The sequence below is a fragment of the Edaphobacter aggregans DSM 19364 genome (assembly GCF_000745965.1).
Lineage (GTDB): Bacteria > Acidobacteriota > Terriglobia > Terriglobales > Acidobacteriaceae > Edaphobacter > Edaphobacter aggregans.
Genome location: NZ_JQKI01000014.1, coordinates 1 through 57,671, shown reverse-complemented (window position 1 = coordinate 57,671; position 57,671 = coordinate 1). Strand labels below are relative to the sequence as shown.

Below are 57,671 nucleotides of genomic sequence, written 5' to 3'. Positions count from 1 at the left end.
GAGGCGGCGGTCGGAGGTGTGCTCCCAGCAGAGGTGGACATCGTTCACGCGGACGACTTTGCGGCCGTGGACGTCGATGATCTGCTGGTCGAGCAGGTCGCGCTCGAGGAGGACGAGGGCAGGGTCATTCGGAGGCGGGACGGGCGCGGCATTTGTCACCATTCGAAGGTCGTCAGCGTCAACTTCCAGATCTTCGACGGCAACCATGTTCTCGTTCCCGCCGCGAGCATGGGCAGAGAGCTTCAGGACAAGTCCGTAGACTCGCGAGGCGTCACGCGAGGGCGAGACTGCAAACTCGCGAACTCGTCCGATCATCTCCCCGCTGGCGTTGCGAACTGGCGCGCCGACGAGCGAGGCTACGGTGGTCATGTTGGGTCCGCACCTGCTCATATCTGCTCGCGCGAGCTTACCAGACCTTGCACACCTTTGCCTTCACCATCGGCTGGCCGGTTTTGCACCCGAAGGCGGTAGCAAACTCCGGCAGGTTGGTGACGATACCGTTGATCCGGGCGAAGCCGGGCGAGTGCGGGTCGGTGGCGGCCTGCAAGCGGCTGTTGGCCTCGCGGGTGTTCTCGCAGGCCCACTGGGCGAAGCCGATGAAGAAACGCTGGTCGGGGGTGAAGCCTTCGGCGGGCCTGGGGTCCATACCGCCCGTCGCCTTCTTCCATGCGATGTAGGCGATCAGGGTTCCGCCGAGGTCCGCGACGTCCTCGCCGCTGGTGAGCTTGGAGTTGATGTGGATGTCGTCGACCACGACGTAGGTCGCGAACTGGTCGCGGAGACAGTTGATGCGGTCCTCAAAGCCCTTGGCATCCTCCTTGGTCCACCAGTCTTTCAGGTTGCCCTGCGCGTCGAACTGGCGCCCCTCGTCGTCGAAGCCGTGCGTCAACTCATGCCCGATGGTTGAGCCCGTGTTGCCGTAGTTCGGCGCGTCATCCATCTTCGGGTCGTAGAGCGGCGGCTGCAGCACGCCGGCCGGGAAGTTCACATCGTTCATCTGCGGGTTGTAGTAGGCATTGACGGTGGGTGGCGTCATATCCCACTCCTCACGGTCGACCGGCTTGCCCACCTTGGCCCAGTCGCGGTCTGTCTCGAAGTCCGCGGCACGAACGGTATTGCCGTAGTAGTCGTCGGCCTTGATCTCCAGCTTCGAGTAATCCCGCCACTTGTCCGGGTAGCCGATCTTGTTGCGGACGCCGTGGAGCTTGCGCAGCGCCTCCTGCTTGGTCGCTGGGCTCATCCAGTCGAGGTGCTCGATCTCGGACTTCATGGCCTGCTCGATCTGGTCAGTCATCAGCACGGTCTTCTGCTTGGTCTCGGGCGAGAAGGTTCGGGCGACAAACTCCTGGCCGAGCGCCTCGCCGAGCGCACGGTCCACCTGGCGGACGCAGCGCTTCCAGCGCGGAGGCATCTGCTGCACACCGCGCAGATAGCCGCTGTAGAAGTCGAAGTACACGTTCTCAAACTGAGCCGAGAGCGAGGTGGCTGCCGCCGTCACGGCGTGGAAGCGAAGATAGGCTTTCAGGTCCTCGAGCGGCTCCGTCGTGAGGGCGTGGTCGACGGCCTTCTGGAAGGCCGGCTGGGCGACGTTGAGCGTGTTGACGCCAGAGGCGCCCTGGACGCGGAGATAGTCAGGCCAGTTGATGACGGGGTCCTCTGCAGAGAGCTGGGCGACGGTCATCTTGTGGTACTGCTTGTAGGGATCGCGGCGCTCGACACGGGTGAGCGAGGCCTTTGCCAGATCGGTCTCAATGCGCATGATCGTAGTTGCATCTTTTTGCGCTTGACCGGCGGGCTCGCCGGCCAGGGTGAGGATCTTCTCCACGTAAGCGACGTAGGCTTTGCGAGTCTCTTCGCTCTTGGCGTCCGTCTTCAGGTAGTAGTCGCGGTCGGGCAGGCCCAGACCGCCGGCGGAGATCTCGGCGATGACGGAGTTCGAGTCGCCGGGGTCCTGCGAGGCGCCGGAGTTGAAGAAGAACGAGCCGCGCGTGTTGCGGTTCAGGGTGCCGAGGTAGGCGATGAGGGCCTTGCGGTCCGGCAGCGCATCGATGGCCGTCAGTGTGGGCTTGAGCGGCGCGGCCCCGAGCTTATCGATGGCCGCCGTATCCATGCAGGCGGCGAAGTAGTCGCCGACCTTCTGCTGGGTGGGTGTGCGGTTGGTGGCCCTGGCGTCGGCTTCGAGGATTCCCCAGAGAAACTGCTGGTTGTCGTTGGCCAGCTTCGAGTAGACGTCCCAGCGGGGCTGGTCGGCCGGGATGGGGTTGTTCTTCATCCAGCCGCCGCAGGAGAAGCGGTAGAAGTCCTGGCAGGGATCGACCGAGCGGTCCAGCGAGGAGGGGTCGAGCGACGGCGAATAGGGCATGGCGGAGAGCGGCCGTGCGACCGGGGCGGAGCCCTGCTGTGCGGCAGCAGCCGTGGCAAGCAGAAGGCAGGCAGAGAGATGGGTCAGGGAGTTTCTCATTTGCAGATTTTTCCTCGTCTTGGCATGTTAGCGCACAGAATTGGCCGATAGAGAGTATGTTGTGACCAGCATTTCATCCTTTCAGCGGGCGGGAGCAGGCACGAGATGGCGAAAGAGTTGAAGGAGCCAATCTTGACAATCGGCACAAGCGCAAGCACACTGCCATCATCGCTGTTGTCTGCCGTTGACGACGGGCATTCAAAGATTGCAAGGACATCCTTGGCCGACTCAACGACAAGCCGCGTCAGCTTCACCCTCGACTCGACCCTCGACAGCGTCAACAAGATTGAGCAGACTGCCGAGCAGTACGCCCAGCGGGCCGGTTTCGACGAAGAGACGATTACCCACGTCGCCATGGCGGTGCGGGAGGCAGCCGTGAACGCCGTTCTACACGGAAATGCATATGATCCGAACAAGCATATTACGGCTTCGTTTGAGACGACCTCGGATGACCTCGTGATTCGCATCACCGACCAGGGACCGGGCCTCGATCCGAGCACTCTGCCGGACCCGCTGGCTCCGGAAAACATCCTTCGAGGCTCAGGTCGAGGCATCTTTCTGATTCGCGCCTTCATGGATGAGGTACACTTTCGCCAGCTACACCCTGGCACCGAACTGACCCTCATCAAGCACCGCACACCCGCGCAGTCGGGGACCTAAGGAGAAGATGAAAACATGAGCATGAAAGTACAGACTCGCCAAGTGGACGGCGTCACCATTCTGGACCTGAGCGGCCGGATCACGCTCGGCGAAGGCAGTGTAACGATTCGCGATGCGGTTCGTGATCTGCTGTCCAAGGGGCAGAAGAAGATTCTGCTGAACCTCGGTGATATCAACTACATCGACAGCTCGGGGATCGGCGAACTGGTCAGCGCCTTCACCACGGTGAAGAACGCCGGCGGCGAATTGAAGCTGCTGAACCTGACCAAGAAGGTTCACGACCTGCTGCAGATCACCAAGCTCTACACCGTCTTCGACGTGCGCGAAGACGAGGCCACCGCAATCTCTTCGTTCACCAAGTAAAGCTCGACCGGCCCGCCAGAGCAGGTTGAGTGGCCGGAGCTATGTACCTCGGGTCCCCAAAAGAAGGGCCGTCGCTGATGGGCGACGGCCTTTCTTCGTGCCAAGGTTCAATTCGGCTTCTACCTTACTTCGAGAAGTCGACCTTGGGCGCGACGCTGTTTTCAGGGTTCCCTCTGAAGTATTCCTCGCGGGGGTGGAATCCAGCCATACCGGCCCAGATACTGTTGGGGAACTGCTGAACATAAGTATTGTAATCCTGAAGCGTCCTGTTGTACCGCTGGCGCTCGACGGCAATGCGATTTTCCGTTCCAGCCAGCTCGTCTTCCAGGCGCATGAACTGCTGGTTGCCCTTCAGGTCGGGGTACTGCTCCTGCAGGCGGAAGAACGGCCCCAAGGCGACGTCCAGCTTACGATTGGCGTCGATGCTGGCGTTGCGGTCCGAACCGGCTGCGAGCACGCCTGCGCGTGCGTTGGCGATGTTGGTCAGAATCGTCGATTCCTCAGCGACATAGCCTTTCACCGAGGCAACAAGATTTGGAATCAGATCAAGCCTTCGCTGCTGCACGACGTTCACCTGCGAGTAGGCCTGGTTGATGGCTTCGTTCTTCTGGATCAGAGTGTTCTTTGTGCTCACGTAGCTGCCTCCGGCAAAGAGCAGCAGAAGGATGATGAGGCCAACGACGCCCAGCACAATCCATAAAGGTTTCATTCGTTCGATTTCCCTTCGTCTTGGAGTTTCGCCTGTGTCATGGAAGGTATCCGGCTGTACTCTACCACTTCCCTTCTGCCGGACGGGACCCGCCGCTTCATCCTGTCTGCCCGTAAGTATTTTGTCTGCCAGGTAATTCGATGTGTTCGGGCCCGGCTTCCCTTACCGCAGTCTCTAAAAATCGGCGCCTCCTCCTCCGGAGCGACCTCCGCCAAATCCTCCGAAGCCGCCTCCGCCGTCTCTCCGGTCGCGGCCGCGTTCACCGCGGTAACCTCCTCCGCCTCCACCACCCATCAAGTTGCCGAGCAGGAAGAAGATTAGCCCGATGTTGCCGGTGCGGACGAGGAAGAAGAGCAGCAGGAGAACGACTCCGCCGCCGATGACGATCTGCATCAGCGAGATCTGTACCGGCTCGTCGCGCACCGGCTCCCGGTGGTACTGGTGTGTGGGAAGCGCAAGGGTGACGCCGGCGTCCTGGGCGATGATGCCGGCGATCTGCCGCACGCCGAGCGGAACTGCCGTGTCGTAGTCGCCCCGGCTGGCCGCTGGTACCATCGATCGGCCGATGTCGCCGACCTTGGCGTCATTGAGGATACCCTCCAGCCCATAGCCGACCTCGATGCGTCCCTTGCGCGGCGTCATGACCAGAACCATCAGGACGCCGCGATCGTCCTTGTTTCCGACACCCCACTTGTCCTCGAGTTCTGTGGCAAACTCCTCAATGGTCTGATCGTCGTCCAGCGTCTTGATGGTGACGACGGCGATCTGAGCGTGGGCCTGGCGGTCGACCTGGGTGCAGAGCACCTCCATGTCCTGCTTGGTTGACGGTGACAGCACGCCCGCAAAGTCGCTGATGTAGCCAGTGGGCTTTGGCAGCGACTTTACTGACTCGCCCACCAGCAGTGGCCCGGGGGCGAGCAGAAGAAGAACGATCCCAAGCCATCGCGTAATGCGTTTCATTGTCCGTCATTCTACGCTGAACGGAGTAAAGGAATCGTAATACGAGATAGAACGAGGGCGCCCCTGAGAGACACCGTTCCCTGCCTCCACAGAGTTGATTCTGGATCAGTTCGTCGTCGTGCGGGCAGGCCTGCCGCCTCGGCCTGGCATCGCGATTCCCTTCTCGTGAGCGAGCTTGTCGGCCATGACCATATGCTCGTGAATCACCTGCGCCGCCTTGTCCACGGCGGCCTTCAATTCGGGATCGGCGGTGTTCATGGCCGCCGTACGAAACTCGCGGAGGTCCGCATGATGGTCCTTCGCCATGTAGGCGATGTACTCCTTGTCGAACGCCTCGCCGGAGAGCGAGCTGAGCTTGTCATACTCCGCCTGATCGGCCTTGCTCATCTTTCTCGGCAGAGCGACTCCCTTGGATTCAGCCATCGGAGCCATCTGGTTGTTCAGCCGAGTGTGGTCGTCCACCATCTTCTGGCCAAAGGCCTTGACGTCGGCGTCCGATGCCCTCTCAACGGCCAACTTGCCCAGCTGAACCTCGGCGGTCCCACCCTCTGCTGCCTTTTGCAGAAAGATTTTATCCAGCATTGCCTGGTGCGACTCTCCCGGGATGCTGGTGGAATCGGATTCCGGACGCGTCGGGTTCAGCTGCTGATTGGGATCGACTTGGGCAACAAGAGTTGCGGAAGACATCGCCGACGCTAAGCACAGAATCAAGAAAGTGATGCGGTCTCGCGTAAACATTTGAATCATTCTGGGCCCCTCTCGGCGGCCAGTGTAGCCCTTCGAGAGCCGCCTTTGCTTCACTATTCAGGGTACACGGAACTCCTCAGGGGGTTGCCTATAAGCCTTCGCCGGAACGCTGTATTCTGGGAGAATGGAGCCCTTCGATGCCTGAGACTGTTGTTCCTGCTGCCATTACGCCACCAACCGCCCGCCGCGAGCCGACTCCCACCACGATGCACGGCCAGACCCTCCCGGACGACTATCGCTGGATGCGCGACAAGGGGTCCGCCGAAGTCATCGCATATCTCGAGGCCGAGAACGCCTACACCGCCTCCGTCATGAAGCCCACGGAGGAGTTGCAGGCCAAGCTCTACGCCGAGATGCTCTCGCACATCAAGGAGACCGACGAGTCCGTTCCTTTCCGAGAGCGGGGCTGGTACTACTACACCCGTACTGTCGAGGGCAGCCAGTACCCGATCCACTGCCGCAGGAAGGCCGTCGACGACGCCTACGACACCTTGCAGCCCGAGCACGTGATCCTCGACGTGAACCAACTCGCCGAGGGACAGGCCTTCATGGCCGTCGGCGGCATGAGCGTCAGCCCTGACGGAGAGAAGCTCGCCTACTCGACCGACAACACTGGCTTTCGGCAATACACCCTGCACGTCCGGGATCTCACCACCGGCGCCGAGCTGCCGGACACCGCCGAGCGCGTCGGCTCGCTGGTCTGGGCAGCCGACTCGCACACGCTCTTCTACACCACCGAGGACGAGATTACGAAGCGGCACGACAAGCTCTTCCGGCACCGGCTGGGCGATTCAACCAAGGACGACGCGCTGATTTGCCAGGAGCACGACGCGCGCTTCAACCTCGCCGTCGGCAAAACGCGCGACGGGAAGTACCTGTTGATGGAGGCCGGAAGCCACACCACCAATGAGTGCAGCTACCTTCTCTCCGACACGCCCGGCGGAGTTTTCCTGGTGATCGCACCGCGCCACGACGAGCAAGAGTACTACGTCGATCACCGCGACGGCCTCTTCTACATCCGCGTAAACGATACCGGGAAGAACTTCCGCGTCGTCACGGTGCCGGTCGATGGAGGTGGCCGGGAGGAATGGCAGGAGTTCATCCCCGAAAATAAAGATGTTCCACTTGAAGATTTCGATATATTCAACTCATTTTGTGTAAGTTCCAGGCGAGAACTTGGACTCACGGCCCTAGAGGTCGCGGAGTTTGGCCCGGACGGAAAGCTCGGCGAACCGAAGAAGATCAGCTTCCCGGAGCCCACCTACACAGCCATGGGCAACGTCAATCGCGAGTTCGTGAGCGACAAGTTCCGCTACAGCTATCAGTCGCTGGTCGCCCCTGCGTCGATCTACGACTACGACGTGAAGACCGGAACCTCCAACCTGCTGAAGCAGCAGGAAGTTCCCGGTGGATTCGACTCGTCGCGGTATGGGTCAGAACGCCTCTGGGTTACGGCTTCGGATGGAGTGAATGTGCCGGTGTCGGTGGTTTATCGGCGCGATAGCTTCCAACGCGATGGCACGAATCCTCTGTATGTCTACGGGTACGGCTCCTACGGGTATCCGCTGCCGGTGGGTTTCAGCCCGGCACGGCTCTCGCTGCTGGACCGCGGCGCGGTGCTCGCCTACGCGCACATCCGCGGAGGCGGCGACCTGGGCGACGCCTGGCACGACGCCGGAAAGATGATGGTGAAGCGGAACACCTTCACCGACTTCATCGCCGTCGTCGAGTATCTAGTCTCGCAGAGCTATGGCGCCAGGGATCGCGTCGCCGTTGAGGGCGGAAGCGCGGGCGGCCTCCTGATGGGCGCCGTCGTCAATGAGCACCCGAACCTCTTCCGCGTGGTGCTGTCGCACGTGCCGTTCGTCGACGTGATGAACACCATGCTCGACGCCACGCTGCCCCTCACCGTCGCTGAGTACGAGGAGTGGGGAAACCCGAACGAGCCGGAGGCCTTCGCCTACATGCGGTCGTACTCCCCGTACGACAACCTGAAGACGGGCGCCTACCCGGCGATGCTGGTGAAGACCAGCCTGAACGACTCGCAGGTGATGTACTGGGAGCCGGCCAAGTACGTGGCAAAGCTCCGCACGCTGAAGACCAACGACACTACCCTGCTGCTGCACATCAACATGGACGCAGGCCACGGCGGCGCCTCAGGCCGGTACGACTACCTAAAGGAAATCGCGTTCGACTACGCGTTTCTGCTGCGGGAGTTGGGCGTAGCGAGCTAGACCTTGGAGGTCTCCGCCTCTTCCACCTTGTCGCCCTCTCCGGGTGCGAGGAAGAGGTTGGTCTCGAGGCCATGTTGCCGCATATACAGGTCGTAGTAGCGGCCGCCCAAAGCGTAGAGTGTCTCGTGGGTCCCGCGCTCGACGATGTTGCCTGCTTCGACAACGAGGATCTGGTCGGCGCGGCGAATCGTCGACAGCCGGTGGGCGATCACGAAGGTCGTTCGACCCTGCATCAGGTGATTCAGTCCGCCCTGGATCATAGCCTCGGACTCGGAGTCGAGCGAACTGGTTGCTTCGTCGAGGATGAGGATGCGCGGGTCGGCGAGAATGGCTCGCGCGATCGAGAGCCGCTGGCGCTGGCCGCCGGATAGCTTGACTCCGCGCTCGCCGACGATCGTCTCATACCCCTCGGCGAATCGCTCGGCGAACTCGTCGACTCGCGCAATGCGGCAAGCCTCGAGGAACTGCTCCTCGGTCGCTGCGGGGTGCGAGAAGAGGATGTTCTCGCGGATGGTGCCGTCGAAGAGAAAGGTCTCCTGCAGCACGACGCCGAGCTGGCTGCGATAGCTCGAGAGCCGTACCGTCGCCAGATCGATCCCATCGACGAGCACCTGGCCGCGGATGGCGGTGTGGAAGGCGCAGATCAGCGAGATGATGGTCGACTTCCCCGAACCCGAAGATCCGACCAGCGCCGTGACCGTTCCCGGGTGTGATTCGAAGCTTATGCCATGCAGGACAGGCTTGTCCGGATCGTAGGCGAAGGTAACGTCGCGGAAGGCTATGTCTCCTTGAATGGTGCCGAGCTCCTGGGTGCGCCGGGGATCGGCGTCCTCGGCATACTCGGAGAGGATCTCCGTGGTGCGGTCGAGTCCCGCGACGGCCTCGGTCATCTGCGTGCCGATCGAGACAAGCTGCACGACGGGGGCGATCATGAACGCGAGGAACATCACGTAGGTAACGTAGCCGCCCGTCGTCAGGCGGCCGGCGATCACCTGGTGCGCGCCCAGGTACATGATCAGCGCACCGACGAGGCCCAGCACTGCCGTGGAAGCCAGCGACATCAGCGACTGCGCGGTCAGCGATGAGATGACGTTCTTCAGCAGGCGGTTGGCGCCGGAGGCAAAGACCTTCGCCTCGCTCTCCTCCGCATGGTAGCCCTTCACGACACGAACGCCACCAAGCGATTCGGTGAGCCTGCCCGTCACCTCAGCGTTGATCTTTGCCCGCTCGCGGAAGATAGGGCGGATGGTCTTGAAGGCGCGCTGCAGCAGGAGTCCGAAGATGACCAGAATGACGAACGTGACCAGCGTCATCTCCACGCTGAGGTGAATGAGGTAGCCGAAGGCGAAGAGCGCCGTCAGTACACCGCCGAAGAAGTCGATGACTCCGGTTCCGATCAGGTTGCGTACACCCTCAACATCCGTCATGATGCGGGCCACGAGCGTCCCGGTACGATTCTCGTCGTAGAAAGCGACCGGCAGCCGCCCGATGTGCTCCTGCACCCTCATGCGCAGCTCGGCGATCAGGCGCTGGCCTTCCTTCGAGAGCAGTTGCGTGAGCGTGAACGAGGTAATGCCCTGCAGGATGGTGGCAGCAATGACCACCCCGACGATGATGGGCAACAGGTGAAGCTGATGTTTGCCCATCACGTTGTCGATCAGGTAGCGCGTCGACGCCGGCAGGATGAGTCCGCTCGCGCGATTGATGACCATCAGCAGGAAGCTTCCGCCGAGCAGCCAGCGCCGCGGCTTCATCAGCTTCCAGATCTCCGGCAGTACCTTCTTCAGCTTCGGCTTCGGCCGCGAGGCGCTGAGATCGGCCGACGTGGCCCGTGCCGTGCCGCGGGAGGGACGGTCGGCAGACTTCATTCCTGGGGCTCCGAAGCTGGAGGGGCCAATCGAGGACATCTTAGAGGCAGTGTACGCCTGTCGCGGTTTAGAGGCGCGCGTGGCCTGGGTGTCGTCGCAGATGTGGCAAGTCTCGTCCATAGCAGGCAGCAATGCGAAGGCCGGCGTCGCGGTCGAGTGCTAACTGGCCTTTATACGCGCGTTGATGAAGGAACGCACGCAGAAGAGCACATAGATGAGGCACAGCAGCGACATCGCAGCCTTCTCGAGAATAGCCGCCGGATGCGGAAACTCGACGCCGCGCGAGAGACGAATGCTGTCGATGGCCGCCGGAATGGTCCCGAGAAAGGCGAGCAGCGCGACTGTAACCGAGATGTGCATCCAGAGCATGCGCTTCTTGGAGTCGGTCGTGTTTGCCATGACGCCGAAGAGGATAAAAATAAGGCCCAGTGCGGCCGGAATGAGTGCCGTAGGATGTTCGCTGCCGGTCGAGACAAAGCCAATGACGGCGAGCAGGATCAGTAGGACTCCGAAGACGATGGTCAGCTTTGCCATGAGAATTTTCGCTCCGTGACGGTTGGATGTTCCTTGATGGATGAAGGCTCAGGATACCTGATTGGCGTGGCTATCTGTGGATTCAAAAATCTCGGCCGCGGAATCCCAGGCATTAAGACGCTGCGGCCTTCTTCACCGCGGCAACAACCTCCTCCGGCTTCCAGTCATTGGTCGGGTACCACGCGGCGATCCTGCCGTCCTTGCCTATAACCGCCGTCGACAGAGAATGGTTCAGGGTCTTGTTCTCGCCCGGCGTCACACCAACGCCGAAGAACTGGGTCACCTGCGCAAGTTCCTTCTCCGGAGGAGCGGCGAAGTCCCAGTGCTTGAATGTCTCCTTCGTGTAATTGCCCGTGTAGGCTCCACCGTAGCTACGCAACACGGCTGGGGTGTCGTAGGCCGGATCGAAGCTGATGCTCAGCAGATGCGTCTGGCCATAGAGCGCGGGATCCTCGCCGAGTGTCTTGTCGATCTCCGCGAAGTTGCGGCTCATTCTCGGGCAATAATCGGCCAACGGGCAGCGCGTATAGATGAAGGTGGCCACCAGCACCTTGCCCTTGAACTGCGAGAGGCTGATCGTCCGGCCACTCTGGTTCAGCATCCGGAAGTCGGGAACGGCATCGCCAACCTGCGGGGTGTGGTATTGAACCGGCGGCTTGTAATCGGGCCGCGCCTGCGCGATGACGACGATGTTGTCCAATTCGGCATCGCGGAATCCGGACGCGTCCTGCTGCACGACGATGCGAGCGGTGATGCGGTCGCCGGGATGCAGTTCGCTCACGATGCTGGGGTCCTTCAGCTTGTAGGCCATCGTCATCGCTTCCATAAAGCCGGGCACTGCCTCGTGGTCGAGCATGACGTGGGTGGCATCCGTGCTGAGAACCTTGCCCCGCACCGGAAACGTCTTCTCCAGGTACTCCGCGGCGATCTTCGGGGAAGGACTCGGGCGGCATCCTGAGGTCTGAAGCGCCAGAACGGCGACAACGAAGGCGAGGGCAACGGCGGAAAGCTTCTGGGGCACGGAAACAGACTCCTGCACTATGATACGTGCGCCTCCGTGCAGTTACTCAACCAGAGTCGCAGGCGCTTTTCCGGCGCCGCCAGGCGTATAACCGAAGTGTATGAATGGGACCGACCTGCCGGTAGAGCTGCCTCGTCCGATCGCCGACGCGCTCGACCGCGGTTACACCGTCGTTACAGCAAACCAGCGGGCGGCACGCACGCTTCGTGTAGCCTTCGACCGCAGCAAGCACAGGCTGGGCCTGGCGAGCTGGCAGCCTGCGGCAGCGCTGGCCTGGGACGCTTGGACAGCAGATCTGTGGCGAAGTCTCCTCCTCGAAGGACAGGCATCCGACCTGCTGCTGAATCGCACTCAGGAACATGCAATCTGGCGTGGCATCATCAGTACCGACCCGGAGATGCAGAGCACATTGCGCTCCCCGGACTCGCTCGCCGAGCTGGCAGCAGACGCATGGCGCTTACTCGCCCGGTACAACGGACTGCAACGGCTGCGGGGAACCTGGGCGAACCCGGAGACAAGAACGTTCCAGCGCTGGACAGCAGAGTTTGAGCGCCGCTGCCGGGCCGAGAGGCTGCTGCCGCAAGCCTCGCTGGAAATCACCCTCCGCACAGCCATCGAACAGGGCCGGCTGCGCCTTGCGGGAGCCATCGCACTGGCTGGCTTCGACGAGATGACGCCGGCTCAGCGGAGACTGATCGAGGCCGTTACCTCCTCAGGCACGCCTGTCGAGGAGCTATCCATCGCAGCCGCCGCGCCAAAGGCCCGCTCGCTGACGTGCGCCGAAGACGAACGCCAGGAGATCGCCGCAGCCGCGCGATGGGCGCGAAGGCTGCTCCAGAACCATCCGGAGGCGCGAATCGCCCTGATTGTTCCGTCCCTCGAAGATCGGCGATCCTCGATTAACCGCATCTTCCGCGAGGTGTTGGCTCCGGAACTGGAAGACATTGCGGCACCGAACAACGCCGCTCCCTACGAGTTTTCGCTTGGCGTAACCCTGGCCGAGACCCCGATGGTTCGCGTCGCGCTTGACCTGTTGCGCTGGGCGACAGCACCGCTGCCGATCGAACGCATCAGCGCTCTGCTCGTCTCGTCTCTGTTTGCCATGGCCGAGCAGGAACTCAATGCCCGCGCTGCCTTCGACGCTTTCGAGCTTCGCAAGGCGAAGATCCTTCGCCCGGAGGCCTCGCTTGGTTGGCTTGCCGATATGGTCGCAAGCTCGCGTCGAAGGCAACAGCTGACCTCTCTGATCAGCACTCTGCGAACAACGGTCCACTTCGCTGAAGGTCTGTCTGCAACCGGCGAGAGGCGCTCGTACGGAACCTGGGCCGACGCCATGCGCGAGTTCCTGCAGGCAGCACGATGGGGACGCGGCACGCAGGAGGACAGCATCGAGTTCCAGACCCGACGCAAGTGGGAGAGCGCTCTCGACGAGCTGGCGACGCTCGACTTCGATGGCGCGCGCGTCGATTTCGCACAGGCCAGAGCCGCGCTCGAGCGAATCACTCGCCTGACGATGTTCGCCCCCGAATCGCGCTACGCCGCCGTGCAGATCATGGGTCCCCTTGAGGCCGCAGGCAGCAGCTTTGACGCAGTATGGTTTGCCGGAGCCTCCGACCTCAAGTGGCCCGCGAGCGTCTCAACCAATCCTCTGCTGCCCTGGCCGCTGCAGCGCGAACTGGGAATGCCGGCAACGGACGCAGCCGCGGATGATGCGCGCGCGCGACGCATCATGCAGCGTATCGTCGAGAGCGCGCCAACGGCCATCTTCAGCTACGCCGCAGAGTCGCCTGACGGAAAGCAGCGCCCCTCGCCGGTGCTGGACGTACTCCATCTCTCGACAGTCGACATCGCGGAGATCGCTCCTGCCTTGATGGAGCCCGCCGTTGTGTCACTCGAAGAGTTCACCGATGTCACTCCCATTCCTCCTCTTCCGGATCGCATCGTCCGCGGCGGAGCTGAGATCCTGCATCTCCAGGCCGCCTGTGGCTTTCGTGCTTTTGCCGAACGAAGGCTGTGGTCCGCAGAGCTGCAAGAGCTCGAGCTGGGGATGGACGCACGCGAGCGCGGCACCATCATCCACCAGACGCTCGAACACTTCTGGAATGAAGTCAGGACTCAGGCCTCTCTCAAAGAGATGACGCGAGAGCAGCGCCAGACTGCACTCAACCGAGCCATCGATCACGGCCTGCGGCATGCTTCAGCGACAGCAAAAGGCTGGGACAAGGCCTACGTGGACGTGCAGCGTGCAAGGCTTTGGAACCTTCTCGACCCCTGGCTCGATCTCGAACTGGAACGCGATCCGTTCTCCGTAAAGCTCAGTGAAAAGAGCTTTGATGATGTGCGAATCGGCCCCTTGCGGCTGAAGATCCGCGTCGACCGTGTGGACGCTGGCGAGAGCGGCGAGACCATCATCGACTACAAGACAAGTATGGCAAAGCCCTCCGACTGGCGAACAAGCAGGCCTGACGAGCCCCAGCTTCCTCTCTATGCAGTGCTCGCAGCCGACGCGCAACCGGAGACGCAGCTTGCCGAGGTAGCGTTTGCGCGCATACGGCTTGGCAAGGAGATGGCTCTCGACGGTTTCACCCGCAAGGTGACATCCGAACGCAACAAGGCGAAGCCGCAAACGATCTCTCTCGATGAGCAGATAGAAGAGTGGCGAAGCGTGCTAACCAGCCTCGCCGAAGCATTTCATCATGGCGACGCCCGGGTCGACCCGAAGAAGTACCCCAACACCTGCTCTTACTGCGCGCAACGAATCTTATGCCGGCTCGACCCGGTAGCCTTTGACGAGGACTTTGATGAAGAAGAGGCCATCGGTACCGGAAATGGGTGAGCTGTTCGTCTTCCCTCCCGCGACAGAACCCGCAGAGCCGGCGCGCAGCACGCAGCCGCCCGACTTGGCCGAGCGCGAGCAGGCGCTCGACGTCACGCAGTCGTGGATCGTCGAAGCCCCCGCCGGCTCCGGCAAGACCGGGTTGCTGATCCAGCGCTACCTCAAGCTGCTCGCCCTGCCTGGCGTCGAGCAACCGGAGCAGGTGCTGGCGATCACCTTCACCCTCAAGGCGACCGGCGAGATTCGCGAGCGCGTCCTCAATCAGCTCGAGCGCGCCGCTGGCCCGGATGATTCGAGAGATGACTTCGCGCGCCAGACTCGCGCACTGGCCCAGGACGTGCTCGAACGCGATCGCGCTCTGGGATGGGGCCTGCTCGATCATCCGCGCAGGCTCAACGTCCGCACCATCGACTCCATCTGCGCAGAGATCGCTCGCGGCCTTCCCGTGCTCTCGGGTGGAAGTGGTCTATCGCCCGTTGAGGATGCCACCTCGCTCTACCGGCTGGCCTCGGAGCGAACCCTGATGCAGCTCGGAGGTTCGGACGCGGAACTCAGCAAGGCGCTGCGACTCCTTCTGCTGCACCGCGACGGGAACCTAACCCAGCTCCGCGATCTGATCGGCGAGATGCTCGCGCTTCGCGATCAATGGGGACGGCTCGTTCCGCTCGGCCGCGAGATGCTCGAAGATGCCTATCTCGACGGAACCGTGCTCCCGCACATCGAGCGCGCACTCGCGGACGCAATCTGCGCCGAGCTGACGACGTTCTCACGCAGCATGCCCGACCATGTACTGCATGAGCTCTCAGCTCTCGCCGGTGAACTCGGACAGAACGAAGGCCATGGAGGACAGGCATCTCAGATCGCCGTCTGCGCCGGAATCTACGAAGCTCCCGGCGAAACAGCCAGTCACCTCGAGCGTTGGCGCGCCCTCATCCACTTACTCGTCACCAGGAAGATTGAATGGCGATCCGGCTTCAACGGCAACCACCTCGGCTTCGTCATCGACAAGCAGCAGAAGGCGCGCCTGAAGGAGATCATCGATCAGTTGAGGGGCCGCGAAGATCTTCTCACCGCCTTCAAGCGAGTCAATGCACTGCCACCAGCGATCTATCCTCCCGAACAGTGGCGAGTCGCAAAGGCTCTCTTTCGCGTTCTATACCGCGCGCTCGCCGAGCTTCAGGTCGTCTTCGCCGAACGCGGCGAGTGCGACTTCACCGAACCCGGCCTGCTGGCTCGCACCGCACTTCGCCGCGATGGCGCAGCGCTCGAGACTGCCTTGGGGACAAGCCTTCAGCATCTGCTCGTCGATGAAATGCAGGACACATCGACCAGCCAGTACGAGCTGATCGAGTTGCTTACCCAGGGATGGGACGGCCGCAGCCAGACCGTCTTTCTCGTCGGCGATCCCAAGCAGTCGATCTACCTCTTCCGGCAGGCGCGCGTGGAACGCTTCATCCGCACCATGCAGCAGCAGCACCTCGGCGAGCTTGAACTCGGCTGTCTCCGCCTCACGGCAAACTTCCGCTCGCAGCGCGATCTCGTGAACGCCTTCAATCAGGACTTCTCGATGCTCTTTCCGCGCGAGGTCGACGACGATCACCCCGAAGAAGCGCCCTACGTTGCGGCCGAGCCGGTACGCGACTCCTCGGTCAACGGCGCGCGCAGCGTTGTCTGGCATACGCAGATTCTTCCGTCCGGCCTCTCGCAGGAGGAGAAACACTCTACTCAGCGACGGCAGACGAGAATCGAGGCGCTCCACGTTCGCAGAATCATCGAGGACTGGCGCGCGCGACCAAACCCCGCCAATCCTGATGTTCCCTGGAAGATCGCCGTCCTCGTGCGCAGTCGAAATCATCTCGCCGATATTGTGGCCGAACTCAAGCGCGACGAGGGCTCCGGCGCAATTCCCTTCCGCGCCGTCAACATCGAGTCGCTCAGTGAACGGCAGGAGGTTCTCGATCTGTTCGCGCTCACTCGCACTCTGCTTCATCCTGCCGATCGAGTGGCATGGCTGGCCATCCTGCGCGCGCCGTGGTGCGGCCTGGAGCTCGCAGAGCTGCACGCACTCACAGGGGCCGACGACCCCGATCTTGCCGATTACACCCTCGAGGAGCTCCTCGCCGAACGAGGCCATGAGCTGAATCAGCAAAGCTGCGCGAGACTCGAGAGGCTCTGGTCCGTTCTGCGTGCCGCGGCTGCGCAGCGCTCCCGCGTCCTGGTCGCCGAGTGGGTCGAACGAACCTGGCGGTCCATCGGCGGCGACGTTTATCTCACCCCCGAGGAGAAGACGAACGCGCGACGATACTTCGAGTTGCTCGACGCCATCGAACAGAAGGCCGGAGCGATCGATCTGGCGCAGCTCGAGCATCGGCTCGGCGAGCTCTACGCCGAATCGGCCGCCTCTTCGGAAGCCGTCGACCTGATCACCATTCACGGCGCCAAGGGCCTCGAATGGGATGTCGTGCTCGTGCCCGGACTTGCCAGAAAGAGCCGCACCAGCCGCGGACGGCTGCTCACATGGAATGAGATGCCCTCAACCGACAAAGATTCCGCGCAGGTACTGTTTGCGCCTATCGCCGGCAAAGGACGCGACTCCGAGGCGCTTAACGACTGGCTCCATCGAATCCAGAGAGCGCGTGAGGACGCCGAGTGCCGCCGCCTCTTCTATGTCGCATCCACCCGCGCGCGCGAAGAGCTGCATCTGTTCGCCGCACCTGCCGAAAAGATGGACGGCAGCATCAGCCCCGCCGCCGGTAGCCTACTGCAGGCTGCGTGGCCGGCTGCCGAAAGACACTTCGTCGACACGCAGGTCTCCGCCAAGCCTCTTATCGCACCTGTCATACCGTTGCGCCCCTCGGCTCCCGCAAGCCTCGTGCTTCCCGGGCTTGCGGCAGAGGACGACGAACCATCGACGGCCAGGCTGCGCCGGCTCCCCCAAGATTTCCGCGCGCAGGGCCATTTCCAGCCTGCTGTGCGGATCATCCACGACACGCCAGCTACCACACCTCTCGCGCGATTTGATCGTCCCGAGGGGTCCTTTGAGGCCCGGGCCTTTGGCAACGCAGTGCATGCCCTGTTCGAATCACTCGCCGCGCGACTCGCCGCCGGCACGGAACCGTCAGCGCTCGCAGCGGAGATCGCCTCCTGGGGACCGCGCATCGCCGCCATCCTTCGCAGCAGCGGGCTCTCCCCACAGGCGGTCGAGCGCCTCAGCACTCGCGTCAGGATTGCGCTCCAAACAGCACTCAAGGATTCTGCCGGCGTCTGGGTCCTCAGCGCACACAAGGACGCCGCCAGCGAGCGTGCACTCACCTCATGGGATGAGGTGAGCTCCAGTGTGCGGCTGGATCGCACCTTCCTTGCCGGCCCCGAACCGTTTACTCCAGGCAACGATCATCTGTGGATCGTCGACTTCAAGACAGCCCAGCACACAGGCCAGGGCCTCGAAGCATTTCTCTCCAGCGAGCGTGAAAAATATGCGCCGCAGATGGAGGCCTATGCGCAGATGATGCACAATAGTGGCGGCGTTGGCAGTATTCGCCTGGGACTCTACTACCCAATGCTCCCCAAACTGATCTGGTGGACCCTGCAAACCAGAGTGAGCGCCGCTACTGCACAGGCGTCACATGGTGCCGAACATCGGCTCCGCGAACCCAGAAGATGACATCTTCGGCAATGTTGGTGGCATGATCGCCCACACGCTCCAGGTTCCTCGCAATGATGAGCGCATTCAGCGACTGCGGCGTCAACTCCGGTCTCTCCTTGATGAGCGTACTCAACGCTTGGTACGCCGCATCGTTCATCTCATTCACCTGGTCGTCCATCCGGAAGACCGTGTCCGCCATCTCCGCGTCACCTTCGATGAAGGCCTGCAAAGCCTTGCGAACCATCGCCGAGGCGAGTGAAGCCAGCTTCGGGATATCTACGGGAAGGTCGATGTTCGCAAAAGCTCCCATCTCCCGAACACGGACCGCGATGTTCACTGCCTGGTCTCCCACGCGCTCCAGATCGGCGTTGATGCGGATGACCGCTAGGATAAAGCGCAGGTCGATCGCCATGGGCTGCTCCATCGCCAGCAGGTCCAGCGCCATCTGGTCGATCTCGCGCTCCAGGCGATTGATTGCAGGCTCTGACCGAAACACCAATTCGCAGATGCTCAGGTCACGCGTGCGGTACGCTTCGATGGAGCGCTGAATCGCCTGCTCGGCCATGCCCGCCATCACGAGGAGCAGCTCTTTCAGCTGATCGAGGCTCTGGTGAAATTTGACCCGCATCAACCAAACCTCCCCGTAATGTAATCTTCCGTGCGCTTGTCGCGGGGGTTGGTGAAGATCTTGTGCGTCGAGTCGAACTCAACCAGCTTGCCGTTAAGGAAGAAGCCCGTATTCTCAGCCACGCGCGCCGCCTGCTGCATATTGTGCGTCACGATAACGATCGTGTACTGGCTCTTGAGTTGGAAGATCAGGTCTTCGATCTTAGACGTCGAAACCGGGTCAAGAGCTGACGCCGGCTCGTCCATGAGCAACACCTCCGGGTCCACGGCAAGCGCGCGCGCGATGCACATACGCTGCTGCTGGCCGCCGGAGAGCGAGGCGCCGGATTTCTTCTTCAGCTCATCCTTGACCTCCTCCCACAACGCCGCCTGCTTCAACGACCGCTCCACGGTCTCGTCCAGAATCCGGCGATTACGGAAGCCGTTCAGCTTCAGACCGCTGATCACATTATCGTAGATCGACATCGTCGGAAACGGGTTCGGGCGCTGAAAGACCATGCCCACGCGCCGGCGGATCTCCACCGGCGAAGCCTCGCGGTAGATGTCGATCTCACCCATCTTCACCACGCCCGTGGCGCGCGCGATCGGATTGGTCTCGTGCATGCGGTTCAGGCAGCGAACGAAGGTCGACTTGCCGCAGCCCGAAGGACCGATGAGAGCAGTGGCGTGGTTGGCGGGAATATGCAGGTTAATGTCCTGCAGGGTGTGGTTCGTTCCGTACCACGCGTTCAGGTCCTCAACTAGAATGCCGACTCCCACTAACTTCCTCCCTTGAGTACGCCGCGGTTGGCATAGATGCGGACCAGTGTTACCGAGACCATAATCAAAACGATGAGAACCAGCGCGCCCGCCCACGCCAGCCTGTGCCACTCGTCGTAAGGACCAAGGGCATAGACGTAGATCTGAAGTGGAAGGGCGGCGATAGGTTCATTGAGCTTGACGCTCCAGAACTGATTGCCGAACGCCGTAAAGAGCAGAGGCGCCGTCTCGCCGGCCACGCGGGCAAAGGCCAGCATACAACCGGTGATAATACCAGGCGAGGCTGTACGGAGGCCGACCGAGATCACCGTCCGCCACTTCGGCACGCCCAGGCCAAGCGCCGCCTCGCGGATCGCATGGGGCACCGTCGCCAGCATCTCCTCCGTCGTCCGCGTCACAGTTGGAATCATCATGATCGCCAGCGCCACACCGCCGGCAAACGCCGAGAAGTGCCTTCCCTGCACCAGCAGCGCGAAGACGGCGATGCCCATCACGATCGACGGGACGCCATTCAGCACATCGGCCGTAAACCGTATCGCGTTGGCAAGAAACGTCCCCTGGCCGAACTCGGCAAGATATACGCCTGCGGCGATGCCGATGGGAATTCCCATCACGCTTGCCAGGGCGAGAATGATGCCCGAGCCGACGATCGCGTTCGCCATGCCTCCACCCTCTTGGCCGACCGGTACAGGCACATCGGTAAAGAAGGCCAGGTTCAGCGAACTCGCGCCCTTATACACCAAGTAGAACAAAATTGCTGCGAGCGGCAAAAGAACGATGAGGGTTGCGGCAATGGAAAGCGAACCTACGACGTAGTTCATCACGCTGCGCCAGACGCTGTTCATGCGCATGGAACGCGACTGAAAGTCGATCGGTTCGCGAAGCGGATTGACCGGCTGCGTGCTCATCGTCAGGCCACCCTTCCCGGTGCGCCACGCGTCACCGCCCACACCATCAGCCGTGCAATGGCATTGACCACAATCGTCACAAGAAAGAGCGCCAGGCCAATCTCAATCAGTGCGCTCACGTAGAGAGAACTCGTCGCCTCGGAAAACTCATTGGCGATCACGCTGGCCAGCGTGTAGCCGGGAGCAAATAGGCTCTTGCTGATCTCCGGATGGTTTCCAATCACCATTGTGACCGCCATCGTCTCTCCCAGCGCGCGCCCAAGGCCGAGCATGATCGCGCCGACGATGCCGATCCGCGAGTTGCGGAGCACTCCGATGCGGATCATCTCCCACCTGGTCGCGCCCAGCGCAAGCACCGCTTCGCGCTGGCTGTTCGGAACCGCCGTCATGATGTCGCGAGTCAACGACGAGATGATCGGAAGAACCATGATGGCAAGGATGAGGCTAGCCGTCAGGATGCCCACGCCAAAGTTCGGGCCCTCAAAGAACCCCGACCAGCCCAGCGTCTTCACCAGAAAGGGTCCAATCATATCGCGCATCAGCGGGACCAGGACGAAGACTGCCCAGAGACCATAGACCACACTGGGAATCGCGGCCAGCAACTCCGTGAGAAACGAGATCGGCGCCCGCAGCGGCATCGGACAAAGCTCTGTCAGAAAGATCGCGACACCGAGAGCTAGCGGCACCGCGATGGCAAGCGCAAGCAGCGAGGTAACCAGCGTTCCGTAAATGAATGGCAACGCGCCGAAGTCTCCGGAGACTGGGTCCCACGCCTGCGTTGTGAAGAACTTCCATCCGAACGCCGCCAGACTCAGGTGCGAACGCAGAACCAGGATCGTGAAGATAAACAGCACGATGACGAAGATGCTGCATGCGCACAACAACATTACCGCGGCGAAGCTTGAATCGGCCACACGCCCGCTTCCCCGCGAGTTCAGAAATGCACGTATCGGCGAGATCACTGCGGGCACCGTAGCGGCTGCTCCCGGCTGGGACGCAGGTGCTGGCACCGCTACCAGCGGCGGCGGGATGGACGGTGATGCACCGTTTTCTTCTCTGATACTCATGCGCCTGGGATCAAAAATCAGGGTGTGGAGAAACTTCGAACTGATTGTCGGCGGCGCCGATCTCTCAACGCCGGTGAAAACAGATAAGCCGCATGTGCGCCGGATGCATCTCCGAGCGCACATGCGGCGGTTCCGCTATTTGATCTGCGTAATCGTCTTGCGAACCATGTCCTGCACCTGCTTCGGCAACGGAGCGTAGCTCAGCGAAGAAGCCTCGCTCTCTCCATGATCCAGCATCCAGTTCATGAAGCCCTTGAGAGCATCGGACTTCGCCGCATCGGTCGAGTGCAGCGGAATCAGCAGCCAGGTGAAGCTCGAGATCGGATACGAATTCGGCCCAGGAGCATTCGTAATGGAAACCCGATAGTCTGCAGGCATCGTCTTCGCGGCGGCGGCGGCGGCAGCGGTTACACCGTCAGTCGTGGCCTTTACGAACTTGCCCGAAGCATTCTTCACCGAGCCGAACGGCATCTTGTTCTGCAGCGCGTAGATCAACTCGACGTACCCGAACGAGTACGGAGACTGACGAACCATCCCGGCAACGCCCTCGTTGCCCTTCTGGCCAATGCCCGTTGACCACTTCACTGAGGTGCCCTTTCCAACCTTCGACACCCAGTCCGGGCTCACCTTCGACAGGTAATCGGTGAAGATGTACGTCGTGCCGCTGCCGTCGGAACGATACACCGGGAGGATCGGCTTGTCCGGAAGGCTCACGCCAGGATTGTCCTTGGCGATGCGGCCGTCGTTCCACTTCGAAATCTTGCCGAGATAGATGTCGGCAATCACGTCACCGGAGAAGTTCAGGTCCTTGTTGACCCCGGGCAGATTGTATACCGGAACGACCGCGCCCAGCACGGTGGGAATGTGCTGCGTCTTGATCTTGGCCTGGGCAATCTGCTCGTCGCTCATCGGACCGTCGGTCGCACCGAAGTCTACCGTACCCTCCGAGACCTGGCGAATTCCGCCGCCGGAGCCGATGGACTGGTAGTTGATCTTTACATTCGGATGCTGCTGGCTGTACTCGGTGAACCACTTGGAGTAGATCGGGTACGGAAAGGTCGCTCCCGCTCCGTTGATATTCTGCGCACTCGCTCCAAGCGTGGCCAGCGCCAATACGCCCGCTGCAATAACGTTCCGTTTCACTCTTCCCCCTCAGATTTCAGGCCACCAGACACACCTGACCCGCCTCTTCTTAGTCTGAGGCGCAATTGTTACGGTAACGTTACATCGGAATGAAAACGATAAGAAACACTGCTAGATAACGGCGGTCTCCGCCTTCGGCAGAGTGAAAAGAAACGTGCTTCCGGCGTTCAGCTCGCTCTCCGCCCGAATGCTCCCACCTTGCGTCTGGACCACGTGACGGGCGATCGCCAGCCCCAGCCCCGTCCCCCCGGACTCCCTCGACCGCGCCTTGTCCACCCGGTAGAAGCGCTCGAAGATCCGGGTCAGGTGCTCGGAAGCAATCCCCTGACCAAAGTCCCGCACACTGAACTCGACCGCCTCAACCGGCTCCGAGACCTCTCGGGCGCTCACCACCACCCGGCTGCGGCCCTCGCCCTTCGTCTTCCCGTACTTGATGCCGTTCTCGATCAGGTTGCTCAACACCTGGACGATCGCATCCTGGTCGGCAAAGACCTCGCAGCAGGTCGTCTCCCCGATCTCCAGTACGGCCTCCTCGTCCTGCACCATGCCGCTCATCGCCTGAACAGCATCGCGTACAAGAGAGTCCGCCCGCACCGGCGCCGGATGCAGCTCTTGTTCCGAGGACTCCACCCGCGCCATCACCAGCAGGTCCTCGGTCAGCCGGTTCATCCGCGTTGCATTCTTGTGGATCGTCGTCAGAAACTCGCGCGCCTGGGGGCTCAGGGACGCCTCATGGTCCAGCAGCGTCTCCACATAGCCGGTAATCGAGGTCAGCGGCGTACGCAGCTCGTGACTCACGTTGGCAACAAACTCGCGCTGGGTGCGCTCCACCTGCTCGATCCGGGTAATGTCATGCAGCACTGCGACCGCGCCGCCTCCCGGCATCGGCGAAGCGGCCACCTCAAAGATCCGCCCCGGCAACAGCGACGTCGACCTCCGCTCGCTCACCGCGCGCTGTTCGAGCGCCACCTTCACGCAATCCAGCACCTCCGGATCGCGAATCGTCTGCACCAGCGCATGGCCCACGCGCACCGCGCTCGAGAAAGAGGTTCCCGGAATCAGCCTTTGCATCCTCTGATTGGTCCACTGAATGCGCCCCGCCTGGTCGACCGCCACCACAGCGTCCTGCATGCTGTCGATCATCGCCTCAAGCTCGCGTCTGCTCTCTGCGGCATCGTTCAGCACCCGCTCCACGTGGCCTGAGGCCAGCGTGATCGCCTGCGCCAGACCATCGAAATCACTGAACTGAGAGTGCAGTGCGCCCACCGGCCGCTCGGCGATCGCCGCCGTCGAGGTTTGTAGCAGCGCAATACTGCGGCGCACAGAACGCGACAGCAGAAATGCGTTCACCGCCGCCCACGCCAGCACCAGCAGCGTGCCCACGATCCATCCCAGCGGCGTAAACCACACCTTCATCAGGGCAACGAAGGCCAGGGCGATCGTCATCCGGACAAAGAACGAGAAGAACAGGCCGCGCGTCACTAGCTACCCCTATGCCGGGACCTGTGCCGTCTTCGGAATCTCGAACCGGTAGCCGGCCCCGCGCATAGTCTTAAGGTAACGCGGCGTCTCGGCGTCGATCTCAATCTTTTCGCGGATCCTCCGCACATACACGTCTACCGAACGCGGCGTCACGAACCGTGCGTCGCCCCAGACCGCATCCAGAAGGTGGTCGCGGCTGAAGACCCGCCCAGGATGCCGCGCCAGGTAATCCAGCAGGCGGAACTCGGTCGCCGTCGTCGTCACCAGATCGCCGTTCACCCGCAACTGCATTGCGCCGGCGTCGATCTCGATGTTCTCGAACTTCACCACCGAAGGGGCCGTCGGGCGCTCGAACCGACGCAGCACCGCCTTTACCCGCGCCACCAGCTCCCGCGTGCCAAATGGCTTGGTGATATAGTCATCGGCTCCAAGTTCAAGGCCATGAACGCGATCGTTCTCGGCCGCCCGCGCGGTCAGAAAGATGATCGGTACAACGCTTAGAGTTGGATTCTGCCTGAGCCTGCGGCACAGGTCCAGCCCATCCCCACCGGGCACCATGATATCCAGCAGAAACAGCGCCGGCGGTTGCCGCTCGGCGTCCTGAAGTATCTGACCCACCGTCAGGTACGGACGAACCGTGAATCCTGCGCTTTCCAGGTGGTATTGCACCAGCCGGGAGATGTCGGCATCATCTTCCAACACAAAAATCGTCTGATTCAAGTTGCTCGACCTCAATACAAATGCGGGACGTTTCCGTCTATCAGCTTAGAACATCGATGTCCATACTTTGCAAACGTTTGATGAATCGTTGATAGCTGGCCCACGACATCTTCTCTACGTATACTGGCAGGGCAACCTGCCACAACCCCGGATTTGTTCTGATCGGACTCGAACCGTATGGCACAGAACTCCCACCTTATTCTTTGCGTGGACGACGAACTCGTCGGACTCAGGGTCCGGAAGATCCTGCTCGAGCGCGCCGGATATCACGTTCTGACGGCATTGGATGGCGCCTCCGGCCTGACTCTCTTTGAAAAGGAGCCAGTCGACGCCGTCGTCCTCGACTACTCCATGCCCGGCATGCACGGCGGCGAGGTCGCCGGCCGCATGCGCCTGATCAAGCCCCGCATCCCAATCCTTCTGCTCTCCGCCTACATCGGCCTGCCCCCTGAGGTCACCTCGCTGGTCGATCTCTATATGACCAAGGGAGAGGGTGCCCCCGTGCTTCTGCAGAAGCTCGAAAGTCTGCTACAACCAGTGAGCGCGCCTTAGTACCGCCGGGCGAACGACGAGAGGGCCGTGAACCTTACCCAGTTCAATCAAATTCTGCGGCAGGCCTTCCTGCTACCGGTCATTGCCCTGCTGATCACTGCCGGAGCCCTCTACTGGCAGATACGCAACGCCAACGAGACCGTCCACCTGATCCAGGAGACCGACAGCCGCATCGCCCAGGCCGCGCAGGTGGGAAACCTCATCGCCGACCAGGAATCCGGGCTCCGGGGCTACGAGACTACAGGTGACGAGCGCTTCCTTGGACCTTTTGCCGCCGCGGAGAACCGCCTGCAGAGTGAGTTCGACAACCTCGCCGCTCTCTCCAGCGGCGACGTCGTGCAGAAGCGCACCGTCGAGGAGCTTCGCAACGAATACCAGACATGGCACGACGCCTTCGCCCTGCCCATAATCGCCACCGTCCGTGCCGGCGGACAGACCAACGACGTCAACCTCAACCTGTACGGCAATAGCCTCATGGAACAGGTCCGTCAGGACCTCGATGCCATCACCCAGCACGCTGAGGCCCGCCGTGCCGTGCGCATCGTGCATTGGCGCCGTCAGCTCCGCAACATGCTCGAGGCCCTCCTTGCCATCGCTCTCGGCATGGGAGTCCTCCTCGGGCTGTTCATGCGCAACCGCCTCCATGCCGTCTCCGCCGCCTACAGGACGTCGCTCGAGGTCCTCGGCCGCCGAGCCGAGGAGATATTCCAGTCCGAGCAGAAGCTCCGAACCACCCTCGCCTCCATCGGCGACGGCGTCATCACCTGCGACCCCGGGGGCTGCATTCAGATGATGAATCCCATCGCCTGCGAGCTCACCGGCTGGTCGCAGGCCGAGGCCGTCGGCCTTCCGCTCGAAGAGGTCTTCCATATCGTCAACGAGCGCACCGGCGAGCCGGTCGAGACTCCCGTCGCCAAGGTCAAGCGTCTCAACGCCGTCGTCGGTCTCGCCAACCACACCGCCCTCGTCCGCAAGGACCACACCCGCATCATCGTCGCCGACAGCGGTGCACCCATCCGCGATCAGACCGGCGCCACCGTCGGCATCGTCCTCGTCTTCCGCGACATCACCATCGAGCGCCGCACCCAGGAGGCTCTGCTCGCCAACGAGAAGCTCGCCGTCGCCGGCCGCCTCGCCGCCACCATCGCACACGAGATCCACAACCCCCTCGACTCCGTCTCCAACCTCCTCTACCTCATGCGCAACGGCGTCTCCGAAGACGAGTCAAAGCAGTTCATCGACATGGCCGAACGCGAGCTGGCGCGCGTCACCCAGATCAGCCGCGCCATGCTGGGCCTCTACCGCGAGTCCCGCGCGCCCGTCCAGGTCGACCTCAAGGAGATCCTCGAAGATATTCTCCTCCTCATGGAACATCGCTTCCTCGAGCTCGGCATCACCGTCCACACAGACCTGCCCAGCCCCGTCCCCGTCGATGCCTTTCCCGCCGAGCTCCGCCAGGTCTTCACCAACCTCATTACCAACGCCGCAGAGGCAGCCAGCCCCGGCGGCGAGGTCCGCGTCAGCGCCTCCACGCTGGCTGCCGGAATCAGCAGCGCAGGGCAGAAGATGCCTCCCGGTGCACTCGTCATCATCGCCGACAACGGCGCCGGCATCTCCGAAGAGGTGCGCCCCCACCTCTTTCAGCCCTTCTTCACCACCAAGGGCGAGCACGGAACCGGTCTCGGCCTCTGGGTCAGCCGTGGCATCATCCACAAGCACGGCGGAACCATCGACCTCGCCAGCGATACCGGCGAATCGGCCCACGGAACCGTCGTCAGCGTCTTTCTCGCCGAAAAGCCCGTCGTCAACGCCGTGCCGAACTAGCCACGCAGCGCACGCAGCTCAGTCGCAATAACCCCAGTCGCCTCCTCACACGCCGCCCTGCTCACGTCATAGTGCGTCACAAAGCGCACCGCATGCGGCCCGATCGCGCTCGCCAGCACACCCTTCTGCTTCAGTGCCGCGCAGAACGCCGCAGCATCCGCCTCGCCGCGCAGCCGGAAGATCACGATATTCGTTTCGACGGAGTCCAGATCGATCTCTGCGCTCGCCTCCTTCGCCACCGCCTCAGCCAGCAGACGCGCGTTTGCATGATCCTCCGCCAGCCGCTTCGGCATCTCGTTCAGAGCGATCAGCCCCGCCGCCGCCAGCACACCGGCCTGCCGCATTCCTCCGCCCAGAGCCTTGCGAAACACGCGCGCCCGCTCGATCGCTTTCGCGCTCCCGACAAGCATTGAACCCACCGGCGCTCCCAAGCCCTTCGACAGGCAGAACATCACCGTGTCGAACCCTGCCGTCAGCTCCGCAACGCAGACCCCAAGCGTCGTCGCCGCGTTGAAGACCCTCGCGCCGTCCAGGTGCACCGGCAGCCCGGCCTCTTTCGCCCCGCGCCCTATCTCCTTCATCAGATCCAGCGGAGTCACCGTCCCTCCGGCCATGTTGTGCGTATTCTCCACGCACACCAGCCCCGTAGGCTGTCGGTAGTAGATCTTCGGCCCGATCGCCCGCCTTATCTTCTCCCACGTCAGAACCCCGCGCTCTCCCTCCACCGTACGCGCCTGGCAGCCCGAGAACGCCGCCATCATGGCCATCTCCCAATCCAGAACATGCGACCGCGCCTCGCAGATCACCTCCTGCCCGTGCTCGGTGTGCAGCCGGATTGCGATCTGGTTGCCCATCGTTCCCGTCGGCACCAGGATCGCAGCCTCTTTGCCGAAGACACCAGCCGCCTCCTTCTCCAGCTGGTTCACTGTCGGGTCTTCGCCATACACGTCGTCGCCCACCTCGGCCAAGGCCATCGCCTGCCGCATCGCGGGCGTAGGCCGCGTTACGGTATCACTGCGCAGATCGATCATCGTTCTCCTTCACTCCTGTCCTGAAATATTCCACTTTGAATTCTCACGCCAAAGCCGGAACCAGCAGCCGGCTGAAGACCTCGTTCGACGCCATACGTCCCTTCGCCGTCAGCCGGACCCGCTCGCCATCAATCACCAACAGCCCCGCCTCCCGCGCCTCTTCCACTCCCGGCATCACACTCGCCACCAGAACCCCGCCGAACGACTCACGCAACGCATCCAGCCTCACACCCTCGTTCAACCGCAGCCCCAGAAACAGCGACTCCTCAAACGCCGCCTCCCTGCCGATGAACTGAGCCTCCGGCTTCGCCGTCACCCTTTGCAAAGTCCCCAGCGGCCCCGCACTCGCCACGTCGCCCATGTAAACATCCAGATCGTCCGTATTCTGAAACCGCACAGCTCCCTCATGCAATGGCAGCATCGAGTGCGCATCCAGCCCGAAGCCGATATACGGCAGCCGCCGCCAGTACTTTACGTTGTGCCGCGACTCGTGCCCCTCCCGCGCAAAGTTCGAGATCTCGTACTGCCGCACGCCCGCCGTATCCAGCATCTCGCAGCCCGCCTCGTACCAAGCGGCCATCTCGTCCTCCGAGGGCACCTCGCGCGCGCCGTACCGCACGCCTCCTGCGAGCACCTCTCTTCCGAGCCGCGACTCCTCGTCCACTTCCAGCATGTACACGCTCACATGCGTCACGCCACTAGCAACCGCGCGCTCCACCGACTCCCGCCAGCTTGCCTCGCCCTGATGCGGCAATCCAGCGATCAGATCGATCCCGATCTCCCGCATCCCCGCCGCGCGCAGTCGCGCAATCTCCGCCTCGCACATCGCCGCCGTGTGCAGCCTTCCCACCGCCTGCGCCTCGCGATCCACAAATGACTGCACCCCCAGGCTCACGCGATTCACGCCCTGCCGCAGCAGCTCCTCTAGCGTCTCCGGAGCCAGCTGTCCCGGTGCGCACTCCAGCGTCACCTCAGCATCCGCATCTACCTCAAACTGCTCACGCAACGCTGCAAAGATCGTCCGAAACTGCGCCGCAGACAAAAGACTCGGCGTCCCTCCGCCAAAATAAATCGAGTCTGCCGCACGCTCCAGCCTCGCCCCCATATGCTTCGCCGCCGGCCTCGAACCCCGAATCTCCCCACACAGCCGCTCAACATACGCCTCCATCCGCGCGCTGCCAAACGCATCCGACGCAAAGTTGCAGAAGCTGCATTTCGCCTTGCAAAACGGCACCGAAAGATAAATCCCGACCGGAGAATCCACGAACAAAGCCTCAGCTCTCATTCTTTCATGCGGACCACTTTCTTTGTGACCGCCGCCCTCCCGCCTCCATCCAACCAGGCAGTAGAATCCGGTTCGAAGCCAAACGATTCGGAAAGGACCACCGTGCTCCAGACGCTGCTTCGCTCCGCGCCGCTTCTTCTGCTCCTACCTCTCACCCTCCCCGCCCAATCCCCTGCTCCGAAACCTTCAACCACTCAGCCCCGCACTCCCGTCCTCGTCGAGCTCTTCACCTCCGAGGGCTGCTCCAGTTGCCCGCCCGCCGACAAGCTCCTCGCCACACTCCAGAAGCAGCAGCCCGTCGCCAACGCCCGCATCATCGTCCTCGAGGAGCACGTCGACTACTGGGACCGCACCGGCTGGCGCGACCGCTTCTCCTCCTCCCTGTTCGCCGAGCGCCAGAACCTCTACGCCCCGCGCCTGAAGTTCGACGATCCCTACACCCCGCAGATGGTCGTCGACGGCACGGCGCAGTTCCTCGGCAGCGATCCCTCCAAGGCCATCGCCTCCATCACCCAGGCCGCGCAGTCACCCAAGATCCCCCTCTCCCTCTCCCAGCCCGCAGTCGATGGCAAGCACATCTCCTGCTCGGTCTCAGCCGCCACCGGCTCCGATCTCCCGCGCGGCGACCTCTACGCCGTCCTCGTCGACCCCACCGCCTCCACCGAGGTCAAGTCCGGCGAAAACGGCGGCCGCCATCTCGATCTCGTCAGCGTCGTCCGCTCCTTCCAGCGCGTCGGAAAGATCCAGGACCTCAGCAAAGGCCCCGTCTCCTTCAAGCTCACCGCTCCCACTGACGAGTCCGCCGCCCACATGCGCCTCGTCGTCTTCGCCCAGCTCCCCGACCAGGGCGCAATCCGCGGAGCCGCCGAGACCGACACTGCCCCGAAAGAGTGATGCCTCTCTCGTTCCCCAATATCCCGTTTCGAATCCGCCCCACCCGCCAAGCATCTAAAATAGTTGTAGATGGCCGATCAGAAGACATTCAGCGAAGCCGCCAAAGACCCTGCAAAAAAGCCCGCGCAGGACGATGAGGTCTTAGGCAAGGCATACGACGGCCGCCTGATGCGCCGCCTCCTCACCTACCTTCGGCCCTATCGCCTTCAGGTCGCACTCTCCGCCGTTGCCATCCTCATCAAGGCCGCCACCGACGTCATGGGGCCCTACCTCGTCAAGGTCGCGGTCGACACCTACATGACCGGCACCCCGCATGAGCTCTCCTGGCTCGCGCGGCACCTCGACCCCGCGCCCATAAAGGGCATCACCCAGCTCGGCCTCATCTATCTCGGCGCGCTGCTCCTCACCTTCGCGCTCGAGTTCGTCCAGACCTACCTCATGCAGTGGACCGGCCAGAAGATCATGTTCGACCTGCGCAGCCAGATCTTCCGCCACCTGCAGCGCATGTCGCCCGCCTTCTTCGACCGCAACCCCGTCGGCCGCCTCGTCACCCGCGTCACTTCCGACGTCGACGCCCTCAACGAGATGTTCACCTCCGGCGTCCTCGCCATCTTTGAAGACGTCTTCGTCCTCGCCTTCATCGTCATCATCATGCTGCGCATGAGCTGGCCCCTCGCCCTGCTCACCATCTCCGTCATCCCGGCCATCCTCTACGTCACGCGCATCTTCCGCAGGCACGTCCGCGACAGCTACCGACGCCAGCGCTCCGCCACCGCGCGCATCAACTCCTTCACCCAGGAGTACGTCTCCGGCATGTCCATCGTGCAGCTCTTCAACCGCGAGCGCCGCGCCTTCAACGACTTCTCCCAGGTCAACGCGGAGAACAAAAAAGCCTGGTCTGATGCCATCTTCGCCTACGCCCTCTACTACCCCATCGTCGAGCTACTCAGCGCCACCGCCATCGCCCTCGTCATCTGGCGAGGAGGCTCCGGCGTCCACCACGGTACCGTCACCCTCGGCATCCTCATCGCCTTCATTCAGTACGCCCAGCGCTTCTTCCGCCCCATCCAGGACCTCAGCGAGAAGTACAACATCCTCCAGGCTGCCATGGCCGCCGCCGAGCGCGTCTTCAAGCTCCTCGACACCAGATCCGAGATCGTCTCCCCCGCGCATTCCATCACCGGAGACGACTCCGGACGCGTCGAGTTCCGCAACGTCTGGTTCACCTACCAGCATCTCGACGATTACCAGCTCGCCCGCATCCACAGCGCCACCGACTCCGAACTCGAGACCTTCGCCGACATCGAGTGGATCCTCCGCGGCGTCTCCTTCATCATCGAGCCCGACGAGACTGCCGCCATCGTCGGCCACACCGGCGCCGGCAAGACCACCATTACCGGCCTCATGATGCGCTTCTACGACATCCAGCGCGGCGAGATCCTCGTCGATGGCGTCGACGTCCGCAAGCAGGACCTCACCGCCCTCCGCCGCCGCTTCGGCGTCGTCCTCCAGGACCCCTTCCTCTTCACCGGCACCGTCGCCGACAACATCCGCCTCGGCTCCTCCTGGATCACCGACGAACAGTTGCAACGCGCCTGCGACGAGGTCAACGTCGGCGACTTCATTCGTTCCCTGCCCCTGCAGTTCAAAGAACCCGTCCGGGAGCGCGGAGCCACCCTCTCCACCGGCCAGAAGCAGCTCATCAGCTTCGCCCGCGCCCTCGCCCACGCCCCCCGCATCCTCATCCTCGACGAGGCCACCAGCTCCGTTGACACCGACACCGAGCTGCGCGTCCGTCTCGCCCTCTCCCGCATGATCACCGGACGCACCTCCATCCTCATCGCGCATCGGCTCTCCACCATCCAGCGCGCCGACACCATCCTTGTCATGCACAAGGGCCAGCTCCGCGAGCGCGGAACCCACCAGCAGCTCCTCGCCCACCGAGGCCTCTACTGGAAGCTCTACCAGCTCCAGTACAAGGACCAGGAACTCGGCACCACCACCGAGACCCCCTCCTCCCTCGAACCCCTCAGCGCCGACTAACCAATCCGTTCATCGCAAAAAGTCTTATCTCGACCGGACCCGACTACCTCCTTCACAAGTGTCATCCCGACTGAAGCCGATCATCCCTAAAGGTGTCATCCCGACCGGAGTGGAGGGATCTGCTTCTCCACCGCCGCATTCAACCCAATCCACCCCCCCCCGCTAACTAATTCCTTAGTAGTTCGTCCTACCGGTGTCCCCATGTGTGGGGACCAAAGGACACGGATGCCGCCGAAACGCTCCAACACCCTGACAGAGGCTGAGTTACGCATCATGCGCATCCTCTGGGACCGTGGCGAATCGCTCGTCAGCGACCTCGTCTCCGCCCTGCCCGCCGACGCGCCCCTGGCCTACACCTCCGTCCTGACCACCGTCCGCATCCTCGAGCAGAAGGGCTACGTCCAGCATCGCCAGGAGGGCCGAGCCTTCCTCTACAGCCCCTGTGTTGCCCAGCACGACGCCAGCCGCTCCGAGGTCCGCCACGTCCTCCACCGCTTCTTCGACAACTCCCGCGAGCAGCTGATGCTCTCGCTCCTCGGCGACGGCGACATCACCCCCCAGGAGCTCCAGCGCCTCAAGGAAGCTATCGCCCAGGCCGAAGCCACCGCCGAAACGGAGGAGTCGTAGTCATGACGAACATCGTCAACATCCTCCCCCAACTCGCACGTCTCGCCGCCGAGACCTTCGTCGCCGGCCTCTGGCAGGGCCTTGCTTTCATAGCTGCCATAGCAATCTGCCTTGCTCTCCTCTCTCGTATCTCAGCGTCGGTACGGTTCGCGATATGGTTCCTCACCTTCGCGCTCGTCGTCGCCATCCCGCTGCTGCACCTCCGCACGCCGGCCTCCTCTACCGAAGCTCCGTCGTCGGCAATCCTCCATCTCTCGCCCACAATCGCGATCGCAATCGCCGCGCTCTGGGCAGCCCTCACCGTCGCCCGAGTCACGCAGCTCTTTCTCCAAACCCTGAAGCTGCGTCGCATCGCGAATCGTTCCAGGCCAGTCACCGAGTCCGAATCCATCGCCGAAGTCCTCACCGGCACGCGACGCCCCGTCGTTCTCTGCACGTCTCCCGACGTCGACTCGCCCTGCGTCATCGGCTTCCTCACGCCTCGCCTGCTGGTCCCTGAATCCCTCTTTGCCAAGCTCACAAAATCCGAGCTTCACCAGATCGTCCTCCACGAGTGTGAGCACCTTCGTCGCCACGACGACTGGACCAACCTCGCCCAGAAGATTGCCGTCGCTCTCTTTCCTCTCAATCCGGCGCTCCTCCTCGTAGACCGCCGCCTCTCGCTTGAGCGCGAACTCGCCTGCGACGCCGGCGTCATCGCCCGCACCGCGGCGCCCTTCGACTACGCGCACTGCCTTACTAGGCTCGCCGAGTGCCGCCTCCACACACGCCGCCTCAGCCTCGCGGTCTCCGCATGGAGCCGCCAGTCCGAGCTCGCCCGCCGCGTCCACACGCTGCTCAAACCTATCGCCAGGCTCTCCCCCGCATACGCACGAGCCTCCGTCGCAACGCTCTCAGTCATGCTTCTCGGCGGAGCAGTCGAGCTCACCCACGCTCCGCACCTGGTCAGCTTCACCAACACGTCAACTGTTCCCGTCGCAAGCGGCGTCGATACCTTCTACCGCGAAGCCACACCCAAAGCTATCCCGGTTCTCTATAACCCCACGTCGGAACAACCTCACGCAACTCTGCTGAAGGCGACTGTCTCCACGGCGAAACCCACATCGCTAATCACACCACCTTCGACAAAGAAGCCGCGCCCAACCAGATTTGCAAAACCACAACAACCCGGGCTGTTGCGCACCGCCGCACCGCAACATAAACCAGCAGGTCGTTACAGCACAGTCCAGGCCTACTACGTCACCACCACCGAGATCTCGCCTTCCTACGCCGCCGTCCCCTTCGGAGACGGCTGGCTCATCATCCAACTCTAGCCACATTTTTTCCAGAAGGAGCAACACATGCCCGCAACAACTAATCAATTAGTAACAAAGACCCGGAAGTTCGCAGTTCCCGCCGGGATCGCCGCAGCCGCCGTCCTCGCATCGGCCTTCGCGGTCCACTCCAACAACGTCCATGCCTCTGCCGTCAGCGCCGCGCCTCTCGACGACCAGAGCGTCTCCGCCCTCACCGCGATGGACCGCGCCATGGAAGCCCTCGCGGCCCGCGTTACGCCCGCCATCGTCAACGTCGCCGTCACCTCGCGCGGCGAAGAGCAGCATGTCCAGATGCAAGGTATCGACCCGCAGGACCTCCCGCCCGGCTTCGCGCAGTTCTTCGGCATTCCCTTCGGCGGTAACGGCCGCGGCGGCCATCGCATGGCGCCTGAGCAGCAGCCGCTCCAGCACGGCATCGGCAGCGGAGTCATCATCTCCCCCGACGGCTACATCATCACCAACAACCACGTCGTCGACGGAGCCACACAGATCAAAGTCACCCTGCACGACCGCCGCGTCATGAACGCCAAGGTTGTCGGCGTCGACAAGCTCACCGACCTCGCCGTCATCAAGGTCGATGCGCACGATCTCCCCGCCATGTCCTGGGGCGACTCCACGAAGCTCGAGCCCGGCCAGACCGTCCTCGCCTTCGGAAGCCCCTTCGGCTACTTCCAGTTCTCCGTCACCCGCGGCATCGTCAGCGCCGTCAACCGCCAGAACCCCTACTCCGACGACGCCCGCAAGCTCGGCGGCTACATCCAGACCGACGCCGCGATCAACCCCGGCAACTCCGGCGGAGCGCTCGTCAACTCGCACGGTGAGCTCGTCGGAATCAACACCTTCATCATCTCCGACTCCGGCTCCTTCGCCGGCGCTGGCTTCGCCATTCCCGCGCAGGTCGCCAAGGCCACTGCCGATCAGATCATCCAGACCGGCGGCGTCCACCACGGCTATCTCGGCATCAGCATGAACGACGTCACTCCCGAGAACGCGCACTTCTTCAACCTCACCGAGGCGACCGGAGCCATCGTCGCCCAGGTCTCGCCCAACTCGCCCGCCTCCCGCGCCGGTCTTCAGAACGGCGACGTCATCCAGCAGCTGAACGGCAAGAAGATGATCAACGGCAGCGACCTCCAGCTCGCCATCGCCGGAACCACCCCCGGGACCAGGGTCCAGCTTGGCATTCTGCGCAACGGCCACCCGCAGACTCTCGACCTCACCGTCGGCGAGTACAACGCCAAAGACAAGGTTGCCAGCAACGACAGCGACGACAACGGCTCACCTTCCCAGCAGGGCAAGCTCGGCCTCGCCATGTCCGACATCACGCCCGACATCCGTCAGCAGCTCAACCTGCCTGACAACATCAAGGGCGCGGCGATCGCAAGTGTCCGTCCCGGCAGCCCTGCCGAAGACGCTGGCCTCCAGCCCGGCGACGTCATCGTGCAGGTCAACCGCAAGAACGTTGACTCGGCGAAGCAGGCTGTCGACACCGTCCACACCATCCCTTCCGGACAGGACGTCCTTCTTGCTCGTCTGGTCGCGAGGCGGCACAAGCTACCGCGTTCTCCATCAGGACCAGGGCTGACACGCACTCGTACCAGGCAATAGCAAAGGCCGCCGCGAAACCCCGCACGGCGGCCTTCTTCTTCAACACTCGTCACTTTTGGACGACGTCAGTTTTCTACCTGTTTCTTCGACCAATCCACGATCGGCCGCCAGTATGTTGGTGCAGCAGCAAAGATCGGCGCATTATGGGCCAGTCCTTGCACGACAATCTTCTCTCCGTTCGACTCGCACGCCAGCGCCAGTTCCTCTGCCATCGAAAGCGGCAACAGCTCATCCGCATCGCTATGAACGACCAGAACCGGGACTTTCAATCCAGCCACATGCTTTGTTGTTGGCCATATGTCTTTCGCTAGCGAGGCTAGCCATCTCGGCAATCCTGCCGCGTTCGCTGCCGCACGGAGTGAAGAAAAACCCTCGCACAGAATCACTCCATCACGATCAACGCGTGAAGCAATTGCGGAGGCGACGCCGCTGCCCATCGAATATCCCAGAAGAAATATCGTCCCGGCTCCGCGCCGCCTCAGCTCTCTATAAGCGGCAATCGCATCCTCTTCACAGTGATCTATTCTTATCCTGCCTTTGCTTGCTCCGAAACCGGTGTAGTTAAAGACAAGTGAAGAGACTCCCATCTCCCTCAACAGAGCCTGAACATCACCCCAGTACTCAACCCTCTCACCGATTCCATGACAGATAAGGAACACAGGCGCGTCCTCTCCGGCTGACACATAGACAGCCAAAAGTCTTCGCCCCGCGCTCCACAGGACCATCCGCTCCTTCTCCAATGCAAAGGAGGCAAATCTCTCTTTCATCCGTCCGCTGAATCTGTCTCGAAGCAACAGGCTGCGGCTTGCAGCTGCCAACAGGAACGACACAGAACGTTCCCTCACTTCTCAGCCACCTTTAGACAATCCGCGACCACCTTCGCCGCCCTCTTCTCCCGCGCCTCCGGGCTCTGGTAATAAAACACTCCCAGCAGATGCCCCCGCCGCTGAACCTCAGTCATCTTCTCCCACCCCTCCTTCGCCCGAGGATGCCTCCGAAAAGCCAACTCCAGGATCGGAGGCAGCACCTTCTCCCCCTCCATCGCCAACAGCATCCGCTCCGCCATCTGCTCCGCGCGCCGCTCCCTCACCTCCGCACTCTTCACGTCTTCAATCAACCTCGCGATGTCCCGCCGAATCGAATCGCTCAGCTTCCCATACCACTTCTTCAGCGCCTTCTCCTTCTTGAAGATCTTCTCCAACTCCTCCGGCGCCTCCGTCTGACGCTCATCCAAATCCGGCTCCACCGCCAGGTCGATCATCCCTCCCAGCTTCACTCCTGCAGCCTTCTGCATCTTCTTGTTCACCAGAACAAAGTGCCCGCCCTGCGTCGGGTCCGCAAACGTAAACAGCGACGTGCGAAAGACCTCGCCGCCCGTCTCCACCTTCACTCGCAGCCGTATCATCTTCTTCCACGTCTTGCCCACATCGAACGGAACCCGCGCCACCACCCACCCCAGCCCGCCGCTCAAAGGCTCCAGTACCGCGCGAAACCGCTTCACGCTACTCGCCATGCAATCCCTCCGAGAAGAATCTACACTGGAGCCATTGCCACCACCTCCAACCCGACCATCTTCCTCTCCGCCGGAGAAGCATCCGGCGATCACTACGGCGCACAGATCATTACCGAGTTCTCCGGCCGCCATCCCGGCGCCACCTTCTTCGGCTTAGGCGGCCGCGAGATGGAGTCCGCAGGCCAGCAGCGCATCGTCCGAGCCGAAGACGTAGCCCACATGGGCATCACCGAGGTACTACGCCACGCCCCGCGCGTCTACGGCTCCTACCGCCGCCTCGTCGCCTCCATCAAGCAACGCCGCCCGCAGGCCGCCGTCCTCATCGACTTCCCCGACGTCAACCTCCGCCTCGCCCGCGAGCTCAAAGCGCTAAACATCCCCGTCGTCTACTTCGTCAGCCCCCAGCTCTGGGCCTGGAAGCGCCGCCGTCTCCGCTGGGTCCAGCAGCGCGTCGACCGCATGATGGTCATCTTTCCCTTCGAGGAAACCTTCTACCGCAGCCGCCACGTCAACGCCACCTTCACCGGCCACCCGTTAGCCGAGCTTCCCTGCCCCACGATCTCTCGTGAGCAATTCGCAGTCACATATATGTCCGCGAATCGCGAAGACCCGCAATCTAGCTCGCACATGAGCAGGCGTTGGATCGCATTGCTCCCAGGTAGCCGAAGGAAGGAGGTCGAATCAAATCTGCCAACGATGCTCGAAGCCGCAGCAGTTCTCGGCCCCGACTATGACTTCTTGATACCTGTTGCAAGCACTGTCGACATAGGATGGGTCAGCAACTTTGTCTTTCAGGAAATCCTTCCTCGATTGCATTGGCCGAAAAGTTCTATCACCCTCGTCCCCGATGCCCGCGAGGCCCTCCACCACGCCCAAGCCTCTATCGTCGCCAGCGGAACCGCCACCGTCCAGGCCGCCGTTATCGGCAACCCCTTCGTTGTCGTCTACAAGGTCTCCCCGCTCACCTTCAAGCTCGCCAAGCGCCTGGTCCACTACCCCCCCGAGGTCTGGTCCTCCACCGCTCCCGATGCCGGCCTCGACTCCCACGGCAACCTCCCCATCGCCATGGTGAACCTCATCGCCGGCCGCCGCATCGTCCCCGAGCTCCTTCAGGACAACTTCACCGCAGCCAACGTCGCCCAGGCCCTCCGCCCCCTCCTCGACGACACTCCCCAGCGCTCCCAGATGATCGCCGACCTCGCCGGCCTCCGCCAAAGCCTTCTCCCACAAGCCGGAGCCAGCTCCATCGCCCAGGTCGCCGACGCCGTCGACTCCCTCCTGCCCCAGCCAACCGTCACCACTGGTGGCCGAATCTCATCCGCAAGCGTCTAATCAGACAGCCCGCGTACCCAGCGGGTACATAGCAGTACCATGTTGTTGAGGATCTTCGCTTTCATGCGCGTTCTTGTTCGAAATCTTCGCACCTCGGTTGCTCTTGTCCTCTTCGCTCTCGCGACCGCTGCTTGGGCCGCGCCCGCCCGCCCGCAGCTTCAGGTCACCGGCTACGTCATCAGCGCCGACCTCTACCCCGACGAGAACAAGCTCTCCGCCACCGCGCAGGTCACCTTCACCGCGCTTGAAGACCTCACTGCCCCCGTCTTCGAGCTCAACAACGGCTTGCAGCTCACCAAAGTCACCGACGCCGCGAAGAAGCCCCTCGAGGCCGAGCGACTCACCACCAACTCCACCGTCCGCTTCAGCCTCGCCAACCCCATCCCCAAGGGCACCTCCGCCACTTGGACCTTCGAGTACTCCGGCGTCCTCAAGGGCGCCGAGACCAGCCCCGTCGAGGGCATCAACCTCGCCTCCGTCCAAGACCCCATCAGCATCCTCCTCTACCCCGGACGCTGGTTCCCCATGGTCGGCCTCTACACCAACCGCTTCACCGCCGAGATGCACATCCGCGTCCCCGGCGACGAGCGCGTCGTCGGCTCCGGCTCAGGAGTAGCCGCCCCAAAGAGCCTCCCCGGCAATCGCATCGAGTACACCTTCAAGTGGGCCAAGCCCGGCTTCCCCGGAACTATCATCGCCGGCAAGTTCCTCGACTCCATCACCGCCCCCGGCATCAACAACATCCGCGTCTTCGTCACCGAACCGCGCAAGGCCGCCGCCATCACCCTGGCTCAGGACGCCGCCAAACAGTTCGAGTTCATGACCACCACCTTCGGCCAGCCCGAGAGCGGACACATCAACCTCGTCGAGCTTCCCGGCGACGCCGTCTCCGCCACCTGGGCGCCTGAGATCGCCGGCATCGCCGCAGCCCGTGTCGCCGGCAAGACCTACTCCCGCCTCCTCGCCAACACCCTCGCCCACCAGTGGTGGGGCTCCGAGATCTCCCCCGCAACGCTCAACGACACCTGGATTACGAACGGCATGTCCCGCTACGCCGAGCTGATGTTCGTCGAAGACTCTGCTGGCAAGACCGCCTTCCAGTCCGCCGTCACCGACGTCCAGGCCGGTGCCCTCGCCTACGACACCGAGCCCCTCAGCACCGTCGGACGCCTCGATCCCTTCTCCCCGCAGTTCCAGTCCATGACCCTCGAAAAGGGAGCCATGGTCTTCCACATGCTCCGCTGGGAGATGGGTGACGACGCCTTCATCAAGTTCCTCCGCGGCCTCCTCTCCCAGTACACCGACAAGGGCGTTCGCACCGCCAACGTCCAGGCCGTCGCCGAAGCCCAATCGCAGCTCCAGCTCACCAGCTTCTTCGCCCAATGGTGCGACGGAACCGGAGCCCCCACCTTCACCAACAAGTACACCGTCTTCCGCCTCGGCAGTAACAAGGGCTTCCGCACCGTAGGCTCCATCGCCCAGGATCTCGACCTCTTCCGCATGCCCGTAGAGCTCCGCATCGAGACCGACGGCAAAACCGAGACCCGCCGCGTCGACGTCACCGGAACCGACAGCCAGTTCTCCGTCGAGACCTTCGGCCGCCCGCGCCGCATCTCCATCGATCCGCAGAACTGGGTCCTCAAGTCCACCCCCGACCTCGCCGTTCGCGTCGCCGTCCTCCGTGGCCAGCAGCAGGTCGCCCAGGGCGATCTCACCGCCGGACTCATCGAGTACCAGAAGGCCCTCGACGCCAACAAGAGCAGCTCACTCGCCTCCTACCGCATCGGCGAAGTCTTCTTCATGCAGCGCAACTATCAGTCCGCCGCCAACGCCTTCCGCGACGCCCTCCGCGGCGACGGCGACCCCAAGTGGGTCGAGGTTTGGAGCCACATCGAGCTCGGCCGCATCTTCGACATCACCGGCCAGCGCGACCGCGCCGTCAACGAGTACCGCCTCGCCGTCCAGACCAACGACAACACCCAGGGAGCCGTCAACGAGGCACGAGCCCTCATACAAAAACCCTACAAACGCGAACAAGCCAGCAACTAAGTGCGCCCAGCAGTCTCCTCCGGAAAGCGTCATTCCGAGCGCAGCGAGGAACCCCGCATTTCGCCCAAAGCGCCACCGATCTCCCTGCAGCCCCACTAGGCCTTATGTCCGATTCAAACCCCACCACCCCTCTGCTATCGTGACCCCAAAGAGATTCCCTAATGGCCATTGAGATCGTCCCCCCAGGCGACGTCCGTTTCGACCGCCTCTGCCACGGACAGAACGCCCGCTTCCCCGCCACCAAGCACGACCGAGCCAGCCGCATCGCCCTCTGCGACAACTCCGCGGACGTCGCCGAGGCGCTCGAGCGCTTTGTCCACCAGGGCCTCCGCCCCACCATCCGCTCCGGCGGCCACTGCTACGAGGACTTCGTCGACAACAACCCCGGCGGCGCCATCATCGACCTCAGCATGATCACCGGCACCGAGCCGCCCGCCAACGGCCCCAAATACCGCCTCGGAGCCGGAGCCACCCTCGGCCGCGCCTACGCCGACCTCTACAAACGCGCCCTCGTCACCATCCCCGGCGGAACCTGCCCGCTCGTCGGTGCCGGCGGCCACGTCACCGGCGGAGGCTACGGCCTCCTCTCCCGCCTCCACGGCCTCACCCCAGACTGGGTCACCGCCGCCGAGATCGTCACCATCGATGCCGCCGGCAAGGCCCGCGTCCGCCATATCGACAAGCACAACGACGCCGACCTCCTCCGCGCCTGTAATGGCTCCGGCGGAGGCAGCTACGGCATCGTCACCAACTTTTACTTCGACACCCTGCCCAAGGCTCCCACCGAGACCCTTCGCGGCAGCATCTCCTTCGACTGGGACGGCATGACCGAGGAGCGCTTCGCCCGCATCCTCCACCTCTTCGGCAACTACTGGGAGACCCGCGGCCAGGACCCCGACACCTGGGGGCTCTTCTCCATCTTCAGCCTCGCCCACCGCAGCTCCGGTCACCTCTCCATGAGCGTCGCCTTCGTCAATCCCGACGGCACCGTCAACGACACCCGCGTCCTCGACGAGTACCTCGCCGTCTTCGACGAGTGCAAGCCAGTCGCCGAGATCAGCCGCCATCCCGTTATGGCCGAGCACCATCCCGAGCCCGCCGCCACTGGCAGCCCCGTCTGCCTCGCCAACCACACCCTTAACAAGATGAGCTGGATCGAAGCCAACGCCCCCGCCGCCGGAAACAGCGGTGGCGGAGGCGGTGGCAATCGCGGGCCGAACGCGCCCCCGCCCAGCCGCCGCCACAAGTACAAGTCCAGCTACATGCGCCGAGGCTTCACCCGCGAAGAGGCCGCCATCTTCTACAAGCACCTCAACCGCACCGTCCCCGGCGTCGACCTCAAGGGCTGCACCGTCCTCTCCGACTCCTTCGGCGGTGCCGTCAACAAAAAGCAGATGCTCGACGAGACCTCGCTCCCCCAGCGCAACTCCGTCCTCAAGTGCCAGTTCATCGCCAGCTGGGCCGACCCCGCGCACGATGCCGGAATCATCCAGTGGATGCGAGACTTCTTCACCGAGCTCTACGGCAAATCCACCGCAGGCGCCAAGTACAACGGAACGCCCTTCTGGAGCGACCAGTACGAGGGCTGCTACATCAACTACCCCGACGTCGACATGCTCCAATACGACTACTGGCCCCAGCTCTACTACGGCACCGGCGACCTCTATCCCTTCCTCCAGAGTGTCAAGAAGAAGTACGACCCCAACAACATCTTCCACCACGCCATGTCGATCCGCCCTTAACTCTCTCTCGTGGGTCGAACGCATACTGGACGTGGGCTGCTACACTCCTGAGCCGTGAGTAGTTTCCTCATTCGCTGCGCGGTCATCTCCGAGCAAAAAGAGCTTGAGGCCCTGCAATTACGTGCGTCCCTCACCAATACTGGCGATCGTGACGCCTTACTCGCCCACCCTGATGCGATCGAACTGCCGATAGATCAGATCGCTGCGGGTGCGGTCTTCGTCTCGGAACGAAACGGCGAGATCGTTGGATTTGCGGCGTTGCTGCCTCGGCCGGATGGAGATGTTGAACTCGACGCCCTGTTCGTTGACCCGGACATCCGGCGTTGTGGCGTCGGAAGATCGCTGGTCGACCACTGCGTCCAGATGGTCCGCGCACAAGGATCCGCTGCGCTTTGCGTTATCGGTAATCCCTATGCCTTCGACTTTTACACCGCATGTGGTTTCACCGCTGTCGGAACGACCGCGACTCGTTTCGGCCCCGGACTACTGATGCGAAAGATGGTATGACCGTTAGTCGCTCGACATCCTGAACTTCGACAGGGAGCCGGCTTTTTGGATAAGTGTCTTAATTTCGTTTAGTGCTGACAGATGGGATGAGAAGCCCAGTCTCCTCTATCTCTTGCGCTTCAAGCGCATCGATCAATGGCCGAGATGCGCTAGCGCGGCACGAAGGGGGGCGTCCGCAACACGAATAAATCCCTCGTACGGTGAATACATCTCCAGGATCAACAGGATCGCCCCGGAAGCCGAAAGGGCTGAGGCCAACATCACAGCAATGACTGTTCCGTTCGGAGGTGCGAGGAGACCCCAGATAACGAACGTTACGGTCAACCAGAAGACCATGATGACCAGCAACGGCTTGGAAACTACCAGAGTCGCCTGCTCATACATCAACATGCACATCTGCCCGATATTCACGGCAATGCTTAGCGCCTGGGACTTTATCGAACGTTGTAATTCATCGCTTGGATTAAGAGCCTGAATCTTGTCGTACAGGACACCACCGCCAATGGAAGCTGTGTCCAATCGGTGGGCTCGGGTACCGTTCTTCGACCAAGACTGATCGAGGATTTTCTCAGCCGTATTCGACAAAACTTCACGGGCTTCCTTTGTTTCGGTTCCGTAAAGGGCGAGGGCGCGGTCGAGGAACACAATGTTCGCCGAAATCTGGGTTATCTCCGTGGTCTGCGCATCATAAAAGCCCTTCGCCGAGGCGACGAGCAGGCCAAGAACCAGAGCAGACATTGTTCCGACCAGTCCCGTGGCAAGTTTGATTACGTCTCTTGAGTCATCACGGAGATGGTGATCAGGCAAGACACGGCGGAGAATCATCCCGACGAGTGTACCTCCAAATATGAATACGAAGGCAATCAGGCTCATGCTAGGCGAACTCATAGAGTGCTCCGGTGCGCCGTCTGATTATAGGGGTCGAATGACACAAATTGCGCACGCTTCGGCTCGAGGTTGATGTCCGCCACATACCTCCTGTTGGTTGTCTGAATTGCTCGCGAGAACTGCGTTTTTGTTCACTAGCTCCTATGAGAAGTTCCGTCGGTCACAAATCGCCTTCACTCATCCAGCGGATACGGGAATTCCCAGTATCTTCGACAGAAGCCCCCAGCCTTTCTTCGCTCGAGGGTTCCCTCAGCATCTGATTCAACACCAAGTCCTCCTCGTCTGCTATCTTCGGGTCGGAAACCTTAAAAACCCGAAAGAGAGACCCACCATGCACTGCGCCCCGGAAGAGTTGAAGCACGTTCCCCTGTTCGAGCTGTTCGACGATGAAGAGCTCGCCGTCCTCGCCGCACAGGTCGAGATTCGCCGCTTCGCCCCGCGCCAGCGCATCTTCAAGATCGCCGACCCCGGCAGCAAGGCCTACATCCTCATGTCCGGCAGCGTTCGCATCACCACCGTCGACGAGGACCACCAGGAGGTCATCGTCGACGAGCCCGCCCACGGAGGCTTCTTCGGCTTCGCCTCCATGCTCGACGAGACCCCCCACACCACCAACGCCATGGCCATGGAGCCTACCGAATGCATTGAGCTCGATCGCGGCGACATCGCCGAACTCCTCAAGCGAAAGCCCATGGCCGGACTCGACATGCTTACCGTCCTTGGCCGCCAGTTCCACGCCTCCCAGCGCCTCATTCAGCTCCGCGCCACCCGCAACGCCAACGCGATCATCGAAGAAAAGGCCACCCTCGGCGAGCGCGTCGCCGACGCCGTCGCCCACTTCGGCGGCTCCTGGAACTTCATCATCTCCTTCATGGTCGTACTTGTCGTCTACACCACAATCAACATCTTCGCCAAATCCCACACCTGGGACCCCTACCCGTTCATCCTCCTCAACCTCTTCCTCTCCATGCTCGCCGCCATCCAGGCCCCGGTCATCATGATGAGCCAGAACCGCCAGGACACCAAAGACCGCCTCCGTAGCGAACTCGACTTCGACGTCAACCGCCGAGCCGAATCCGAGATCCAGGCCCTCTCCCGCAAACTCAACCTAGCCATCGACAAAATCGGCGACGTCGAAGACCTCGTCCGCGACAGCCGCAGAGCAACAACGTGACTCCCTGGCACACCCTCGCCAACAAACGTTCGTCATTCTGAGCCGAAGGCGAAGAACCCCGCATTTCAGCGCGAGGCCCACCACGCCCATCGGAGAGCAAAATGCGCATCTGAGCGCAGCGCGAAAGTCGAAAGACCTGCGCTTTTCCACATTCACCAACACCAAGCTTTGTCAAGCCTAAAAACCACCTAAAGTATTCAAATCAAACAACATCCAAAGTGCCGATTAATTACCCTCACTTTGACACATTGGAAATGAAGTCAAAGAAAGCCCCGAGGCGCAACCTCTCGGGGCTTTTTCATCTTCAGGTATCTGCAAACGGAAGTACCCACCTAAGTATAATCTTTTGAAGACTTTGACACCAAAAGTACGGGGGGGGGACCCTACTCGTACCGCAGCGCCTCGATCGGATCCAAGTTCGCCGCTTGGATCGCCGGAATCATCCCGCTGACGACTCCCACGACGACCAACACGGTCGTCGCCACGATCACGATATTCGGTGAGATCAGCAGATAGATGTCCGCCGCGCTCCCGTTCGAGGCAATCGCGCTGTAGAACGTGATCCCGCCCACCAGCTTGCTGATGGTAAACGCAAGCACGATGCCGGCGATCCCGCCCACACCGGTGATCACCATCGCCTCAGCAAGAAACTGAAACAGAATGTGCCGCTTCCGCGCGCCCAGCGCCTTCTCGACGCCGATCTCGCGAGTCCGCTGCTGCACGCTTACCAGCATGATGTTCATCAGCCCGATGCCCGCGATCCCCAGCGTCAGGACGCCGATGAACAGCAGCAGCGCCTGCAGCGCAATCGAGATCAGCCGGAACTGTGCCAGCTGCTCCATGATGTTCGCCACGTAAATCGCATTCCGGTCCGTGGGACGGAACCCATGCGCCGCCCCCAGTTGGTTCCGCAGCGCCCGCTCCACGGCGCTGTGGTCCCCGTGATAGCTCATCCAGATGCCGTCGAGATACTTGGTGTCCTTGATGTCCCCCATCGTGGGGAACGGGATGTCGACGACGCGATTGATGTTGTCGTCGCCCTCCTGCATCTTCGCCTTCAGGACGCCGATCACCTCGAAGCTCACTCCGTTGAGCCGGATCTTCTGGCCCAGCGCGTATATGCCCGAGAACAGCTTCGTCTTCGCCTCCGACCCGATCACCGCAACGTGATTGCGCTGCTGAATATCGGCCGCCGAGATGAACCTGCCCTCCTCGATCTGCATGTTCATGATGTCCGCAAGCTCGGGAGTGACCCCATCGACCTCCCAGGTGAACGTATGCAGATCGTTCTGCACCGGAACCTGCTTCCACAGGATCGGCGAAACGTGAACGATCCCCGGAACTGTCTCTTGGATCCGCTCCACGTCATCCTGCTGGAACCGAACCTTGACGCCCGCCTTCGACCCTCCGGCCTGCTCACTCGTCCGTCCCGGAAAGACGCCGATCATGTTCGTTCCGAACTGCGCGAAGATCGTCTCAAACGCGCGCCCGAACCCCGCGCCGTAGGCCAGCAGCAGCACCACCGTGGCGATCCCCCACGCCATGCCGACAATCGTGATCGCAGTACGCCGCCCGTTGTGACGCATCGCCTCAATCGCCTGCGAGAAGATGTCCTTCAACATCGCTATTCCTTCCTCAGCGCTTCCACGGGCTCGAGCGCGGCCGCCTTGCTCGCGGGATAGAGTCCCGCAACCACGCCGCACAGCACCAGCGTGCCCATCGCCATCGCCGCCGACCACGGCACCAGCCGCGGTGGATCGAAGCCCATCTGGTTGTTCCCCATCGCCTTGCCCAGAACAAACATCAGCGTCGCCGCCCCAACTATGCCAATCAGACCGCTCAGCCCGGTCAGCATCAGCCCCTCAAGAAAGAACTGCATCAGGATGCTGCGATTGGTCGCCCCCAGAGCCTTGCGCAGACCGATCTCCTTGGTCCGCTCCGTCACCGTCACCAGCATGATGTTGATAATCCCAACCGCTCCCAGCGCCAGCGTCACAATCCCCACGCCCCCCAGGAAGACATCCATCGCCGTAAAAATCAGCCCGACCGTGCGCTGCGACTTGATCGTGTCCCACTCTTCAAAAGCGTCCTTCACCTTCGCGTCAAAGCCGTGCCGCTGCGCGATCACGCGATGCACCTCAGCCTTCGCGGTCTCATTCAGGTCGGGCGTCGAAGGCTGATACTGGATCGACGATATCGCATCCTGCGGGATGTTCTCCCCCGTGATCGGGAACAGCTCCAGCATCGTCGTCAGCGGGATATACATCCTCTGATTCTCGCCGTCGTTGTTTCCTCGGCCGATCTTCTCCACAACGCCGATCACCTGGAACCGCGCGCCATTGATCGTAATGAAGGCACCAATCGAAGGCCGCCCCGGAAACAGTAGCTTGTTGCTCTTCTGTCCCAACACCACGACCATGCGCCGCTGCGCCAAGTCGTCAGCGTTCAGATAGCGTCCCTGGGCGATCGGAAGGTTCCGTATCTCCGGATAGTTGACCTCGACACCCATCACCGAGCCGCCCGTGCTCGAGAACTCACTCACCTGCTTCAGGTCGCCGCGGTTGACGAACGCCGTCGCGTTGCGCACATGCTGGGCCTCGCTGCGGATAGCCTCCGCATCGCCCACCGTCAGCTTGTACGGCCTCATCCCCGTGTGCTGGTTCGGCATCGCGGGGATCGTCCCGCCCCAGGTCATGATGACGTCCTTGCCCAGCTGCGCCAGTCCTCGGCGCTGGCCCGAACGGAACCCCTCGCCCAACCCGATCAGCAGCAGCAGTGAGGCCACACCCCAGGCGATGCCGAACATCGTCAGAAACGAGCGCAGTTTGTTGGCTCCGATCGATCGGAAGACCTGGGCGAAGATGTCGAGTAAGGCGCGCATCACAGTCGTTGAACTAGGATATCCCTGTTCTCGTTACGCAACCGTGCTGAAAAGGTTCCCTCTGTGACCAAAACGGGGGATTTCAGGGATGAGCGAAACCCTGACGCGCTCCTGAGGCGTTTCTTGTCAGCTCCGGCGCCTCCGGATCGAGTTCAACCAGCGCCTCCGCTCCAAGCCGGTTCAGAAACGCAGCTGCAGCGTCGATCGTCTCCCTGCTGGCCGCGGGCGGATACAACAGTCGCACAATGCCGCCACCGAGAGGATTGCCCCGGAACGCAACGCTTCGGTCTGGACGATACACGCACGAGGCCAAGTCCGTAATGCTCAGCGCCTCGCTTGGCGTCAAGAGGATCGTCTTCGGCGGGGCCATCCGGTCGATCATGCTGAAGATCTCGAGCTTCGACTCAAGCTCGTCCGGCACGAAGTCGATCGCAATGTCGGCCTCGCGCACGGCGTCTTCGACCGTCGAGGCCAGCTCCAATTCGCCATGGCCTCCGCGCAGGCTCAGGTCGGCATACTCGGCCTCCGCCCGTCGCAGGTTCGATGGCATCACATCCTCAAGGACGACGTAGAAACCGGCCGCTGCACAGGCCATCGCGAAGCTCCGCCCCGCCTGTCCCGCTCCGATCACAGCCACCACGCGGGTCACGCGCGTTGGCTGCGATCCGTCCGCGGATTTCACTTCTTGCCTGCCACCGCTGCCAGCACTGTGTCGTAACTCGGCTCGGCGTGCTTGATGTGGTCGGCGACGCGCTGCCGCTCCTCCTCGGTCAGCGAGGGCAGCACGGCAAGAATCCGCCGCAGCGTGACCGAGATGTCGTCAACATAGTTCATAGTACGGATGGCTTCGCCAGAGAGAGGCATGGATGCTCCTGAAATTTGGATTGCTCTCCCAGTCTAAATGCTCGGACCGTGCTCTGCCGCCGAGCTGACAATCTCAATTGGCTCCGGCTCCGGAAGCACGTAGCCGTCCCGGTCCGTCATCTCCATCAGATCCGCCAGCTGCGTGGCGAAGTCAGGATGCAGCGCATGCAATCCATACCGCCAGGTCCAGTTTCCGTTGCCGGCCGCAGGAGTATTCATCCTCGCCTCGCTGCCCAGGTGCAGTACATCCTGCATCGGGATGATGCAGAGGTTCGCGACCGAGCGCGCCGCGGCCCGGATCATCGCCCACACCACATCGTCGTCATGGCGGATCGGCTGCAGATACGTCTGCAGATGCCTTCGCTCGCGCTCGCCCGTGTCCTCGCGCCACCATCCCAGCGTCGTGTTGTTGTCGTGTGTCCCGGTGTACACCACCATGTTCGGCACAAAGTTCTGCGGCAGGTGCAGATGGCTTCCACGATCTGAGAAGCCGAACTGCAACACACGCATTCCGGGCATGCGGAAGTGCTCGCGCAACTCATCGACCTCAGGCGTAATCAGGCCCAGATCCTCGGCTACGAACGGCAGTTCACCGAAGACCTCCCTGAGCCGCTTGAAGAGCTCATGACCCGGTGCCTTGACCCATACGCCGTTGATCGCCGTCTCCTCCTCAGCAGGAATCGACCAGTACGCCTCGAAGCCGCGGAAGTGATCCAGCCGTATCATGTCATACAGAGCCAGCGCACGCCGAACACGTGCCACCCACCAGTCGAATCCGCGCTGCTCCAGCAGTCTCCACTTGTACAGGGGATTGCCCCACCGCTGCCCCGTCTTCGAAAAATAATCGGGCGGCACGCCGGAGACGCGCAGCGGCCTGCGTTCAGCGTCCAGTTCGAAGATCTCCGGATGGGTCCAGACGTCGGCGCTGTCGTAGCTCACAAAGATCGCCACATCGCCCAGGATGCGTACCTTCCGCTCCACGCAGTAGCTGCGAAGTGCGCTCCACTGCTCGTGGAAGAAGAACTGAATCACCTGCTCGATCGCAAGCTCGCGGCCGTGCGCATTCAGCGTCTGCGTCATCGCATCGTCCTTGCGATGCGCGTATTCGGCCGGCCACTCATGCCAGCTCACATATCCGAACCTTCTCCGCAGCACGATAAACATCGCGTAGTCGGCAAGCCAGGAGATGTTGGCCTTTGAGAAGTGTTGAAATCGAGCCCTTGCCGCATCCGGCGCACGATCCAGAAAGTTTGTAGCCGCCTCTTCGATCAGGGGCAGCTTCTGCTTCGTCGCCGCCTCGAAGTTTGCCGGGCCGTCGTGCCCGGGCAGTCCCGCAACGTGCTCCGCCGTCAGCCATCCATCCGCGACCAGCCGCTCCAGGCTGATAAGCAGAGGGTTGCCTGCAAACGCCGAGAGCGCCGAGTACGGCGAGCTTCCATAGCCCGTCGGGCTCAGCGGAAGCACCTGCCACAGCCGCTGTTTTGCAGCCGCCAGAAAGTCGACAAAGGCATACGCCGCTGGACCGAAGTCCCCAATCCCTCCATAAGAAGGCAGTGACGTTACGTGCAGCAGAACACCCGATAACCGCTCCTCGTTTACCGCTCCCCCGTTCATTCGCACACCCCCTGCTGATGAACAGAGTGTGCCACGTCCGCGATAAAAAATCAGGGGCCCGTCCATAAATAGGAACGGGCCCGGAGCTAAACCGCCGTGCACTCAAGCGGGAAGACTAATTTCCGGCAGGCAACGATGGCGCGGACTTCTTCGCGTAGCGCACCGCGCCACTCTCTTCATACTTCTTCGTCACGTTGCCGACGTACACCTGGAAGATCTGCTCGCGCTGATCGTTCAACAGCTGCTCGCGCGTCTGCTGGAAGTTCTTCGCGATGTCCTCCGCGGTCGGCTCCTGCTTGTCCACTACGCTCAGCACCACTCCCGAGCGGCCGAGGTTAAGCGGCCCCGAGATCGCACCCTCGTTCAGCGTGAAGGCAACCGAGGCCGGCCCAGTCATTGAGCCGATCTCCGGAACCTGCGCATCCCTTCCGACCAGATCGCTGGTCTTCACCGGAATGTTCATCTCCGCGGCGGCCTTCTTCAGGTCGTTCAGGACCTTCGCGCGATCAACTAGCTTGTTCAGCTGCGTGTTCAACAGCAGAGGAAGCTGCTGCTCGCGATAGTCCTCGAGGATGTGCGACTTGTAATCCGCAAACTGAGGAGCGTGCGCCGCCTTGATCTCGGTCACCTGGAAGACCGCAAACCCGTCGCCGGTCGAGACCGCGGCGGGATCGGCTCCCTTGATCACCGAGAAGGCCTGCGTCAGTAACGGCGCAGCATCGGCCAGCCCGGCGATCACGCCGTCCTTGCCGATGTAGTCCGTCGTCACCACGTGCAGCCCGCGCGCTTGCGCTGCCTTCTCCATGCCGTTCTTCTTCGCATCGGAGGCAAGCTGCGAGGCATAAGTCTGCTCCGCGGCGCCGATGCGCTGCTGCTCAAGCACGGGCACGATCTCAGCCTTCACCTCGGAGAGCGGCCGCAGGTGCGCCGTCTTCTTCTCCTCAACCTGCAGGATGTGATAGCCGAACTGGGTCTTGACCAGGTCCGAGGTCTGCCCCGGAGCCAACGTAAACGCCACCTTGTCGAACTCAGGAACCGTGCGCCCGCGATCGAGCCAGCCCAGCTCGCCGCCCGCCGTCTTGCTGCCCGGGTCGTCCGAGTTCTTACTCGCAAGCTCGGCAAAGTTCCCCCCGCTCTTGATTTGCTTCAGCAGGTCCTCGGCCTTGGCCTTCGCAGCCTGATCGGTCTTCGCATCCGCTCCCTGAGGAACTGCGATCAGGATGTGCCGGACCTTCACCTGCTCCTTCACCTGGTACTGCGCCTGGTGCTGGTTGTAGTACGCCTGCACATCGGCGTCGGATATCTGCGGCTTGCCGCCCGGCAGATTCGAAGCGTCGAACGACACGTACTGAATCTTGCGCGTCTCTGGAACCGCGTTCGCATACTTCGCGGCATTGTCCTTGAAGAACTTCTCAAGTTCCGCATCGGTCGGATTGATCGTCTTGCGCAGGTCCTCGGCCGAGATCGACGCGTAGTCGAACTTCACCTTCGTGCCCTGCACGCGATACGCCTCGCGCACAGCATTGTCCGAGACCGTCACGCCGCCGGTGATCAGCGCCTGAAGCCGCTGCAGCTCCATGTCGCTCTTGATCTGTGTCTCGAACTCCGCGCGGCTGGTCTGGAAGAAGTTCTGCACAAAGTTCATGTAAGCGTCGTCGCCGATGTACTTGCCGCCCGGGAACAGGTACTGCGCAAACGGCCCTGTTTCCAACTCGCGCCGCAGGTCCTCGTCGCTTACCTGCAGATTCATCCGGTCGGCCTCGTGCTTCAGAATCTGACGCTGCACCAGCACCTGGCCGGCGCGCTGCGACATATAAGGAAGCAGAAACTCGGGAAGGCGCTGCTGCTGCAGCTGCCGCGCCGCCAGCTGGTTCACCTCGGTCATCTTCACCGCGGTGTTGTCAATGCCAAGACGGCCAATTAGGCCAGGCTCGCGCACGGTCGCAAAGACGTTCGCATCGTTCACCGAGGCGTTGTCAAAGACGCCCGGCACAAGCGTGATCACCATGGTGATCACCGCAAAGCCAATAATGACAGCAAAGAGAATCTTCGTGATGCGGTTGTCCTGCTGCAGAATACGAATCATGCGTGACTAACGACCTTCACTTCGAGCGCCACCGCTAGGATGAGCGCGTGCCCGGAATTTGCGAAGCCGATGCGCACCCCGAGGGGGCCGCGCTGGATGCAAGGCAAGTTACGAGTATAAATCAACCGAGCCGCCCGAATCTCCCCGCATCCGGCGAAACACGCCCCCCAGCATCGCCTCGCCTCACAACCAAAAAGAAAAAGGCCCGGGCGTCCCCGGACCTCTCCTCTTAACCATCGCACTCGTTACCGATAGTAGGGGTAGTAGTACGGATACGGGTAGTACGCCGGCCCATAATATCCCGGTCCGTAGTACCCCGGCCCATAGCCCGGCGGAGGCGGCGGATACCGGCGACGCATCTGAGGCTGTCCAGCTCCGGGTGGCGGCAACTCCGCGGCCAGCCGGTCCAACTCCCCTTGCGAGGCCGTCGTCAGCGCGGCCTGCTGGCTCAGCCGGAAGCTCACAATCGCCTCCGAGGGAACCACTGCCTCGCCCTGCTTTGAGAGCGACGAAACTCCCAGTCCGGCCACGCCGCCGATCCCCGCTCCCGCCAGAGCCCCCGGGCCGCCTCCCGCGATCGCGCCGATCATCGCGCCCACCGCGCCCAGACCGACCGTATTGCCCACCGTCTGCCCCGTTTTGTCATATCCCTGCTGCTCATACGCCTCGGTGGCCAGCGGGTAGGGGTGGCCCTCCAGCGTCACCTGCGTCAGCTCGAGCGCAAGCCCGCCACGCCCCCTCATATTCCCGCCGGGGTGCGTATCCACGACCTGTCCCTGCACAGGAGCTCCGCGGGGAATCGCCACCGCGCCGTCGGCAATCACATCGCTGATCACCACGCCATTAAACATCATTCCCGGCTGCGTGCGCCGGCTATCCATCGCCTGATTGATCCTCACCCGCACCATAGTTCCAGCAGGAACAACGACAGGCATCCCCGCCTGCTGAATGCGGCGAGGTTGCGGGTAATTGCCGTAAGGCTGCGTGCCATAGGAAGGCGGATACGCAGGTCCCGATTGCGGTCCAGGCTGCGGTCCCGGTTGTGCGCTCGATCCGGGAGGCGCCGTCTGCGACCGCTCGATCTGAGCCGGCGCGCTGTTCGTGCTGCCAACCTGGGCCTGCGGCGCTGGAGCACCCTCCGCCTGCGCATTGGGATTCATCTCAGGTGCAGCCTCCCCCGCCGTCTCCTCAGGCGGCTGACTACCCTCTGTCGTCGCAGACTCCGGCGTACCGACGGTCATCTCATCGACGACCTTCTTCACGCCCACTGTGTTCGCCACCAGCTGCTCGGCCTTTTCCCTTGAAGCTTCATCCCGTACCGTTCCGGTCAGCGTCACCACCCCGTAGACCGTCGTCGTGCCGATCGCCTGATCCGCCAGCTCCGGCGCGCCAGCCAGGGCTCTCAGCACATTTGACTCCACCTGGGCATCGGGCATGGGCTTGTCCTGAGCAAGACCAGCCGACGCGGCCAAACCCGCTCCCAACACCATCCCCGCAACGTTCAGCCACAACCTGCCGTTCCCGTTCATACAACCCTCCAAACACGACCCAAAGGCACTACTCCATCAAACGCATTCCAACAAAGAAAGTTACGCCCTCCAAGCATCGATCGTGAAGACAAATCTTAAACAAAGCGAGACCCACCGGGATTTGACCCTTATGCTGAGTAGCGATATATTTAACAAGCGGGGTGGAGCAGCCCGGTAGCTCGTTGGGCTCATAACCCAAAGGTCGTAGGTTCAAATCCTACCCCCGCAACCATTTAGCCGAAAGGCCAACCCAGAATAACCCACCCAGTCAGCGACCTCAAAAACGCACGGTGGGTTTTCTTGTGTTTGCAGGGTCCTTTTCACGGTTATGCGCTCCTCAGTGCCATCCTGACCACCTTGCTGTTGGCCTCACGCTTGGCGCCCATCAAAGCGTTCCCGTAAATGTTCATCGTGGTCGAGACCTGGGCGTGGCGCATCAGCTTCTGCTGCACCCCGACAGGCGCTCCGCTGTCGTCCAGCCACGACCGGTAGGTATGGCGGAAGGTATGCCACCCCACCCCGTCGTACTTCCCGGCTGCATCCCAGCGCTCCTCATGAATCGGCAAACGACCGCCGTTCGGAGTCGGACTCTCCTGCCGGCACCAGACGCCGGCAGCAACGCCACACTTCGGACACGCCACCAGACAGCATCCGGCAGGACGGATATAGTCTTGCTGAATGGGAGCCGTGTGGAAGTGCCTGCCGGTAGCGCTGCTGGGAAAGAGAAGGTCTGACCCTATCAGGTGGGTTTTTCCTTCGGATTTCGCCTTTTCCTCGGACTGAACCTTCCAGTCCAGAAGAACCGCCGCGAAGTCGGGATCGAGCGGAAGCTCGTCCTCCGAATACTCGGTTTTCACCATCTTGACTCGACCGTGAACGACAGCCCGGACGACCTTCATGCTTTGGTTCTCGAAGTCGATATCCCGCCATTCGAGCGCCAGCACCTCTTCGGCCCGAAGGCCGGTACACTGCGCCACCACCACCATGATCTGATAGGGTTGCGGCAGCAGTTCGAGGATCTGGTAATACTGCTCGACCGTCAGCACAATCGGCTTCTTCTGCCGCTTACTGATGCCCTTGACCTCGACCAGTTCCATCGGATTCCGCTGCCACTCGACCAGTTCCCACAACATCGCCTTCTCATACAGACGATGCATGACGGCCTTGACATGGCCCTTGGTCTTCGGTGCGGCATCCATCTTCTTCAGCCATTCCTGGACCCCGAGCGGTTTGATTCGAGTGATGCGGGTTGTTCCCCACTTCTCCCGGACACGCTTGATGACGCTCAGGTAAGAGACGACTGTCGAATAGCTCAGCTCGCCTTCGCCCTCGCACCGGTCACCGGGGCGGCGCTGCTTGATCTCCAGCAGCTTCTCCTCCTCGATGAAGCGGTCCAGAATGGCGGCGAATGTGGGCTCAAGAATGGCCCGAGTCGGGTTTTCGGAGTTGAGTTTGAGCACAAAAGCCTCCAGATGCCGCGTGACGGCAATCTCGGTCGGAAACTTTTCAGCGCTCAGATACATCGACGTGTCCTTATCGGTCGTGGGATCTTTGAATCGGTACTCCCACGCCCATTGATCGTTGGCCCGCGCCACCTGGCGCAGACTGCCTCGTTGATAGCGTTGCCGTCTGTGTTTCAAGGATGTTGCTCCTCTCCAGTCAGAACGGCATAGTCGGTTGTGGTTGAGTTTAATCCATGTTCCAGCCACGCATTCAAAGAACTGAGACGGAATTTCCAGCGCTTCCCTACCTTCAAAGCGGGCACTTTTTTGTTACGAGCCATCCGCTCCAGCGTCTTCCAATGCATGCCCAGAACTGCTGCGGCCTCCTCCAGATTCAGCAATGGCTCGAATTCACGTGACTGTGGACCTCGCATACCGTCTGCGTTTGTCATCAGGAGCCCTCCCTGACCTCAAACTAGGCCGATCTGTCGCCCGGATTATTACCTTTTCGGACGCATTATTCCATCTGGAGCAATAATCCAGAACCACACTCTGTTGCCTTGAGACCACAGTCGCCGAGTCGCTGACTTGAACCCTCTGGATGTATGCGTGATGATCGACTCAGCCAATGAGCAACACGCCGACAACCCCGCCAGGCAGCACACCACCAGTTCCGCCCTTCTGGAACAACGAGGACGACTGGATCGTGCTGATCGAATTTCTGCGCAGGGATGACGACGAGGGCCGTGCGCGTGGAGCAGAGTCCATCGGGTATATGCTCGGCTTTGCCCGGATGACCGATACTCGCATGTTGGCACTGGTTGGCGATGCGGAAGCAGACATCTACGAGCTTATGTTCTCCTTCTCCTCTGCGGAGAATAAAGCTGAGTTCCTGCGTCTGCTCCATTCGAACGATGCAACCGACTGCGAAGACAACGAAATCCTTATTCCGCGTCAGGACGAGATTGAAGCAGCCCAGCCCATCGCACGCGTGTTGCCCGAAGATGTCATGCAGCAGGTTACTGTGATCGCAACGATGCTGTTCGACGGTGGGTCGAAGGTCATCCAGTAGCATGCGTCCACACTCGCATTGATAGGGCCATGAGCAATCGTGCCGGGCGCTCTGTCTGACGCGCGCCTTCCGCGTTCGCCATCGGTATGCCCAATTTCCAGTCCATTTTCCCTGCGCGTTGACCGGACACTGCTTCGGGTCTCAACCGCCGCCCTGCGGACTGCGCGTGTTCTGCTTCGGCCTGACGGCCGCCCCTGCGGGTTTCGGGTCTCTCCAAAACAATCTTCTGCAACGAACGCAGAACATTCTTTCGGCCCTCCCGAAAATGCACCCGCTTGCCTTGGGAGGCGGGCCCCTTGCATCGCTCCGCGTGGTGTGTCCCGAGCGCCTTCAGAGGCAAGGGACAAAAAGGAGATTTCAGAGATGGCAACCACAAGCGTAGCAACCGCGCAGCAGAGCGACTTCACCAACCAGATCTTTCATGGCGATTGCATCGAAGTAATGGGTCAGATGCCCGCGAACAGCGTCGATTTCATCCTCACTGATCCGCCCTATCTCGTGAACTACCGTGACCGCAGTGGACGGACGATTCAGAACGATGTCGATGAGAGCTGGCTCAAGCCCGCGATGCAGGAAGCGTACCGCGTACTCAAGCAGGACCGCGTCGCAATCATGTTCTACGGATGGACGAAGATCGACGCGTTCTTCGAAGCGTGGCGCATCGCAGGTTTCCAGCCTGTCGGACACATCGTATTTCGTAAGAGCTATAGCTCGAAGAGCAGGTTCCTCCGCTACCAGCAGTCGCCGAAGCGACACAGAGCAGATCTCCCGGGGTAAGTTCAATCGCCTTCTGCGCACAATCGCCGAATCTACGCTCCGCGTACTTGATGGATGTGGGCTTCGCGGTAAGTCGCCCGCTCGCCCTACGCTCACGCCTTGTATCCGATATTTGTCAATCGACTCGCGCATTTGCTCCACGCTTCCTTCAGATCCCGCCTCGCGACGGTAGCCCTTGCGTTCTTGCTAACCCTTACCTCCATCAGGTCGGGTAGAGGACTTGCACCTCCAAGCTGTTGAACATGCCCGGCACACGACTAAACCGCTTCGCGGTAT

General features: G+C 62.0%; 48 protein-coding genes and 1 tRNA gene (1 of these 49 running past the window's edge). 20 read left to right on the top strand and 29 right to left on the bottom strand.

The window, feature by feature from the left end:
* Both Q363_RS06780 and Q363_RS06775 read right to left on the bottom strand, forming a co-directional pair.
* Positions 1 to 390, bottom strand: partial view of a magnesium transporter MgtE N-terminal domain-containing protein gene (locus Q363_RS06780; protein WP_035348894.1) — the beginning only. 873 nt of this gene lie to the left of the window's left edge; 390 of the gene's 1,263 nt are visible here — the first part of the coding sequence; the start codon lies at positions 388 to 390; the stop codon falls past the left edge of the window.
* Positions 391 to 406: 16 nt separating this feature from the next.
* Entirely contained in the window at positions 407 to 2,461 is a 2,055-nt protein-coding gene (locus tag Q363_RS06775) for a M13 family metallopeptidase (protein WP_035348893.1), read from the bottom strand.
* Between the two features lie 219 nt (positions 2,462 to 2,680).
* Here Q363_RS06775 and Q363_RS06770 point away from each other — a divergent pair, with 219 nt between their 5' ends.
* Together Q363_RS06770 and Q363_RS06765 are read left to right on the top strand one after the other, a co-directional pair.
* Positions 2,681 to 3,121, top strand: a complete 441-nt coding sequence (locus Q363_RS06770) for an ATP-binding protein (RefSeq protein WP_035348999.1) — start codon at positions 2,681 to 2,683, stop codon at positions 3,119 to 3,121.
* Between the two features lie 15 nt (positions 3,122 to 3,136).
* On the top strand, positions 3,137 to 3,484 hold the full coding sequence (locus Q363_RS06765) for an STAS domain-containing protein (protein ID WP_035348892.1): 348 nt from the start codon (positions 3,137 to 3,139) through the stop codon (positions 3,482 to 3,484).
* Positions 3,485 to 3,608: 124 nt separating this feature from the next.
* On the opposite strand, the gene Q363_RS06760 is transcribed toward Q363_RS06765, so the two are convergent.
* The 3 genes from Q363_RS06760 to Q363_RS35795 all read right to left on the bottom strand — a co-directional run bounded on the left by Q363_RS06760 (position 3,609) and on the right by Q363_RS35795 (position 5,840).
* Positions 3,609 to 4,193, bottom strand: coding sequence for a LemA family protein (locus Q363_RS06760; RefSeq protein ID WP_035348891.1), 585 nt, complete (start codon positions 4,191 to 4,193; stop codon positions 3,609 to 3,611).
* Positions 4,194 to 4,367: 174 nt separating this feature from the next.
* Complete coding sequence (locus Q363_RS06755) at positions 4,368 to 5,153, bottom strand: TPM domain-containing protein (RefSeq protein ID WP_035348890.1); 786 nt, start codon at positions 5,151 to 5,153, stop codon at positions 4,368 to 4,370.
* A 105-nt stretch (positions 5,154 to 5,258) separates the two neighbouring features.
* Positions 5,259 to 5,840: a DUF4142 domain-containing protein gene (locus tag Q363_RS35795; RefSeq protein WP_211256128.1), complete on the bottom strand. Its 582-nt coding sequence runs from the start codon at positions 5,838 to 5,840 to the stop codon at positions 5,259 to 5,261.
* A 197-nt stretch (positions 5,841 to 6,037) separates the two neighbouring features.
* On the opposite strand from Q363_RS35795, the gene Q363_RS06745 reads away from it, so the two are divergent.
* Entirely contained in the window at positions 6,038 to 8,134 is a 2,097-nt protein-coding gene (locus tag Q363_RS06745) for a S9 family peptidase (protein WP_035348888.1), read from the top strand.
* Here Q363_RS06745 and Q363_RS06740 read toward each other — a convergent pair.
* The 3 genes from Q363_RS06740 to Q363_RS06730 all read right to left on the bottom strand — a co-directional run bounded on the left by Q363_RS06740 (position 8,131) and on the right by Q363_RS06730 (position 11,557).
* Positions 8,131 to 10,002, bottom strand: a complete 1,872-nt coding sequence (locus tag Q363_RS06740; protein ID WP_425387632.1) for an ABC transporter ATP-binding protein — start codon at positions 10,000 to 10,002, stop codon at positions 8,131 to 8,133. The two genes, Q363_RS06745 and Q363_RS06740, sit on opposite strands and share 4 nt — an antisense overlap.
* A gap of 159 nt (positions 10,003 to 10,161) precedes the next feature.
* Positions 10,162 to 10,536, bottom strand: a complete 375-nt coding sequence (locus Q363_RS06735; RefSeq protein WP_035348885.1) for a hypothetical protein — start codon at positions 10,534 to 10,536, stop codon at positions 10,162 to 10,164.
* Between the two features lie 112 nt (positions 10,537 to 10,648).
* A complete protein-coding gene (locus tag Q363_RS06730; RefSeq protein WP_035348883.1) occupies positions 10,649 to 11,557 on the bottom strand; it encodes an SCO family protein in 909 nt (302 codons plus the stop codon).
* Positions 11,558 to 11,657: 100 nt separating this feature from the next.
* Between Q363_RS06730 and Q363_RS06725 the strand changes: the two genes are divergently transcribed.
* Positions 11,658 to 14,393 carry a PD-(D/E)XK nuclease family protein gene (locus tag Q363_RS06725; RefSeq protein WP_035348881.1) on the top strand — a complete coding sequence of 912 codons (2,736 nt, stop codon included), beginning with the start codon at positions 11,658 to 11,660 and terminating at the stop codon, positions 14,391 to 14,393.
* Positions 14,359 to 18,057, top strand: a complete 3,699-nt coding sequence (locus tag Q363_RS06720; protein WP_084080097.1) for a UvrD-helicase domain-containing protein — start codon at positions 14,359 to 14,361, stop codon at positions 18,055 to 18,057. Before Q363_RS06725 ends, Q363_RS06720 begins: the two co-directional genes overlap by 35 nt.
* On the opposite strand, the gene phoU is transcribed toward Q363_RS06720, so the two are convergent.
* The 7 genes from phoU to Q363_RS06685 all read right to left on the bottom strand — a co-directional run bounded on the left by phoU (position 18,002) and on the right by Q363_RS06685 (position 24,745).
* Positions 18,002 to 18,667 carry a phosphate signaling complex protein PhoU gene (gene phoU / locus Q363_RS06715; protein ID WP_035348878.1) on the bottom strand — a complete coding sequence of 222 codons (666 nt, stop codon included), beginning with the start codon at positions 18,665 to 18,667 and terminating at the stop codon, positions 18,002 to 18,004. The genes Q363_RS06720 and phoU overlap by 56 nt on opposite strands.
* Complete coding sequence (gene pstB, locus Q363_RS06710; protein WP_035348877.1) at positions 18,667 to 19,425, bottom strand: phosphate ABC transporter ATP-binding protein PstB; 759 nt, start codon at positions 19,423 to 19,425, stop codon at positions 18,667 to 18,669. Before pstB ends, phoU begins: the two co-directional genes overlap by 1 nt.
* On the bottom strand, positions 19,425 to 20,333 hold the full coding sequence (pstA, locus tag Q363_RS06705) for a phosphate ABC transporter permease PstA (RefSeq protein WP_035348875.1): 909 nt from the start codon (positions 20,331 to 20,333) through the stop codon (positions 19,425 to 19,427). Before pstA ends, pstB begins: the two co-directional genes overlap by 1 nt.
* 2 nt (positions 20,334 to 20,335) lie before the next feature.
* Positions 20,336 to 21,400, bottom strand: a complete 1,065-nt coding sequence (gene pstC / locus Q363_RS06700) for a phosphate ABC transporter permease subunit PstC (protein WP_035348873.1) — start codon at positions 21,398 to 21,400, stop codon at positions 20,336 to 20,338.
* A gap of 135 nt (positions 21,401 to 21,535) precedes the next feature.
* The gene (pstS, locus tag Q363_RS06695) at positions 21,536 to 22,543 is read right to left on the bottom strand and encodes a phosphate ABC transporter substrate-binding protein PstS (protein ID WP_035348872.1); all 1,008 of its coding nucleotides are present in this window, start codon (positions 22,541 to 22,543) and stop codon (positions 21,536 to 21,538) included.
* Between the two features lie 111 nt (positions 22,544 to 22,654).
* Entirely contained in the window at positions 22,655 to 24,025 is a 1,371-nt protein-coding gene (locus tag Q363_RS06690; RefSeq protein ID WP_035348870.1) for a sensor histidine kinase, read from the bottom strand.
* Between the two features lie 9 nt (positions 24,026 to 24,034).
* Entirely contained in the window at positions 24,035 to 24,745 is a 711-nt protein-coding gene (locus Q363_RS06685; protein ID WP_035348869.1) for a winged helix-turn-helix domain-containing protein, read from the bottom strand.
* A gap of 177 nt (positions 24,746 to 24,922) precedes the next feature.
* Here Q363_RS06685 and Q363_RS06680 point away from each other — a divergent pair, with 177 nt between their 5' ends.
* Positions 24,923 to 25,297 carry a response regulator gene (locus Q363_RS06680; protein WP_035348868.1) on the top strand — a complete coding sequence of 125 codons (375 nt, stop codon included), beginning with the start codon at positions 24,923 to 24,925 and terminating at the stop codon, positions 25,295 to 25,297.
* A 27-nt stretch (positions 25,298 to 25,324) separates the two neighbouring features.
* A complete protein-coding gene (locus Q363_RS06675) occupies positions 25,325 to 27,121 on the top strand; it encodes an ATP-binding protein (protein ID WP_035348867.1) in 1,797 nt (598 codons plus the stop codon).
* Here Q363_RS06675 and Q363_RS06670 read toward each other — a convergent pair.
* The gene (locus tag Q363_RS06670) at positions 27,118 to 28,152 is read right to left on the bottom strand and encodes a threonine aldolase family protein (RefSeq protein ID WP_035348866.1); all 1,035 of its coding nucleotides are present in this window, start codon (positions 28,150 to 28,152) and stop codon (positions 27,118 to 27,120) included. The two genes, Q363_RS06675 and Q363_RS06670, sit on opposite strands and share 4 nt — an antisense overlap.
* Before the next feature lie 43 nt (positions 28,153 to 28,195).
* On the bottom strand, positions 28,196 to 29,416 hold the full coding sequence (gene hemW / locus Q363_RS06665; RefSeq protein WP_157466588.1) for a radical SAM family heme chaperone HemW: 1,221 nt from the start codon (positions 29,414 to 29,416) through the stop codon (positions 28,196 to 28,198).
* A 123-nt stretch (positions 29,417 to 29,539) separates the two neighbouring features.
* On the opposite strand from hemW, the gene Q363_RS35790 reads away from it, so the two are divergent.
* The 5 genes from Q363_RS35790 to Q363_RS06640 all read left to right on the top strand — a co-directional run bounded on the left by Q363_RS35790 (position 29,540) and on the right by Q363_RS06640 (position 35,925).
* Positions 29,540 to 30,331 carry a DUF1223 domain-containing protein gene (locus Q363_RS35790; protein WP_169746943.1) on the top strand — a complete coding sequence of 264 codons (792 nt, stop codon included), beginning with the start codon at positions 29,540 to 29,542 and terminating at the stop codon, positions 30,329 to 30,331.
* 69 nt (positions 30,332 to 30,400) lie between these two features.
* Positions 30,401 to 32,374, top strand: a complete 1,974-nt coding sequence (locus Q363_RS06655; protein ID WP_035348862.1) for an ABC transporter ATP-binding protein — start codon at positions 30,401 to 30,403, stop codon at positions 32,372 to 32,374.
* Positions 32,375 to 32,599: 225 nt separating this feature from the next.
* Positions 32,600 to 33,001, top strand: coding sequence for a BlaI/MecI/CopY family transcriptional regulator (locus tag Q363_RS06650; protein ID WP_035348860.1), 402 nt, complete (start codon positions 32,600 to 32,602; stop codon positions 32,999 to 33,001).
* Between the two features lie 2 nt (positions 33,002 to 33,003).
* Positions 33,004 to 34,314, top strand: coding sequence for a M56 family metallopeptidase (locus tag Q363_RS06645; protein WP_035348859.1), 1,311 nt, complete (start codon positions 33,004 to 33,006; stop codon positions 34,312 to 34,314).
* Positions 34,315 to 34,341: 27 nt separating this feature from the next.
* Positions 34,342 to 35,925: a trypsin-like peptidase domain-containing protein gene (locus Q363_RS06640; protein WP_245632066.1), complete on the top strand. Its 1,584-nt coding sequence runs from the start codon at positions 34,342 to 34,344 to the stop codon at positions 35,923 to 35,925.
* A 65-nt stretch (positions 35,926 to 35,990) separates the two neighbouring features.
* Here Q363_RS06640 and Q363_RS35785 read toward each other — a convergent pair whose 3' ends face one another.
* Both Q363_RS35785 and Q363_RS06630 read right to left on the bottom strand, forming a co-directional pair.
* The gene (locus Q363_RS35785) at positions 35,991 to 36,692 is read right to left on the bottom strand and encodes an alpha/beta hydrolase (RefSeq protein WP_051978469.1); all 702 of its coding nucleotides are present in this window, start codon (positions 36,690 to 36,692) and stop codon (positions 35,991 to 35,993) included.
* A gap of 74 nt (positions 36,693 to 36,766) precedes the next feature.
* Complete coding sequence (locus tag Q363_RS06630) at positions 36,767 to 37,438, bottom strand: YdeI/OmpD-associated family protein (RefSeq protein ID WP_035348993.1); 672 nt, start codon at positions 37,436 to 37,438, stop codon at positions 36,767 to 36,769.
* A gap of 3 nt (positions 37,439 to 37,441) precedes the next feature.
* Between Q363_RS06630 and lpxB the strand changes: the two genes are divergently transcribed.
* The 4 genes from lpxB (at position 37,442) to Q363_RS06610 (ending at position 43,068) form a co-directional block, all read left to right on the top strand.
* Positions 37,442 to 38,770, top strand: a complete 1,329-nt coding sequence (gene lpxB, locus Q363_RS06625; protein WP_342667395.1) for a lipid-A-disaccharide synthase — start codon at positions 37,442 to 37,444, stop codon at positions 38,768 to 38,770.
* Positions 38,771 to 38,833: 63 nt separating this feature from the next.
* Positions 38,834 to 40,819, top strand: a complete 1,986-nt coding sequence (locus Q363_RS06620; protein ID WP_035348990.1) for a M1 family aminopeptidase — start codon at positions 38,834 to 38,836, stop codon at positions 40,817 to 40,819.
* A gap of 161 nt (positions 40,820 to 40,980) precedes the next feature.
* A complete protein-coding gene (locus Q363_RS06615; RefSeq protein ID WP_035348857.1) occupies positions 40,981 to 42,561 on the top strand; it encodes an FAD-binding oxidoreductase in 1,581 nt (526 codons plus the stop codon).
* Between the two features lie 54 nt (positions 42,562 to 42,615).
* Positions 42,616 to 43,068 carry a GNAT family N-acetyltransferase gene (locus Q363_RS06610; RefSeq protein ID WP_035348856.1) on the top strand — a complete coding sequence of 151 codons (453 nt, stop codon included), beginning with the start codon at positions 42,616 to 42,618 and terminating at the stop codon, positions 43,066 to 43,068.
* 132 nt (positions 43,069 to 43,200) lie between these two features.
* Here Q363_RS06610 and Q363_RS06605 read toward each other — a convergent pair whose 3' ends face one another.
* Complete coding sequence (locus Q363_RS06605) at positions 43,201 to 43,941, bottom strand: bestrophin-like domain (RefSeq protein WP_051978468.1); 741 nt, start codon at positions 43,939 to 43,941, stop codon at positions 43,201 to 43,203.
* Between the two features lie 346 nt (positions 43,942 to 44,287).
* On the opposite strand from Q363_RS06605, the gene Q363_RS06600 reads away from it, so the two are divergent.
* A complete protein-coding gene (locus Q363_RS06600; protein ID WP_035348854.1) occupies positions 44,288 to 45,130 on the top strand; it encodes a DUF1003 domain-containing protein in 843 nt (280 codons plus the stop codon).
* A 383-nt stretch (positions 45,131 to 45,513) separates the two neighbouring features.
* On the opposite strand, the gene Q363_RS06595 is transcribed toward Q363_RS06600, so the two are convergent.
* From Q363_RS06595 to Q363_RS06565, 7 genes are all read right to left on the bottom strand, one after another.
* Positions 45,514 to 46,752 carry an ABC transporter permease gene (locus tag Q363_RS06595; protein WP_035348853.1) on the bottom strand — a complete coding sequence of 413 codons (1,239 nt, stop codon included), beginning with the start codon at positions 46,750 to 46,752 and terminating at the stop codon, positions 45,514 to 45,516.
* 2 nt (positions 46,753 to 46,754) lie between these two features.
* Positions 46,755 to 48,011: an ABC transporter permease gene (locus Q363_RS06590; RefSeq protein ID WP_035348852.1), complete on the bottom strand. Its 1,257-nt coding sequence runs from the start codon at positions 48,009 to 48,011 to the stop codon at positions 46,755 to 46,757.
* 82 nt (positions 48,012 to 48,093) lie between these two features.
* Positions 48,094 to 48,693 carry a 3-hydroxyacyl-CoA dehydrogenase NAD-binding domain-containing protein gene (locus Q363_RS06585; protein WP_051978467.1) on the bottom strand — a complete coding sequence of 200 codons (600 nt, stop codon included), beginning with the start codon at positions 48,691 to 48,693 and terminating at the stop codon, positions 48,094 to 48,096.
* Positions 48,690 to 48,875 (bottom strand): hypothetical protein, encoded by a 186-nt coding sequence (locus tag Q363_RS06580; RefSeq protein WP_035348851.1) that lies wholly within the window; start codon positions 48,873 to 48,875, stop codon positions 48,690 to 48,692. Before Q363_RS06580 ends, Q363_RS06585 begins: the two co-directional genes overlap by 4 nt.
* A 33-nt stretch (positions 48,876 to 48,908) precedes the next feature.
* Positions 48,909 to 50,489 (bottom strand): 4-alpha-glucanotransferase, encoded by a 1,581-nt coding sequence (malQ, locus tag Q363_RS06575; RefSeq protein WP_035348850.1) that lies wholly within the window; start codon positions 50,487 to 50,489, stop codon positions 48,909 to 48,911.
* A 115-nt stretch (positions 50,490 to 50,604) separates the two neighbouring features.
* On the bottom strand, positions 50,605 to 52,575 hold the full coding sequence (locus Q363_RS06570; RefSeq protein ID WP_035348849.1) for a peptidyl-prolyl cis-trans isomerase: 1,971 nt from the start codon (positions 52,573 to 52,575) through the stop codon (positions 50,605 to 50,607).
* A gap of 245 nt (positions 52,576 to 52,820) precedes the next feature.
* Entirely contained in the window at positions 52,821 to 54,104 is a 1,284-nt protein-coding gene (locus Q363_RS06565) for a BON domain-containing protein (protein WP_035348848.1), read from the bottom strand.
* Positions 54,105 to 54,259: 155 nt separating this feature from the next.
* Between Q363_RS06565 and Q363_RS06560 the strand changes: the two genes are divergently transcribed.
* Positions 54,260 to 54,336 (top strand) — tRNA-Met (locus tag Q363_RS06560).
* A gap of 94 nt (positions 54,337 to 54,430) precedes the next feature.
* Here the strand turns inward: Q363_RS06560 and Q363_RS06555 are convergent.
* Both Q363_RS06555 and Q363_RS06550 read right to left on the bottom strand, forming a co-directional pair.
* Positions 54,431 to 55,744, bottom strand: coding sequence for a tyrosine-type recombinase/integrase (locus Q363_RS06555; protein WP_157466586.1), 1,314 nt, complete (start codon positions 55,742 to 55,744; stop codon positions 54,431 to 54,433).
* Positions 55,741 to 55,998: a helix-turn-helix domain-containing protein gene (locus tag Q363_RS06550; RefSeq protein ID WP_035348844.1), complete on the bottom strand. Its 258-nt coding sequence runs from the start codon at positions 55,996 to 55,998 to the stop codon at positions 55,741 to 55,743. Before Q363_RS06550 ends, Q363_RS06555 begins: the two co-directional genes overlap by 4 nt.
* Positions 55,999 to 56,174: 176 nt before the next feature.
* Between Q363_RS06550 and Q363_RS06545 the strand changes: the two genes are divergently transcribed.
* Both Q363_RS06545 and Q363_RS06540 read left to right on the top strand, forming a co-directional pair.
* Positions 56,175 to 56,618, top strand: coding sequence for a hypothetical protein (locus tag Q363_RS06545; protein WP_035348843.1), 444 nt, complete (start codon positions 56,175 to 56,177; stop codon positions 56,616 to 56,618).
* A gap of 363 nt (positions 56,619 to 56,981) precedes the next feature.
* Positions 56,982 to 57,395 carry a DNA methyltransferase gene (locus Q363_RS06540; RefSeq protein WP_051978466.1) on the top strand — a complete coding sequence of 138 codons (414 nt, stop codon included), beginning with the start codon at positions 56,982 to 56,984 and terminating at the stop codon, positions 57,393 to 57,395.
* Positions 57,396 to 57,671 lie beyond the last annotated feature (276 nt).

Coding starts and splice junctions, on each gene's coding strand:
- Q363_RS06775 (WP_035348893.1), bottom strand. CDS start 2,461: ATGAGAAACTCCCTGACCCATCTCTCTGCCTGCCTTCTGCTTGCCACG.
- Q363_RS06765 (WP_035348892.1), top strand. CDS start 3,137: ATGAGCATGAAAGTACAGACTCGCCAAGTGGACGGCGTCACCATTCTG.
- Q363_RS06760 (WP_035348891.1), bottom strand. CDS start 4,193: ATGAAACCTTTATGGATTGTGCTGGGCGTCGTTGGCCTCATCATCCTT.
- Q363_RS06755 (WP_035348890.1), bottom strand. CDS start 5,153: ATGAAACGCATTACGCGATGGCTTGGGATCGTTCTTCTTCTGCTCGCC.
- Q363_RS35795 (WP_211256128.1), bottom strand. CDS start 5,840: ATGTCTTCCGCAACTCTTGTTGCCCAAGTCGATCCCAATCAGCAGCTG.
- Q363_RS06745 (WP_035348888.1), top strand. CDS start 6,038: ATGCCTGAGACTGTTGTTCCTGCTGCCATTACGCCACCAACCGCCCGC.
- Q363_RS06740 (WP_425387632.1), bottom strand. CDS start 10,002: ATGAAGTCTGCCGACCGTCCCTCCCGCGGCACGGCACGGGCCACGTCG.
- Q363_RS06735 (WP_035348885.1), bottom strand. CDS start 10,536: ATGGCAAAGCTGACCATCGTCTTCGGAGTCCTACTGATCCTGCTCGCC.
- Q363_RS06725 (WP_035348881.1), top strand. CDS start 11,658: ATGAATGGGACCGACCTGCCGGTAGAGCTGCCTCGTCCGATCGCCGAC.
- Q363_RS06720 (WP_084080097.1), top strand. CDS start 14,359: ATGAAGAAGAGGCCATCGGTACCGGAAATGGGTGAGCTGTTCGTCTTC.
- phoU (WP_035348878.1), bottom strand. CDS start 18,667: ATGCGGGTCAAATTTCACCAGAGCCTCGATCAGCTGAAAGAGCTGCTC.
- pstA (WP_035348875.1), bottom strand. CDS start 20,333: ATGAGCACGCAGCCGGTCAATCCGCTTCGCGAACCGATCGACTTTCAG.
- pstC (WP_035348873.1), bottom strand. CDS start 21,400: ATGAGTATCAGAGAAGAAAACGGTGCATCACCGTCCATCCCGCCGCCG.
- Q363_RS06680 (WP_035348868.1), top strand. CDS start 24,923: ATGGCACAGAACTCCCACCTTATTCTTTGCGTGGACGACGAACTCGTC.
- Q363_RS06670 (WP_035348866.1), bottom strand. CDS start 28,152: ATGATCGATCTGCGCAGTGATACCGTAACGCGGCCTACGCCCGCGATG.
- Q363_RS06655 (WP_035348862.1), top strand. CDS start 30,401: ATGGCCGATCAGAAGACATTCAGCGAAGCCGCCAAAGACCCTGCAAAA.
- Q363_RS06650 (WP_035348860.1), top strand. CDS start 32,600: ATGCCGCCGAAACGCTCCAACACCCTGACAGAGGCTGAGTTACGCATC.
- Q363_RS06645 (WP_035348859.1), top strand. CDS start 33,004: ATGACGAACATCGTCAACATCCTCCCCCAACTCGCACGTCTCGCCGCC.
- Q363_RS06640 (WP_245632066.1), top strand. CDS start 34,342: ATGCCCGCAACAACTAATCAATTAGTAACAAAGACCCGGAAGTTCGCA.
- Q363_RS35785 (WP_051978469.1), bottom strand. CDS start 36,692: ATGAAAGAGAGATTTGCCTCCTTTGCATTGGAGAAGGAGCGGATGGTC.
- Q363_RS06630 (WP_035348993.1), bottom strand. CDS start 37,438: ATGGCGAGTAGCGTGAAGCGGTTTCGCGCGGTACTGGAGCCTTTGAGC.
- Q363_RS06620 (WP_035348990.1), top strand. CDS start 38,834: ATGCGCGTTCTTGTTCGAAATCTTCGCACCTCGGTTGCTCTTGTCCTC.
- Q363_RS06615 (WP_035348857.1), top strand. CDS start 40,981: ATGGCCATTGAGATCGTCCCCCCAGGCGACGTCCGTTTCGACCGCCTC.
- Q363_RS06605 (WP_051978468.1), bottom strand. CDS start 43,941: ATGAGCCTGATTGCCTTCGTATTCATATTTGGAGGTACACTCGTCGGG.
- Q363_RS06600 (WP_035348854.1), top strand. CDS start 44,288: ATGCACTGCGCCCCGGAAGAGTTGAAGCACGTTCCCCTGTTCGAGCTG.
- Q363_RS06595 (WP_035348853.1), bottom strand. CDS start 46,752: ATGTTGAAGGACATCTTCTCGCAGGCGATTGAGGCGATGCGTCACAAC.
- Q363_RS06590 (WP_035348852.1), bottom strand. CDS start 48,011: ATGCGCGCCTTACTCGACATCTTCGCCCAGGTCTTCCGATCGATCGGA.
- Q363_RS06580 (WP_035348851.1), bottom strand. CDS start 48,875: ATGCCTCTCTCTGGCGAAGCCATCCGTACTATGAACTATGTTGACGAC.
- malQ (WP_035348850.1), bottom strand. CDS start 50,489: ATGAACGGGGGAGCGGTAAACGAGGAGCGGTTATCGGGTGTTCTGCTG.
- Q363_RS06570 (WP_035348849.1), bottom strand. CDS start 52,575: ATGATTCGTATTCTGCAGCAGGACAACCGCATCACGAAGATTCTCTTT.
- Q363_RS06565 (WP_035348848.1), bottom strand. CDS start 54,104: ATGAACGGGAACGGCAGGTTGTGGCTGAACGTTGCGGGGATGGTGTTG.
- Q363_RS06550 (WP_035348844.1), bottom strand. CDS start 55,998: ATGACAAACGCAGACGGTATGCGAGGTCCACAGTCACGTGAATTCGAG.
- Q363_RS06545 (WP_035348843.1), top strand. CDS start 56,175: ATGAGCAACACGCCGACAACCCCGCCAGGCAGCACACCACCAGTTCCG.
- Q363_RS06540 (WP_051978466.1), top strand. CDS start 56,982: ATGGCAACCACAAGCGTAGCAACCGCGCAGCAGAGCGACTTCACCAAC.